The sequence below is a fragment of the Pseudoxanthomonas sp. PXM04 genome (genome assembly GCF_014851695.1).
GTDB lineage: Bacteria > Pseudomonadota > Gammaproteobacteria > Xanthomonadales > Xanthomonadaceae > Pseudoxanthomonas_A > Pseudoxanthomonas_A beigongshangi.
In genome coordinates this window covers 112646-169727 of record NZ_JACVAG010000006.1, presented here as the reverse complement: position 1 = coordinate 169727, position 57082 = coordinate 112646, and the positions used below count along the sequence as shown (strand labels likewise).

General features: G+C 66.8%; 51 protein-coding genes and 1 pseudogene (2 of these 52 cut by a window edge). 15 read left to right on the top strand and 37 right to left on the bottom strand.

Annotated features, from left to right (window positions below):
• A protein-coding gene (fabB, locus tag IB228_RS15420) for a beta-ketoacyl-ACP synthase I (RefSeq protein ID WP_183640799.1) crosses the window boundary here: on the top strand, positions 1–1037 show its 3' portion. 172 nt of this gene lie to the left of the window's left edge; the window shows 1037 of its 1209 coding nt (coding positions 173–1209); its start codon lies beyond the left edge, outside the window; the stop codon is at positions 1035–1037.
• Between the two features lie 106 nt (positions 1038–1143).
• Here fabB and IB228_RS15415 read toward each other — a convergent pair whose 3' ends face one another.
• The 10 genes from IB228_RS15415 to IB228_RS15370 form a co-directional block, all read right to left on the bottom strand.
• Positions 1144–2676, bottom strand: coding sequence for a PepSY-associated TM helix domain-containing protein (locus IB228_RS15415; protein WP_192199104.1), 1533 nt, complete (start codon positions 2674–2676; stop codon positions 1144–1146).
• Complete coding sequence (locus IB228_RS15410) at positions 2673–2948, bottom strand: hypothetical protein (protein WP_192199103.1); 276 nt, start codon at positions 2946–2948, stop codon at positions 2673–2675. Before IB228_RS15410 ends, IB228_RS15415 begins: the two co-directional genes overlap by 4 nt.
• Positions 2938–3216: a hypothetical protein gene (locus tag IB228_RS15405; RefSeq protein WP_225562482.1), complete on the bottom strand. Its 279-nt coding sequence runs from the start codon at positions 3214–3216 to the stop codon at positions 2938–2940. Before IB228_RS15405 ends, IB228_RS15410 begins: the two co-directional genes overlap by 11 nt.
• Positions 3217–3246: 30 nt before the next feature.
• Positions 3247–5547 (bottom strand): TonB-dependent receptor, encoded by a 2301-nt coding sequence (locus IB228_RS15400; protein ID WP_225562481.1) that lies wholly within the window; start codon positions 5545–5547, stop codon positions 3247–3249.
• Between the two features lie 162 nt (positions 5548–5709).
• Positions 5710–6147: a hypothetical protein gene (locus IB228_RS15395; protein ID WP_192199101.1), complete on the bottom strand. Its 438-nt coding sequence runs from the start codon at positions 6145–6147 to the stop codon at positions 5710–5712.
• 81 nt (positions 6148–6228) lie between these two features.
• Entirely contained in the window at positions 6229–7020 is a 792-nt protein-coding gene (locus IB228_RS15390; protein WP_192199100.1) for a MetQ/NlpA family ABC transporter substrate-binding protein, read from the bottom strand.
• A 28-nt stretch (positions 7021–7048) separates the two neighbouring features.
• Positions 7049–7729 (bottom strand): methionine ABC transporter permease, encoded by a 681-nt coding sequence (locus IB228_RS15385; protein ID WP_192199099.1) that lies wholly within the window; start codon positions 7727–7729, stop codon positions 7049–7051.
• Entirely contained in the window at positions 7726–8733 is a 1008-nt protein-coding gene (locus tag IB228_RS15380) for a methionine ABC transporter ATP-binding protein (protein ID WP_183640790.1), read from the bottom strand. The genes IB228_RS15385 and IB228_RS15380 overlap by 4 nt, the downstream gene beginning before the upstream one ends.
• A 535-nt stretch (positions 8734–9268) precedes the next feature.
• Complete coding sequence (locus IB228_RS15375) at positions 9269–10123, bottom strand: PhzF family phenazine biosynthesis isomerase (RefSeq protein ID WP_192199098.1); 855 nt, start codon at positions 10121–10123, stop codon at positions 9269–9271.
• Positions 10123–10806 (bottom strand): hypothetical protein, encoded by a 684-nt coding sequence (locus IB228_RS15370; protein ID WP_192199097.1) that lies wholly within the window; start codon positions 10804–10806, stop codon positions 10123–10125. The genes IB228_RS15375 and IB228_RS15370 overlap by 1 nt, the downstream gene beginning before the upstream one ends.
• 60 nt (positions 10807–10866) lie before the next feature.
• Here IB228_RS15370 and IB228_RS15365 point away from each other — a divergent pair, with 60 nt between their 5' ends.
• On the top strand, positions 10867–12318 hold the full coding sequence (locus tag IB228_RS15365; protein ID WP_192199096.1) for a PLP-dependent aminotransferase family protein: 1452 nt from the start codon (positions 10867–10869) through the stop codon (positions 12316–12318).
• Positions 12319–12708: 390 nt separating this feature from the next.
• On the opposite strand, the gene IB228_RS15360 is transcribed toward IB228_RS15365, so the two are convergent.
• On the bottom strand, positions 12709–12972 hold the full coding sequence (locus IB228_RS15360) for a hypothetical protein (protein WP_183640777.1): 264 nt from the start codon (positions 12970–12972) through the stop codon (positions 12709–12711).
• 495 nt (positions 12973–13467) lie between these two features.
• Between IB228_RS15360 and IB228_RS15355 the strand changes: the two genes are divergently transcribed.
• Entirely contained in the window at positions 13468–14043 is a 576-nt protein-coding gene (locus IB228_RS15355) for a TetR/AcrR family transcriptional regulator (protein ID WP_192199095.1), read from the top strand.
• A 4-nt stretch (positions 14044–14047) separates the two neighbouring features.
• A complete protein-coding gene (locus IB228_RS15350) occupies positions 14048–14398 on the top strand; it encodes a VOC family protein (RefSeq protein ID WP_192199094.1) in 351 nt (116 codons plus the stop codon).
• A 150-nt stretch (positions 14399–14548) separates the two neighbouring features.
• Here the strand turns inward: IB228_RS15350 and glmS are convergent, their stop codons facing one another.
• On the bottom strand, positions 14549–16375 hold the full coding sequence (glmS, locus tag IB228_RS15345) for a glutamine--fructose-6-phosphate transaminase (isomerizing) (RefSeq protein ID WP_183640774.1): 1827 nt from the start codon (positions 16373–16375) through the stop codon (positions 14549–14551).
• 192 nt (positions 16376–16567) lie between these two features.
• Between glmS and IB228_RS20010 the strand changes: the two genes are divergently transcribed.
• The 7 genes and pseudogenes from IB228_RS20010 to IB228_RS15310 form a co-directional block, all read left to right on the top strand.
• Entirely contained in the window at positions 16568–17845 is a 1278-nt protein-coding gene (locus IB228_RS20010) for an efflux RND transporter periplasmic adaptor subunit (RefSeq protein WP_183641403.1), read from the top strand.
• A gap of 97 nt (positions 17846–17942) precedes the next feature.
• Entirely contained in the window at positions 17943–18671 is a 729-nt protein-coding gene (locus IB228_RS15335) for an ABC transporter ATP-binding protein (protein WP_225562498.1), read from the top strand.
• A gap of 10 nt (positions 18672–18681) precedes the next feature.
• The gene (locus IB228_RS15330; RefSeq protein WP_192199093.1) at positions 18682–19983 is read left to right on the top strand and encodes an ABC transporter permease; all 1302 of its coding nucleotides are present in this window, start codon (positions 18682–18684) and stop codon (positions 19981–19983) included.
• A gap of 88 nt (positions 19984–20071) precedes the next feature.
• Entirely contained in the window at positions 20072–21298 is a 1227-nt protein-coding gene (locus tag IB228_RS15325; protein ID WP_192199092.1) for an FtsX-like permease family protein, read from the top strand.
• Between the two features lie 66 nt (positions 21299–21364).
• Positions 21365–22588 carry an FtsX-like permease family protein gene (locus IB228_RS15320; RefSeq protein ID WP_192199091.1) on the top strand — a complete coding sequence of 408 codons (1224 nt, stop codon included), beginning with the start codon at positions 21365–21367 and terminating at the stop codon, positions 22586–22588.
• 2 nt (positions 22589–22590) lie between these two features.
• Positions 22591–23928 (top strand): sigma-54 dependent transcriptional regulator, encoded by a 1338-nt coding sequence (locus IB228_RS15315; protein ID WP_192199090.1) that lies wholly within the window; start codon positions 22591–22593, stop codon positions 23926–23928.
• Positions 23853–25262 (top strand): annotated as a pseudogene (locus IB228_RS15310) (HAMP domain-containing sensor histidine kinase); the annotation flags it as partial. The gene IB228_RS15315 and the pseudogene IB228_RS15310, both read left to right, overlap by 76 nt.
• A gap of 218 nt (positions 25263–25480) precedes the next feature.
• On the opposite strand, the gene glmU reads toward IB228_RS15310, so the two are convergent.
• Positions 25481–26848, bottom strand: a complete 1368-nt coding sequence (gene glmU, locus IB228_RS15305) for a bifunctional UDP-N-acetylglucosamine diphosphorylase/glucosamine-1-phosphate N-acetyltransferase GlmU (protein WP_192199089.1) — start codon at positions 26846–26848, stop codon at positions 25481–25483.
• A gap of 90 nt (positions 26849–26938) precedes the next feature.
• Between glmU and IB228_RS15300 the strand changes: the two genes are divergently transcribed.
• Complete coding sequence (locus tag IB228_RS15300; RefSeq protein ID WP_183640763.1) at positions 26939–27322, top strand: GtrA family protein; 384 nt, start codon at positions 26939–26941, stop codon at positions 27320–27322.
• A 134-nt stretch (positions 27323–27456) separates the two neighbouring features.
• Here the strand turns inward: IB228_RS15300 and IB228_RS15295 are convergent, their stop codons facing one another.
• The 9 genes from IB228_RS15295 to IB228_RS15255 form a co-directional block, all read right to left on the bottom strand.
• On the bottom strand, positions 27457–27879 hold the full coding sequence (locus IB228_RS15295) for a F0F1 ATP synthase subunit epsilon (RefSeq protein ID WP_183640762.1): 423 nt from the start codon (positions 27877–27879) through the stop codon (positions 27457–27459).
• A gap of 148 nt (positions 27880–28027) precedes the next feature.
• Positions 28028–29428: a F0F1 ATP synthase subunit beta gene (atpD, locus tag IB228_RS15290; protein WP_192199088.1), complete on the bottom strand. Its 1401-nt coding sequence runs from the start codon at positions 29426–29428 to the stop codon at positions 28028–28030.
• A 151-nt stretch (positions 29429–29579) separates the two neighbouring features.
• A complete protein-coding gene (atpG, locus tag IB228_RS15285; RefSeq protein ID WP_141454322.1) occupies positions 29580–30443 on the bottom strand; it encodes a F0F1 ATP synthase subunit gamma in 864 nt (287 codons plus the stop codon).
• Positions 30444–30552: 109 nt separating this feature from the next.
• Complete coding sequence (gene atpA, locus IB228_RS15280) at positions 30553–32100, bottom strand: F0F1 ATP synthase subunit alpha (protein ID WP_141454323.1); 1548 nt, start codon at positions 32098–32100, stop codon at positions 30553–30555.
• A 72-nt stretch (positions 32101–32172) separates the two neighbouring features.
• Positions 32173–32700: a F0F1 ATP synthase subunit delta gene (locus IB228_RS15275; protein ID WP_183640760.1), complete on the bottom strand. Its 528-nt coding sequence runs from the start codon at positions 32698–32700 to the stop codon at positions 32173–32175.
• A 15-nt stretch (positions 32701–32715) separates the two neighbouring features.
• Positions 32716–33186 carry a F0F1 ATP synthase subunit B gene (locus IB228_RS15270; RefSeq protein ID WP_141454325.1) on the bottom strand — a complete coding sequence of 157 codons (471 nt, stop codon included), beginning with the start codon at positions 33184–33186 and terminating at the stop codon, positions 32716–32718.
• 109 nt (positions 33187–33295) lie between these two features.
• Positions 33296–33598 (bottom strand): F0F1 ATP synthase subunit C, encoded by a 303-nt coding sequence (gene atpE, locus IB228_RS15265; RefSeq protein WP_141454326.1) that lies wholly within the window; start codon positions 33596–33598, stop codon positions 33296–33298.
• 63 nt (positions 33599–33661) lie between these two features.
• Complete coding sequence (atpB, locus tag IB228_RS15260) at positions 33662–34459, bottom strand: F0F1 ATP synthase subunit A (protein ID WP_141454327.1); 798 nt, start codon at positions 34457–34459, stop codon at positions 33662–33664.
• A gap of 29 nt (positions 34460–34488) precedes the next feature.
• A complete protein-coding gene (locus tag IB228_RS15255; protein WP_141454328.1) occupies positions 34489–34857 on the bottom strand; it encodes an ATP synthase subunit I in 369 nt (122 codons plus the stop codon).
• A 455-nt stretch (positions 34858–35312) separates the two neighbouring features.
• On the opposite strand from IB228_RS15255, the gene IB228_RS15250 reads away from it, so the two are divergent.
• Entirely contained in the window at positions 35313–36116 is an 804-nt protein-coding gene (locus IB228_RS15250; RefSeq protein ID WP_183640759.1) for a hypothetical protein, read from the top strand.
• A gap of 103 nt (positions 36117–36219) precedes the next feature.
• Complete coding sequence (locus IB228_RS15245; protein ID WP_183640758.1) at positions 36220–36423, top strand: DUF2061 domain-containing protein; 204 nt, start codon at positions 36220–36222, stop codon at positions 36421–36423.
• 72 nt (positions 36424–36495) lie between these two features.
• On the opposite strand, the gene IB228_RS15240 is transcribed toward IB228_RS15245, so the two are convergent.
• From IB228_RS15240 to IB228_RS15180, 13 genes are all read right to left on the bottom strand, one after another.
• Complete coding sequence (locus IB228_RS15240; RefSeq protein ID WP_192199087.1) at positions 36496–37170, bottom strand: DUF6624 domain-containing protein; 675 nt, start codon at positions 37168–37170, stop codon at positions 36496–36498.
• Between the two features lie 179 nt (positions 37171–37349).
• Positions 37350–39509 carry a dihydrolipoyl dehydrogenase gene (gene lpdA, locus IB228_RS15235; protein ID WP_192199086.1) on the bottom strand — a complete coding sequence of 720 codons (2160 nt, stop codon included), beginning with the start codon at positions 39507–39509 and terminating at the stop codon, positions 37350–37352.
• A gap of 15 nt (positions 39510–39524) precedes the next feature.
• Positions 39525–40961, bottom strand: coding sequence for a dihydrolipoyllysine-residue acetyltransferase (locus IB228_RS15230; protein WP_183640753.1), 1437 nt, complete (start codon positions 40959–40961; stop codon positions 39525–39527).
• Between the two features lie 147 nt (positions 40962–41108).
• The gene (locus IB228_RS15225; protein ID WP_192199085.1) at positions 41109–41876 is read right to left on the bottom strand and encodes a DUF2884 family protein; all 768 of its coding nucleotides are present in this window, start codon (positions 41874–41876) and stop codon (positions 41109–41111) included.
• Between the two features lie 83 nt (positions 41877–41959).
• On the bottom strand, positions 41960–42532 hold the full coding sequence (locus IB228_RS15220) for a DNA-deoxyinosine glycosylase (RefSeq protein WP_192199084.1): 573 nt from the start codon (positions 42530–42532) through the stop codon (positions 41960–41962).
• Positions 42529–42984: a DMT family transporter gene (locus IB228_RS15215; RefSeq protein WP_183640745.1), complete on the bottom strand. Its 456-nt coding sequence runs from the start codon at positions 42982–42984 to the stop codon at positions 42529–42531. Before IB228_RS15215 ends, IB228_RS15220 begins: the two co-directional genes overlap by 4 nt.
• 91 nt (positions 42985–43075) lie before the next feature.
• Positions 43076–44173 carry an alpha/beta hydrolase fold domain-containing protein gene (locus IB228_RS15210; protein WP_225562480.1) on the bottom strand — a complete coding sequence of 366 codons (1098 nt, stop codon included), beginning with the start codon at positions 44171–44173 and terminating at the stop codon, positions 43076–43078.
• Entirely contained in the window at positions 44173–46284 is a 2112-nt protein-coding gene (locus tag IB228_RS15205; RefSeq protein WP_192199083.1) for a hypothetical protein, read from the bottom strand. The genes IB228_RS15210 and IB228_RS15205 overlap by 1 nt, the downstream gene beginning before the upstream one ends.
• A gap of 4 nt (positions 46285–46288) precedes the next feature.
• Positions 46289–47539: an MFS transporter gene (locus IB228_RS15200; RefSeq protein ID WP_192199082.1), complete on the bottom strand. Its 1251-nt coding sequence runs from the start codon at positions 47537–47539 to the stop codon at positions 46289–46291.
• A 161-nt stretch (positions 47540–47700) separates the two neighbouring features.
• Positions 47701–50250 carry a TonB-dependent receptor gene (locus tag IB228_RS15195; protein WP_192199081.1) on the bottom strand — a complete coding sequence of 850 codons (2550 nt, stop codon included), beginning with the start codon at positions 50248–50250 and terminating at the stop codon, positions 47701–47703.
• Positions 50251–50314: 64 nt separating this feature from the next.
• On the bottom strand, positions 50315–53329 hold the full coding sequence (pgmB, locus tag IB228_RS15190; protein WP_343227093.1) for a beta-phosphoglucomutase: 3015 nt from the start codon (positions 53327–53329) through the stop codon (positions 50315–50317).
• A 253-nt stretch (positions 53330–53582) separates the two neighbouring features.
• Positions 53583–54542, bottom strand: a complete 960-nt coding sequence (locus IB228_RS15185; protein WP_183640736.1) for a LacI family DNA-binding transcriptional regulator — start codon at positions 54540–54542, stop codon at positions 53583–53585.
• Positions 54543–54640: 98 nt separating this feature from the next.
• Positions 54641–55090: a DUF1801 domain-containing protein gene (locus tag IB228_RS15180; RefSeq protein ID WP_183640734.1), complete on the bottom strand. Its 450-nt coding sequence runs from the start codon at positions 55088–55090 to the stop codon at positions 54641–54643.
• 263 nt (positions 55091–55353) lie between these two features.
• Between IB228_RS15180 and IB228_RS15175 the strand changes: the two genes are divergently transcribed.
• Positions 55354–55986, top strand: a complete 633-nt coding sequence (locus tag IB228_RS15175) for an OmpW family outer membrane protein (protein WP_141454340.1) — start codon at positions 55354–55356, stop codon at positions 55984–55986.
• A gap of 85 nt (positions 55987–56071) precedes the next feature.
• Here the strand turns inward: IB228_RS15175 and IB228_RS15170 are convergent, their stop codons facing one another.
• Both IB228_RS15170 and IB228_RS15165 read right to left on the bottom strand, forming a co-directional pair.
• Positions 56072–56608, bottom strand: coding sequence for a DUF1453 domain-containing protein (locus IB228_RS15170; RefSeq protein ID WP_183640732.1), 537 nt, complete (start codon positions 56606–56608; stop codon positions 56072–56074).
• Position 56609: 1 nt separating this feature from the next.
• Positions 56610–57082: the 3' portion of a DMT family transporter gene (locus IB228_RS15165; RefSeq protein ID WP_183640729.1), read on the bottom strand. The gene runs 406 nt beyond the window's last position; the window shows 473 of its 879 coding nt (coding positions 407–879); the start codon falls outside the window, past its right edge; the stop codon is at positions 56610–56612.

Below are 57082 nucleotides of genomic sequence, written 5' to 3'. Positions count from 1 at the left end.
CCCTGATCGATCGCAAGCAGAAGCGCTTCATGGGCGATGCCGCCGCCTACGCCTATCTGGCGATGCGCGATGCGATCGCCGATGCCGGCCTGGACGAAGCGCTGGTCAGCCAGCCGCGCACGGGCCTGATTGCCGGTTCCGGCGGCGGCTCGGCCGAATGGCAGATCGAGGCGGCGGATCTGCTGCGCCAGCGCGGCATCCGCAAGGTCGGTCCGTACATGGTGCCGCGCACGATGTGCTCGACCGTCTCGGCCACGCTCGCCACCGCGTGCAAGATCAAGGGCGTGAGCTATTCGCTGTCGGCCGCCTGCGCGACCTCCGCGCACTGCATCGGCGCGGCGGCGGACCTGATTCGCGCCGGCCGCCAGGACATCGTGTTCGCCGGTGGCGGCGAGGAACTGCACTGGGCGCTGACGATGATGTTCGACGCCATGGGCGCGTTGTCCAGCCAGCGCAACGAGGATCCGACCCGCGCCTCGCGTCCGTATGACGCCGATCGCGATGGTTTCGTCATCGCAGGCGGCGGCGGCATGCTGGTGCTGGAAGACTACGACCACGCGGTCAAGCGCGGTGCGCGCATCCACGCCGAACTGCTTGGCTACGGTGTCACCTCCGACGGCGCCGACATGGTCGCCCCGTCCGGCGAAGGCGCGGTGCGCTGCATGCAGATGGCCCTGGAAGGCGTGGACAAACCGGTCGACTACCTCAACACCCACGGTACTTCGACGCCGCTGGGCGACGTGGTGGAACTTGACGCCGTGCGCAGCGTGTTCGGCGATGCGGTGCCGCCGCTGTCCTCGACCAAGGCGCTGTCCGGCCATTCGCTTGGCGCGGCCAGCGTGCACGAGGCGATCTACTGCCTGCTGATGATGCGCGACGGCTTCATCGCCGGCTCGGCGAACATCGATACGCCGGATCCGCGCGTCGAAAGCTTCCCGATCGTGCGCGAAAGCCGCGACGCGACGCTGGACACGGTGATGTCCAACAGCTTCGGCTTCGGCGGCACCAACGCCACGCTGGTGTTCGGACGGGTCTGAGGCCCGTCGCGGTTTCTTCCCGACCTGGACGATGCCCATGGTCGGGAGCCTCCCGCTGCCGTCTGGCCGCCTGCCCTGTTTCGGGCGGGCGGCGTGTCATGGCGATCTATCCGGCCGCCCACACGCTGTTCGGGTCGCCGTTGCGCCCGCGCGCCCGCGTGGCCACCGCCATGCGCCAGAACACCAGCGCCATCGCCAGCGCGGTGCCGTCGATGAAGAAGCGATGCCAATGTCCACGCCCCAGCGCCGTGAACAGGTGCTCGCCCGAAGCCACGTAGCCGGCGACCGGAATCGCCGCGGTCAGTACGACGCACAGCCACAGCAGTTCGTATCCGGCGCGCACCGGACGTCGCAGCAACGCCCACGCCAGACTGGCGAAGAACACCACGTAGTACGCCGTTGACGGGGCCAGCGCGGGCAATAGCGCCGCCGATACGAATACCGCCGACACGCCGGCCACGCAGCCCAGGCAGATACCCAGGGTCAGCCCCGCCATCACCCGGGTGCGGCGCGGCTGCTGCACCTCGCGCCGCTTGCGCCGGGCCTCGATCCACAACAGGTTGCCGCTGTAGAACAGGAACGCGCCGCCCAGACCCAGCAGGAAGTACAGCCACTTCACCGCCATGTCGCCGAAATTTCCGTAGTGCAGATGCTGCAATCCGCGCAGGAAGGCCATGCCTGGCGGATAGTCGCGCGGCGGCAGCGCCTTGATGACCTGTCCGCTGGCGGCATTGATGGCGACGCCCGCCATATGGTTGAGCCGGCGCTGCGGCAACTCGCCGTACAGCGTCACCTGTGCGTTGGCATCACCCGCGTCGTGATAGAACAGGCTTTCCACCGCCATGCCCGGCAGCGCGACTTCCGCGCGCCGTACCAGTTCGGCGACCGGCAGCATCGGCCGCGCGACACCGGCCGGCTCGACATGAGGCGCCACGTCGAAGTCGCCTTCCAGGATCTTCAGCAACTTGCCGTCGTAGACCAGGAACTGGAACGGCGCCAGCATCAGGAAACCGATGGTCAGCACCGCGCCGCTCCAGGCGAAGATCACATGGAACGGCAACGACAGCATGCCGATCACGTTGTGCGCGTCCTGCCACAGGCGCTTGATGTTGCGGCCCAGGCGCAATGCGAACAGGTCCTTGAGGAACACCGGCGCGTACAGGATCACGCCGCTCACCAGCGCCAGCCCGTAGAGGATGCAGAACACCCCGAACAGGTACATGCCAAACGTGCGCGGCAGGCCGGCGGTGAAATGAAGGTCGTAGATGAAATCGACAAAACCAGCGCGCGCGGGCGTCTGCACCAGCCCCCCATCCTCCAGGGTGAACCTGTGCTGGTCGCCGGTTTTCTCGTCGTACCAATAGAGCGACGCCTGCGGTCCGTGTTCGCCCGGCAGGGTCACGGTCAGGCTGTGGCTGGCCTCGGGATGGCGGCGCAACACGCCGTCCACCAATGCCTGGGCCTGGGCATGGCCGGTTTCCGGCGCGGGCATCGCCTGCGGCGGGCGTTCCCAGCCTTCCAGTTCGTGCACGAACACGGTCACCGCGCCCGCGTAGAAGGCGATGAACAAACCCATGCCCGCAATCAGGCCAACCCAGGTGTGGACGGACAGGAAACTGCGCAGCGTCGCGGCCTTCATGCCGGCAGCTCCGCGGCCCAGCCCAGCAGACGGGACACTTGGATCAGGCCGAAGCAGAGCAGCGTGCCGCCCCCCATCCACAACCATGCGCGCAGGCCGGTTCGGGCCAGGAACGCCAGCGACATCACCGCCACCCACAGCGGGAAGGAGAGCAGCAGCCATGGCATGGTCACCCGGGCCAACTCGCCCGGCCAATGCAGCGCGATCACACCGATGATGCCCACGGTCAACGGAAGTCCCAGCAGCGCGGCCGCCAGCGATTTAGCCCACATGAATCTTCTCCTTCCGGATCTGCCACCAAGCATCGGCATACGGCAGCACCACCAGTCCCAGCATCAGCGCCGAAAGCGCGGCGAACACGCCGGACCACACGCCGAACGCGCCGCAGGCCACTCCCGTGGACAGCAGCATGCAGGTCCACGCCACCCACCGCAGCGCACGCGCGCGATCGCGCAGGCGCGGCGCCAGCCGCTGGTGCGCGCTGGCCAGGTAGAACGCCAGCGCGGCCAACCCCGCCAGCAGCAGATAGAGCAGGCTCATCGGCAAATTTCCTTCCATCCAGGATTGCGCTTACCAGCGGTATTCGATGCCCAGGCCCACCACGCGCGGCGCGCCCAGGATCACGTTGGGACTGTCGTCGGACCACGCGTACTGGGTGTAGTCCTCGTCGAACAGGTTGTTGGCAAACAGGTACGCGCTCCAGTCCGCCAGCTCGTAGCCGAACCGGGTGTTCACCACCGTCCGGGACGACAACGTCCGCGTGCCGGTTCCCACGTCGGGATTCACCCGGCTGCGGTGGTTGGCGTTGAGGTTGGCCACCCAACCCTCGCCGAAGCGCAGGTTGGCGCCCACGGCGAACGTCCAGCGCGGCGCGTAGGCGAACTCCTGGCCGGAATAGTCATTGATGCGCGCGTCCAGGTCGGTCTTGAACTCGTCGTAGCGCGTGCGCGAATAGCCCAGCGAGGCGTACCAGTCGAAACCGCTGCCGAGGCGGTGGCTGGCCTCCAGTTCGAAGCCGTACAGGTGCGCCTTGCCCGCGTTGACCGTGTGGTAGTCATAGTCATTGATGCCGAACATGGCGATGACCTGCTTGTCCTTCCAGTCGATGTAGTAGACGTTGGCGTTCAAGGTCAGCGCATCGTCCAGCCACTGCGAGCGCAGCGACAACTCGGCGTTCCAGGTGTACTCCGGGTCGTACGCATAGTTGCGGCCTCGCGCGATGTTGAAGGTCGATCCGCCCGACCGGTAACCACGCTGGACGACGAAGGCCGTGGACAGGTCCTCGTTCCAAGCGAAGCGCAGGCCGAGTTTGGGCAGGAACGCGGTGAACTCGCGGGTGTCCAGCGGCGTATCGCTGTTGGCCTGCCGCACCATGGCCAGTACCGCCTGGTTGATCCCGCCAATGGCCGGCGACAGCGCCGGGCCGAACGCATCGGGATCCGGCAAGGTGCCGGCGAATATCGCCGTGGCGTCGGAGCCGAACCGGTACTGTTCGCGGTCGTAACGGAAACCGCCCAACAGCGACAACCGTTGCGCCAGGTCGAATTCGAAATCGGTGAACAGCGCCGCGTTGCGCGCACGCGACTGGCTCTTGCTGGTGTAATCGACCGGAATCACCGGCACCGCCTGCGCGTACAGTCCGGCCACGTAACCGGCGGTGGCCGGATCCAGCCCGGCGCCCTGCAGCACGGCGGCGATCGTGCCCACCGGCGTTTCCACGTTGGTGCGATTGACGCTCAGGTTGTCCATCTCGCGCTGCGAGCCGTACAGGCCGAGCAGGCCACGCAGGCGATCGCCGCGGTAGTGCAGGCGGAACTCCTGCGACAGCGTGTCGTACTGTTCCCGGGTGTTGCCGTAGGCTTCCGGCCGCTCGGTCAGGTCGGTGTCGAAACTGCGCTGCATGTCGGTATCCGACCAGGCCGTGACGGCCGACATCGACCAGGGGCCGGACAATGCGTAGTCGATTTCCAGCGTCGCGATCCGGCTCAGCGCGTCGGTGCTGGACGGATGGTCCGAGGTGTTGATGCGATGGTCGTAGTAGTTTGGTACGTCGTTGCGCGCGTAGGCATACATGTAGGGGCCCTTGCGATCGTCGCGGGTGAAGGTCAACCGCGCGGCCAGGCCCTCGATCGCCTTTGGCGTCCACAGCAGCTTGGCGCGCGCCATCGTCGACTCGCGCTTGTCCTCCGGCACGCCGCGGGTGGGATTGTCGATGAAGCCATCGAAGCGGCGGTCCTCCACCGCCACCCGGAACGCCAGTTCGTCGGCCAGCAGCGGACCGCCGCCGGCGAACGCCACCCGGCGATCCCCCGGATCAGCCAACAGCACGCGTGCCCGACCCGACCAGTCCATCGTCGGGTCCTCGGTGCGCAGCACCACCGCGCCGGCCAGCGCGTTCTCGCCCTGGATGGTGGATTGCGGTCCGCGCAGCACTTCCACCTGGGCGATGTCCCACAGGTCGGTCGGGCCGGCATCGCTCGCGTTGCTCGGCAACGCCGCGCCATCCACATAGATCGTCGCCAGCGGATTGGGCGCGCCGGCCTCGTTGGCGATGCCGCGGATGGTGAAGCCACGGTCACCGTACATTTGCGACACGTTGGCAGTGCGGTTGAGGATGTCGAACAGGCTTTGCAGGTTCTCCTGCTCGATCCGCACCGAGGTCGTCACCGCCACGCTGGCAGTGGTGTCCTGCAGGGAGCGCTCGGTCTTCTCGCCGCGGACGACGATTTCATCCAGGGTTTTGGTCTCCGGCACGTCGGCGGCGCCAACGCCGGAAGGCGCCTGTTGGGCCTGGGCCTGGAGGGCGGCCAGCAGGCAAACGGCCAGCACTGACCCGCGCTGGCGGGCAACGGGAATACGGGGGTACGACAAAGGAGGTTTTTCCCACGAGCAGGACCGGGAAACCGGTCGCCAGGGACGCGGCGAGGGGCTGACGTCCGACAGCGCGTATTATGTGATAATAATTCACATTTGCAACGGGGGCACACCGGCCTGCGCGGTCCAGGCCGGCGGTGCGGACACATGGCGCCGCCACTAGCTCTCCGAAGCCCGGCGGGTACCGGCGATGTATCCCGCCAACGTTCCAAGCAACGCTCCCAGCATGGACGCCGCGACATACAAGACGGTGAGCAGCGCAGGCTGTGTTGACGGCAGCCACAATCCGATCACCACACTGAACGCCTGCGCGATGCCCGACATCAACAGGAATACGAGTGCCGCGTGTTGCAGGCGGCGCTCGCGTTGGCGACAGGCCAGCTGGGCGAATATCAGGAAGTCCACCGATGCCATGATCACAAGGCCAATGGCCGTCTGGCGTATCAGTGCCTCCTTGTCGGAGGCAGCGGACACGAACATGCCTTCAGCCAAGCCGATGGAGAAGTGGATCAGGAACATCAGGATCGCGTACCGGGTGATACGCGCCCAATTCAAGGGTTCTCCCATCTGCACGCGCGGCATGTCTTCATCCGGCAAGACACTCTCTCCTGCTCCCGCACCGGACAACGGACCCCGCTGTTACCGTCATCAGAGACGGCGCGAGCCAGGGTCGCATGATCAGAACGCCGGCAACACCGCGCCCTGGTACTTCTTCTGGATGAATTCGCGCACGGCCGGGCTGGTCAACGCGGCTTCCAGCTTCTTCACCCGCGGGTCGTCGCGCAGGTCCGGGCGGCCGACCAGGAAGTTCACGTAGGGCGATTTCGCGTCCTCGATGGCGAGGGCGTCGCGGGTCGGCTGCAGGCCGGCATCCAGCGCGTAGTTGGTGTTGATCAGTGCCAGATCGACCTGGTCGAGCACACGCGGCAGCATCGCGGCGTCGAGTTCGCGGAACTTCAGCTGCTTCGGATTGGCGGTGATGTCGCGCAGGGTCGCCATCTGGTTGGACGGATCCTTGAGCTGGATGACGCCGGCGCGATGCAGCAGGATCAGCGCGCGGCTGTTGTTGCTCGGATCGTTGGGAATCACCACGTCCGCGCCCGCGGGTAGCGCATCCAGCGACTTGTAGCGGCGGGAGTACGCGCCGAACGGTTCGATGTGCACGCCAATGTAGGTTTCCAGCTTCGTGCCGCGATCCTGGTTGTAGGCTTTCAGATAGGGCTCGGTCTGGAAGTAGTTCACGTCGATCTGGCCCTGCACGACCTGATCGTTGGGCTGCACGTAGTCGTTGAACACGCGCACCTCCAGCTTTACCCCTTCCTTGGCCAGCAGTGGCTTGACCACTTCCAGGATTTCCGCGTGCGGAACGGCGGTGGCGGCGATGGTGAGGGTGTCGTCGGACTTCGCCGCCGGCTTGCAGGCCGCCAGGACCAGCAGCAGTAGCGACAACGGGAGCAGCAACTTCTTCATGGGGAATTCCGGGGAGAGGAAAAAGGAATCAGCGGCGGTTGAAACGCCGGACCAGGCTATCGCCCAGCCACTGCAGGAGCTGGACGATGATCAGCAGCAGCGCGACGGTGATCACCGCCACCGACGTCTGGGATCGCAGGTAGCCATCACGATACGCCAGATCGCCCAGGCCGCCGGAACCGATGGCGCCGCCCATCGCGGTGAATCCGATCAGGGCCACCGCGGTGACCGTCGCTCCCGCCAGCAGGCCCGGCATGGATTCCGGCAGCAGCACGCGCCGCACCAGTTGCCACGTGGTGGCGCCCATGGCCTCGCTGGCTTCGATGACACCCGGATGGACTTCCCGCAGTGCCGTTTCGACCAGCCGCGCGTAGAACGGCACCGCGCCCACCACCAGCGGCAGGATCGCCCCGCGCACGCCCAGCGACGTGCCCACCAGGCTCAGCGTCACCGGGATCAACACGATCATCAGGATGATGAAGGGCGCCGAGCGCACCAGATTCACCAGCAACGCCAGCGCGCCATGCAGCCAGCGATTTTCCAGGCGCTGGCGCTTGTCACTGAGGAACAGCAGCACGCCCAGCGGCAGGCCCAACAGCAGGGTCAATGGCAGCGCGCCCGCGAGCATCAGCAGGGTATCGCCGCTCGCCACCAGCACTTCGCCCCACTTGGCCGGATCCAGTCCCAGCACGGTCGCGATCGTGATCATGCGCGCAGCACCTCGACATCGACGCCGGCCTGTTGCAGGCGGGAGGCGGCGTCATCGGCATCACCTTCGGTCATGGCGATGGTGAGCTGGCCATACGGCGTATCGCGGATGCGACCGATGCGGCCGCCCAAAATCGTGTAGTCCACGCCGGTCTGGCGCGCGACCTGGCCGAGCAATGGCCGGTAGGTATCGCCACCGAGGAAGGTCAGGCGCAGGATGCGGCCGGGCACCGCGTCCAGCGCGCGGCGCTGCTCGTCCTCGTCCAGGTGTTCGGCATCGACCACGAACTGCCGTGTGGTCGGATGGGCCGGATGCAGGAACACCTGCGTCACCGGTCCGGTCTCCACCAGTTGTCCCGCGTCCAGCACCGCCACGCGATGGCAGATGCTGCGCACCACTTCCATCTCGTGGGTGATCAGCACGATGGTCAACCCGAGTTCGCGATTCAGATCCGCCAGCAGGCGCAGGATGGATTGGGTGGTCTGCGGATCCAGCGCGCTGGTGGCCTCGTCGCACAGCAGCAGGTGTGGCTGGGTGGCCAGCGCGCGCGCGATGCCCACGCGCTGTTTCTGCCCGCCGGACAACTGGGCCGGGTAACGATCCGCCAGTGCCCGCAGGCCGACACGGTCCAGCAACTGCGCCACCCGTTGTTCGATCTCCGCACGCTTCATGCCGGCCAGTTGCAGCGGGAACGCCACGTTGTCCGCCACCGTCTGCGAGGACAGCAGGTTGAAGTGCTGGAAGATCATGCCGATGCGGCGGCGCGCGGCGCGCAATTCCGGATCCGGCAGCGCCGCGATGTCCTGCCCTTCCACCAGCACCTGGCCCTGCGAGGGACGCTCCAGGCCGTTGATCAGGCGCAGCAGGGTCGACTTGCCGGCGCCGGACTGGCCGATGATGCCGAAGATCTCCCCCTGCCGGATCTCCAGATCCAGCGGTCGTAGCGCCACGGTTTCGCCGCCGGGCGTGGCGAAGGACTTGCTGATGTTCTTGAACTGGATCATGGCGCCGTGGGCCTGGCGGGAGAGCGATCACCCGCCCGCAGGAACGTGGGAGTGCGGAGGTGCCGCCGGGCTTGGCCGGTACGCGGCAGGGAGCGCCAAGATAGCCTGTCCCCGCCGGCTGTCAAATGCGCCCGGCCAGCGGGATTCCGGCTGCGCGCGGGCAGATGGAGAAGCGCCGCCGTTCATCCGTCCACGGCAACGGCTTGCGGGTGAGCCGCGCTCGCCGCTGGTGGGAGAGGCAGCGCAGCGGCGAGCACGGCCCATGAACCTGTTTCGACATGCGATATCCGGATGACAACGACAACCGCGTCATCCGGCTTGCGTCGCCTGCGCGCAGTGGCGGAAGGCATCCGACGCAGGCGCCGGGCGTGCAACGGCTCTACTGGGAAACGCAAGGATATCGCCACGCGCCCGCGCGCGTGATGGTCGCGACGAATGTGCTTATGCCGTATTCCCACTTGCCCTCGCGGCGGCTTCCGTCTTCCGCGATCGTCCCTGCCATCGAACCTCGCGATGGTCGCGCGATCGCACCGAATCAGCCTGCCTGGTTTGCGGCGTCCGTGATCCTCACCGCTGTACCGCTGACACGGATTCCCTCGCGCGGATCCTCCGGCACCGTCACGCCGATCCGGCTCGGCCGCCCGAGATCATCGCCCTGGTGAACCCGGAAAACGCGATCCGCCGGCAATGCCTCGTTGTGCGCCAGATACGCACCCAGCGCGGCGGCGGCGGCGCCCGTGGCCGGGTCCTCCACCACGCCACCGGGTGGAAACGGATTGCGGGCGTGGAAGGTATCGGCATCCGCGCGCCAGATCAGGTTCAAGGTGGTCCAGCCGCGTTGCGCCATGAGTCCGGAAAGCGCATCGAAATCGTAATCCAGCCGCGCCAGGCGGTCGCGGGTGGACACGGCGATGATCGGATGCCACGCGCCGGCGTAGGCGACGGCCGGCGCCAGTGCGGGGTCCAGTTCATCGCGATGCCAGCGCAGGACGGCGAGCAGGCGATCCAGATCGTCCGGATCCAGTGGCGCCATGCGCGGCTCGACGCTGGTCAGCGTCGCGGTGAACTGCTCGTCCACCTGCACGCGCACGCGCCCGGCGCGTGTATGCAGCACCTTCTCGCCCGCGCCGTTCGCCTCGGCGTGCGCGACGGTCGCGGCAATGGTGGCGTGTCCGCAGAACGGCACCTCGGCCAGCGGACTGAAGTAGCGCACCTCGAACGTGCCATCCTCGCGCGGCAACAGGAAGGCGGTTTCCGAATAGCCCACCTCGGCGGCGATTCGCTGCATGTCCGCTTCCGGCATGCCGCGCGCATCCAGCACGACCCCGGCGGGATTGCCTCCGGCCGGATCCGTGGTGAAGGCGCTGTAGCGGAGCACGTTCGCGTTCATCACGCCTCCTCCGGCAAGGCGGTGCGCGTGTCGGGATCATCCAGCCGCACCACCAGATAACGCAGGAAGAACTGGGTCAACGGCCCCACGCCCAGAGCGAAGATCACCGTGCCCACGCCGACGACGCCACCCAGCAATACGCCGACGATGAGCACGGTGACTTCGATGATCGTGCGCACCTTGCGGATCGACCAGCCGGTGCGACGCGACAGTCCGGTCATCAAGCCGTCGCGCGGGCCCGGTCCCAGCTGTGCGCCGACATAGAGCGCGGTGGCGAAGGCACAGGTCAGCACGCCGCCCAGCATGTAGGCGATGCGCAGCCACAGGCTTTCCGGCGTGCCGAGCATCGCCAGGCTGATGTCGGCGAACGGCCCCAGCAGCAGGCTGTTGGCGACCGTGCCCAGTCCCGGCATCTGCCGCAGCGGAATCCACGCCAGCAGCACGACCACCGCGGTGATGATCATCACCACGCCGAACGACACCGGCAGATGCAGCGACAGGCCCAGGTGGAACACGTCCCACGGCGAGGCGCCGATGGCGCCCTTCACCATCAGGGCGATGGCCAGGCCATACAGCCACAGGCCGACCAGCAGCCGGAACAGCCGCTCGGGCAGGCGCCCGGCCTTGAGCTGCGCGAGGGGGCCGAGATTGGACAGGCCCGAGGAGGAGGAGATCGTTGCCATGGGGCCACCTTGAGGGTAATTGGCTCTTTTCCATAGAGCCAATCGTGCGATAGTGGCCCCATGAATCGCACGCTGGCTCCCGAACGCCTCGCCACCCTGGTCGGCGAGTTCAACCGCTCCCCCGCCTACCGAGGGCTGTGCCAGGCCCTGCAGGAACTGATTGGCGATGGCCGCATCCCCTTGGGCACCCGCCTGCCCAGCGAGCGCGCGGTCACCCTCGCACTGGGCGTCTCGCGCAATACCGTCACCCGCGCCTACGCCGATCTGATCGCCGCCGGTTTCGCCACCGCCCGACAGGGCGCCGGCACCTTCGCCACGGTGCCGGTGGATCGCCGGCGCGCGCACGATCACGCCCTGCACGCGCTGGGCACGAACCCGGCCATCGAAGGCGCCATCGATCTGAACTGCGCCGCCGGCGCCGCCACGCCGGGCGTCGCCGCCGCGTACGAACGCGCCCTCGCCGCGCTGCCTTCGTATCTGTGCAGCGACGGCTACCTGCCCTCGGGGCTACCCGGCCTGCAGGCGATGATCGCCGAGTCGTATGCGCGGCGCGGCCTGCCAACGGCGCCGGAACAGATCGTCATCACCAGCGGTGCACTGTCGGCGCTGGCCGTCACCGCGCGTGCGCTATCGCGTCCGGGGGATCGGGTGATGCTCGAATCACCGGTGTATTCCAACGCCATCGAAGCCCTGCGGCTGGGCGGCGGCAAGCTGATCAGTTCGCCCCTGGCCAATCCGCTGGGCGGGCAGGGCTGGGATCTGGACGGCATCGAAGCCACCCTGCGACAGACCTCGCCGCACCTGGCCTACCTGATTCCCGATTTCCAGAATCCCACCGGCTTCCTGATGGACGACGCCATGCGCGCGCGCTACGCCGCCGCGTTGCGCGACGCCCGCACCACCGCCATCGTCGACGAGACCCTGCAAGCCACCGCGCTGTCCGACGCGCCGATGCCCGCGCCCTTCGCCGCGCATGCCACCGACGCCATCACCCTGGGCAGCGCGTCCAAGATGTTCTGGGGCGGGCTGCGCGTGGGCTGGATCCGCGCGCCACGCCCGCTGATCCGCCGCCTGATCAACGCCCGCGTGCAGTTCGATCTCGGCAGCTCGCTGTTCGATCAACTGGTCGTCGCCCAACTGCTGGCCCAACCGGACATCCTCGCCAATCGCCGCGAACTACTGCGCCAGCGCCGCGACGCCCTGATCGCCGCGCTGCGCGAACACCTGCCCGACTGGCGCTTCCGCCAGCCCGAAGGCGGCCTGACCCTGTGGGTGCACCTGCCCCACGGCAGCGCCACCCGCCTGTGCGCCGACATGGAACGCAGCGGCATCCACCTCGCCCCCGGCCCGGTCTTCAGCGTGGAAGGCGGTGCCGACGGCTGGCTGCGGATTCCGTATGCCAAACCGGAGGAGGAACTGGTGCGGGCGGTGAAGGAGGTGGCGAAGACGTGGGCGGTGGCGCCGAGGGACACACACGGCAGGCATGAGGTGTCACGGCGGTTGATCGCGTGATGCTGCAACGGGGGAGACGCTTCATTCTCATGCGGCAAGAGCAAATCCCCCTCAATCCCCCTTTTACAAAGGGGGAAGCAAAGCAGACTCCTACTTGGCTGCGGGATCACGGAGGGAAGCAACCCTGATAGCCCCCTTTAAAAAAGGGGGCGGGCGCCTGCACCGCAGGCGACGGGGGATTTGCTCTTGGCGATTGCAGTTGGAAATCCAGTCAGGCGCTACGACCAGGGACGACCCGAATCGAACTGGACATGGAGCAGGAAGATATCGGCCACCCACGGAAACAGCACCACGACGCCGGGCAGCGCGGTGCACCGATGATCCGACATCCCGGGATGTCGGATCGGGCACCTTGCGCAGGGGTGCCTGTGTTGGCGAATGCCTGTCCGCTCAGTGCTTGGTATCGGGGTTAGGCGGGGGCATCCAGGCCATCCGGTCGAGGACGTGCTGGGCCTGCGCGGCGAATGCGTCGAAGCTGGCGTGCCAGGCCTTGATCGGGATGTGCGGATCCTTGTCTTCTTCCACCGCCATGCACGCCAGGCTCAGGTGGCTCATCAGGCGGAGCTGGCCTTGCAGGGAAAGCAGGCGCAAGTAGCCCTCGTCGGTCAACAGGTAGCCGGAACGGCGATCGGGCGGCGGTTGTGTCTTGCTCATGCGGGTACTCCTTTTCCGTGTGAAAACCCGCCTGCGGAAATGCAGACGGGTGTCGGGAGGTTAGGAAAGCCGCGTAGTGTCGGCGGGCGTATTCCCTCTTGCGAGGTCTTGTATTAGCCGCCCTCCCGACGTGGAACTACAAACGTCGGAAGTACCGATGATGCTGGTACGAAAGAGCCATCCACGTTTCCGTGATGACCTCGCACTACGCTGGAGTTCCTACACTCCGGGAATGGAGTCTGCTGAGTGTGGCGCGTCGATTCAATAGATCCGGATTCAATGTTAGTCGTTGAACTCGCATGTCATTCCTGGCGAAAAATTCGATAGGCAGCCTCCTTCGTGAGGCCTCATCGGCGATACCCGCCTCGCTGAACACCTGCACTCGATCATGGCGTCGCCGTTTCAACTCCTGCATTGAAAAAAAGGCCACATCGGAAGCACTTTCCGGACAAACAAGGCCCACTGTCCGACACGCTTCGTGGGAAGATTCCCGCCATGACCCAGGCCGACCCACATGCCGATCCCCGCTGGCAGCGCACCCATCAGGATCTGCTGGCCGCGTTCCTTTCACTGGTAATCGGCCGGCGTTATCACGACATCCGGATTGCCGACGTGCTGGCGCGTTCCGGGGTCAGCCGCTCGACCTTCTACGAGCATTTCCGCAACAAGGACGAACTGCTGTCGGCAAGTCTGGAGGAACCTTTCCGGATCCTGGCCGGCTTGATCACGGATGACACCGACGCCGCACGCGTCCGCATGATGCTGGACCACTTCTGGACCAATCGCGCATTGGCCCCCAGCCTGTTCCAGGGACCGGCGCTGCGGGTCGTCCGCGGCGCATTGATCACGCAAGTGGAAGCGGCACTCGACCGCAGGGAGTTTCGACTGCGCATCCCGGCGCGGCTGGCGGCGCATTCACTGGCCGACGGCATGTTCTCGCCCATCACGGCCTGGTTGTTGGGCGAGTCCACATGCGGCTCCCAGGATCTGGCGATTGCGTTGCAACGGACCACGGCTGCAGCGGTGCGGGCATTGCAGACGGATTCCCTCCCATCCGGCGACACGGAGTAGACCCATGAAGATGCAACGCCTGATTCCCATGCTGCCGGTCCGTAATATGCCGGCCAGCGTGGAGTTCTACGGAAAGCTCGGCTTCGCGGTGGAAAACCGCAATGACGAATGGCGCTGGGCCATGCTGGCCTTCGACGAATGCCGGCTGATGGTGGACGAATCCATCAACATGCCGCCGGATGCGCCGCGCACGTCGGTGATCTACCTCTATCCCGACGATATCTTTGCCTACCACCGCGAGGTGCGCCGGCGCGGCCTGGTGGTGCCTTCGATCAGCCATCCGTTCTACGGCATGAGCGAGTTCCGGATTGAGGACCCGGATGGCAACCGGTTGTGGATTGGGCAGAAAGGGTGAGAGTGGGGTGGCTGGTTATCTTGTCCGGCCTGGTGTGCGCCAAAGGCAAATCCCCCTCGGTTCCCCTTTTTCAAAGGGGGAGGTAGAAGCACCAGAATTCTGATGGTTTTGGGAGACAAACAAGGGCCGCTTTCGCGGCCCTTGTTTCAATCACTCCACCGTCACCGATTTCGCCAGGTTTCTCGGCTTGTCCACATCCGTTCCTCGTGCCAGTGCCGTGTGGTACGCCAGCAACTGGACGGGGATGGTGTGCACCACCGGGCTGAGCACGCCGGTGTGGCGCGGGGTGCGGATGACGTGCACGCCTTCGGATTCGGTGAAGTTGCTGTCCTGGTCGGCGAACACGAACAGCTCGCCGCCGCGCGCGCGCACTTCCTGCATGTTGGACTTGACCTTCTCCAGCAGGGTGTCGTTGGGCGCGATGACGACGACCGGCATGTCGGCGTCGACCAGCGCCAGTGGGCCGTGCTTGAGCTCGCCGGCCGGATAGGCCTCGGCGTGGATGTAGGAGATTTCCTTGAGCTTGAGCGCGCCTTCCAGGGCGATGGGGTAATGCAGGCCGCGGCCGAGGAACAGCGCGTCGGACTTGGGCGCGAAGCGTTCGGCCCAGGCGGCGATCTGCGGTTCCAGGTTGAGCGCGTGCTGCACGCTGCCGGGCAGGTGACGCAGTTGCTCCAGGTAGTCGGCTTCCTGCTCCGGGGTGACCTTGCCATGCAGCTTGCCCAGCACCACGGTCAGCTGGAACAGCGCGGCCAGCTGGGTGGTGAAGGCCTTGGTGGAAGCCACGCCGATTTCCGCGCCGGCGCGGGTGTAGCAGACCAGTTCGCTGGCGCGCGGGATGGCGCTCTCGGGCACGTTGCAGATGGACAGGCTGTGCTGGTGGCCGAGCGACTTGGCGTACTTCAGTGCTTCCATCGTGTCCAGCGTTTCGCCGGACTGGGAGATGGTGACGATCAGGTGCTTGGGATTGGCGTAGGCGGCGCGGTAGCGGTATTCGCTGGCGATTTCCACGCTGCACGGCAGGCCGGCGATGGACTCGATCCAGTAGCGCGCGGTCATGCCGGCGTAGTAGCTGGTGCCGCAGGCGAGGATCTGCACGCCCTCGATGTCCTTGAGCACCGCCTCGGCGTTGGCGCCGAACAGCGTGGGCAGGAAGCCGCCGTCGATGACCGCCTCGATGGTGTCGGCGATGGCGCGCGGCTGCTCGTGGATTTCCTTCTGCATGAAGTGGCGGTACGGGCCCAGTTCCAGCGAGGCCAGCGACACGTCGGAGACGTGCACATCGCGCTCGATGGGCTGGTCGTTGCCGTCGAACACGCGCACGGCCTGGCGGGTGACCTCGGCGGTGTCGCCTTCTTCCAGGAAGATCACCCGGCGGGTGGCCTGGATGATGGCCGACACGTCCGAGGCGATGAAGTTCTCGCCCTCGCCCAGGCCGATCAGCAGCGGGCAACCCATGCGCGCGCAGACCATGCGCTCGGGTTCCTTGCGGCTGACCACGGCCAGCGCGTAGGCGCCGGTGAGTTCCTTGACCGTGCGCTGCAGGGCGGTGAGCAGGTCATCGCCACCCTTGAGGTGGTGGTGCATCAGGTGGGCGATGACTTCGGTGTCGGTCTGCGATTCGAATTCGTAGCCCAGCGCGCGCAACTTCTCGCGCTGCTCCTCGTGGTTCTCGATGATGCCGTTGTGCACCAGCGCCACGCCATGGCTGATGTGCGGGTGGGCGTTGGCCTCGGTGACCCCGCCGTGGGTGGCCCAGCGGGTATGGCCGATGCCCAGGCTGGCGTTGAAGCCCTCGGCGGCAGCGGCATTCTCCATCTCCGACACCCGGCCGGTGCGGCGGACGCGGCGCACGTCCTTCTGCTCGACCACGGCGATGCCGGCGGAGTCGTAGCCGCGGTATTCCAGCCGCTTCAGTCCCTCGATGAGTACCGGTACCACGTCGCGATCGGCGATCGCTCCCACAATCCCGCACATAGAGTCTTGTCCACCTGAGTCAAAACGAGTCCCGATTGTAACGGGGGCGGACACAACGGACAGTGTCCGCGCCGGTGTCCGCGGACACCCGGACACCGTTCCAACGCCCTTCTCCCCCTTGAAAATCAAACGGTTGCGATTGGCACGCATCCTGCTTTGACGGGGCGTCTTCCCAATAAACGCATGCCATCGATGATTCGGGACACCTCCGCGCAAGATCGCCCCCTGAGTGCCGGCCCCACCGCCACCGCCGCCGCGCCCTGGAAGCGCTGGCTGCTGCCGGCCGCCGGTGGCCTGGCCCTGCTGCTGGTCATCGGCTTCGCCGTACGCGGCTGGGTGGGCGGCAGTCGCTCCTTCGACGGCGCGCGGGTGCGCATCGCCGAGGTCAAGCGCGGCGACCTGGTGCGCGACATCTCCGCCGACGGCCGCCTCATCGCCTCCAACAGTCCCACCCTGTACGCCATCGCCGGCGGCGTGGTGACCCTGAAGGTGGTGGCCGGCGACAAGGTGACCAAGGGCCAGGTGCTGGCCGAGATCGACAGCCCCGAGCTGCGCAGCAAGCTGGCGCAGGAACAGGCGGCCCTGGCCGGCCTGGAGGCCGAGGCCAGCCGCGCCACCCTGGACGCGGCGGTGACCCGCGCCAACGCGCAGAAGGCGCTGGACCAGGCCGACATCGATCGCCAGGCCGCCCAGCGCGATCTGGAACGCTACGAGCGCGGCTTCAACGGCGGCGCGGTGCCGCAGATCGACGTGGCCAAGGCCAAGGACGATCTGCGCAAGACCGAGATCGCGATGGATCACGCGCGCAAGGACGTGAACCTGCAGGGCCAGGGCGCCAGCCTGGATGCGCGCAACAAGCAGCTGATGGCCGAGCGCCAACGTTCCATCGTGGCCGAGGTGCAGCGCCAGGTCGATGCGCTGACCCTGCGCTCGCCGTTCGATGGCCAGGTCGGCCAGGTGCAGGCGGTGCAGCGCTCCAACGTGGCGATCAACGCGCCGGTGATGAGCGTGGTGGACCTGTCCAAGTTCGAAGTGGAGATCAAGGTGCCGGAGAGCTTCGCCCGCGATCTGGCGATCGGCATGCCGGCCCAGCTGACCAGCAACGGCCAGCCGTATCCGGGCGAGATCTCGGCGGTGTCGCCGGAAGTGGTGAATGGCGAAGTCAACGCGCGCATCCGCTTCAGCGACAAGCAGCCACCGGGCCTGCGCCAGAGCCAGCGCCTGAGCGCGCGCATCCTGATGGACACCCGCCGCAACGTGCTGATGGTCGAGCGCGGCCCGTTCGTCGAACAGTCCGGCGGCCGCTACGCCTACGTGATGGACGGCAACTCGGCGGTGCGCCGCCCGGTGCAGATCGGCGTGAGCAGCCTGAGCGCGGTGGAGATCGTCAGCGGCCTGCAGCCGGGCGACAAGGTCGTGGTGTCCGGCAGCGACCAGTTCGGCGATGCCGAGCGGGTCTCGATCAACTGATTCATCGACTCACCGTCTTCCCGTTTTCGTACCCGCCATTCCGTATTTCCCGTATTCCCAGACTTCCATGCTACGCACACACCAGAAGGACTTCGCCATGCTCGAGATGCGTTCGGTTTCCAAGGTCTACCGCACTTCCCAGGTGGAGACGCACGCGCTGCGCTCCCTCGACCTGCATGTCCGCGAGGGCGAGTTTGTCGCGGTGACCGGGCCGTCGGGCTCGGGCAAGACCACCTTCCTCAACATCGCCGGTCTGCTGGAAACCTTCACCGGTGGCCAGTACACGCTGGACGGCCAGGACGTGAGCGGGTTGTCGGATGACGCGCGCAGCAAGCTGCGCAACCAGAAGATCGGCTTCATCTTCCAGAGCTTCAACCTGATTCCGGATCTGAACCTGTTCGACAACGTCGACGTGCCGCTGCGCTACCGCGGCATGAGCGCTTCCGAGCGCAAGCAGCGCATCGAGGACGCGCTGACCCGCGTCGGCCTGGGCTCGCGCATGAAGCACTACCCGTCCGAACTGTCCGGCGGCCAGCAGCAGCGCGCGGCGATCGCGCGTGCCCTGGCCGGCACGCCCAAGCTGCTGCTGGCGGACGAACCGACCGGCAACCTGGACTCGCAGATGGCCCGTGGGGTGATGGAGCTGCTGGAGGAGATCAACAGCCAGGGCACCACCATCATCATGGTGACCCACGATCCGGAGCTGGCCGCGCGCGCGCAGCGCAACGTGCACATCGTCGACGGCGCCGCCACCGACCTGACCACCGAGCCACGCCTGATTTCCACGGTGGGCCTGGACGTCAATCTCGCTCCCGCCCAGGCCTGAGGAACTGACCATGTTCGGTTACTACTTCCAGCTTGCCCTGCGCAGCTTCAGGCGCAACAAGGTGCTGACCGCGCTGATGGTGCTGGCCATCGCGCTGGGCATCGGCGCCAGCATGACCACCCTGACCGTGTTCTACATCCTGTCCGGCGATCCGATGCCGGGCCGCAGCCACACCCTGTTCTACCCGCAGATGGATCCGCAAAGCATGGACGGCTACACCGCTGGCGAAGAGCCGGAGGAGCAGGTGACGCGTTTCGACGCCGAGGCGCTGCTGCGCGAGAAGAAGGGCGATCGCCAGGCGCTGATGACCGGCGGCGGCGTCAGCATCGAGCCGGAGAAACAGGGCCTGTCCCCGTTCGTGGTGGACGCGCGCTACACCTCGGCCGATTTCTTCCCGATGTTCGACGCACCGTTCGCGCAGGGAACGCCCTGGAGCGCACGCGAGGACGATACCCAGGCGCGCGTGGCGGTGATCTCCAAGAAACTCAACGAAAAGCTGTTCGACGGCGGCAACAGCGTGGGCAAGTCGATCCGCATCGACCAGAACGAGTTCCGCGTGATCGGCGTGCTGGAGGACTGGCGCCCCACCCCGCGCTTCTATGATCTGAACAGCGATCGCTACGGCGAGGTGGAGCAGGTGTTCCTGCCGTTCTCCACCGCGGTGAACATGAAGTTCGGCCGCAACGGTTCGATGAACTGCTGGGGCGACAGCCAGGGCGACGAGACCGGCGTCAATGCGCCCTGCACGTGGATGCAGTACTGGGTGCAGTTGGATACGCCGGAAAAGGTGGAAGCCTACCGCCAGTACCTGGTGAACTACTCCGACCAGCAGCGCCGCGCCGGCCGTTTCGAGCGGCCAACCAACGTGCGCCTGCGCAATGTGATGGAGTGGCTGGACTACAAGAAAGTCGTGCCCAGCGACGTGCGCCTGCAGACCTGGCTGGCATTCGGCTTCCTGCTGGTCTGCCTGATCAACACGGTGGGCCTGCTGCTGGCCAAGTTCATGCGTCGCTCCAGCGAAATCGGCGTGCGCCGCGCCCTGGGCGCCTCCAAGGGGGCGATCTTCACCCAGGCGCTGGTGGAGGCCGGCACCATCGGCCTGGCCGGCGGCGTGCTCGGACTGGGACTTGCCCTGCTGGGCCTGTGGGCAGTACGCCAGCAGCCGGCCAGCTACGCCGAACTGGCGCACCTGGACCCGGTGATGCTGCTGACCACGTTCGGCCTGGCGATCCTGGCCAGCGTGCTGGCGGGCTTGCTGCCCGCCTGGCGCGCCTGCCAGGTGACCCCGGCCATCCAGCTCAAAACCCAATGATCCAGTCGCCGCTCCGGCCGATGGACGCGCGGTAGCTCTCTCTCCCGCACGCCTCGGCCGGAACGGCAACTCTCCCGGAGCACACCTCATGGATATCCGCCCCATCTTCACCGCGCTGCGCCGGCACAAGACCGCCGCCGCACTGATCGTCATCGAGGTCGCGCTGAGCTGCGCGATCATCTGCAACGCCCTGTTCCTGATCAACGGACGACTGGAGCGCATGGACCGCGTCAGCGGCCTGGCCGAGAAGGAAATCGTGCGCGTCCAGCTGGCCGGCATCGGCCGCGACGAGAATGCCGAAGCACTCACCAAGGCCGATCTGGCGGCATTGCGCGCCCTGCCCGGTGTGAAGGCCGCTTCGGTGACCAACCAGGTGGCATTCAACAACAGTTCCTGGAACAGCGGCGTCCGCCTGAACCAGCAGCAGACCCATCAGAATCTGAACGCCACCGTCTACATGGCGGACGATCAGTTCCTCGATACCCTCGGCCTGAACCTGGTGGCTGGGCGCAAGTTCAACAGCGATGAATTCCTCGAATGGGAAACGTTGAACAAGCCCGACACCCCCGGCACCATCCCGTCGGCGATCATCACCCGCAGCATGGCCAACGCGCTCTATCCGGATGGCAGCGCACTGGGCAAGACGTTCTACAGCTGGGGCGATGAACCCATCAAGATCATCGGTATCGTCGAACACCTGGTGCGGCCAAGCGAACAGGGCGGACCGACCGCGTACGAGTACTCGATGATGTTTCCGATCCGGGTGCCCTTCAACATGGGCGGCCATTTCCTGATCCGCACCGATCCCGAGCGCCGCGCCGAGGTGCTGAAGGCTGCGGTGGACGTGCTGCAGAAGAACAGCCCCAATCGGATCATCCTGGAGCAGGACACCATCGAGGAGATGCGGAACGACTTCTACCGGCAGGACCGCTCGATGGCCTGGCTGCTGGTGGCGGTGTGCGTGGCGCTGCTGATCGTGACCGCGCTGGGCATCGTCGGCTTGGCCAGCTTCTGGGTGCAGCAGCGTTCCAAGCAGATCGGCGTGCGCCGGGCGCTGGGCGCGACCCGCCGGCAGATCCTGCGCTACTTCCAGACCGAGAACTTCCTGCTGGCCTCGCTGGGCATCGTCATCGGCATGGCGCTGGCCTACGGCATCAACCAGGTGCTGATGGGCAAGTACGAGCTGGCGCGGTTGCCGCTGTACTACCTGCCGGTGGGCGCGGTGCTGCTGTGGCTGCTGGGCCAGATTTCGGTGCTTGGCCCGGCCATGCGCGCGGCATCGGTGCCGCCGGCGGTGGCGACCCGTAGCGCTTGATCGGCCCGCCTGCTGCCCTCCGACTCCCCGCCCGACGGCAGGGAGTCTTCTTCCGCCGGGTGAACCATGGACCTTCGTTCCCTGTTTCGGATCCCGATCCTGCTGTGCCGGCACCGCGGCCTGGCCACGCTGCTGGTGCTGGAGGTCGCGGTTGGTTTCCTGCTGCTGTACCTCGCCTGGCAGGCACACTCGGCCTGGCAGCATGCGCGGACCGCACCCAGCGGAGTTTCCGAAGCCTCGTTGCTGGTCGTTCCGCCAATGGGCCGCGCGGCCACCGTCGTGGACGTGCCCGCGCTGATGCAGGCGCTGCGCGCCCTGCCCGGCGTCGAGGCCGCGGTCGCGACCAACCAGGTTCCGTACGCGCGCAACTCATGGAACGCCGCCGTGGGCGACCGCCCGCCGGTCGGCCGTGATCGGATCGCCAGCATCTACATGGGCGGCGCGGACATGCCCCGCGCGCTTGGCCTGGACATCGCCGCCGGCCGCGACTTGCTCGCTTCGGAAGATCAGGTCATGACACCGGACGCCGGCGACGGCAGCGCGCTGCCCGCGCTGGTCACCCGTTCGCTGGCCGAGGATCTGTATCCGGGCGGACCGGTGCTGGGCCGGCCGGTGAGTGGCCTGCAGCGACCGGCGCGGATTGTCGGCGTCGTCGACCGCGCGCCGCTGCCGCTGGGCAGTCGCGGTCACGCCTCGCCGGGCGCGGCGCTCTTCCTGCCGTTGCGTCCAGGCGATGCATCGTGGGCGCATCTGCTGATCCGCACCGCGCCGGAACAACGCGACGTGGTGGCGCAGCGGGTCCATGCCTTGCTCGTCGCGAGCTTCCCCGAACGACCGGTCGCCATGCCGTTGCGGATGGACGAGATGCGCCTGGATACCCTGCACGCGGAGCGTCGCTGGATGTGGACGACACTCGCCTGCGCGGCCGGCTGGTGGCTGCTGACGCTAATGAGCCTGGGCGTGGCCGGCCAGTTGTGGGTGCAGCAAAGCGCACTGCGGATCAGCCTGCATCGCGCGGTCGGCGCGACGGCGCGGCAGATCCGGCTGGCGGTGCGCTGGGAGCATTTCCTGATCACCCTGGCGGGTATCGGCCTGGGCGCCGTCGCCGCGCGCGCACTGTTCCACCGCCTGCCCGCGCCGTGGACCCTGGAACCCGCCTCGCCACTGTGGCTGGCCGGCGCGGCACTGGTGATCATGGCGGTGGCGCAACTCGCCGCGACCTGGCCCGCGCGCCGCGCCGCCAACGTCGCGCCGGAGCGCGTGACGCGCAAGCCCTGGGTTAGGCTATAGGCATGCCCATCATCCTCGTCATCGACGACAACCGCGCCGTCAGCACCGCGCTGGAAGTCCTGTTTTCCCTGCACGACATCACCACCCTGCACGCCGAATCGCCGGAGGCCGGCCTGGCCACGCTGCGACAGGAGCCGGTAGACCTGGTCATCCAGGACATGAATTTCTCCGCCGACACCACTTCCGGCGCGGAAGGCGAAGCGCTGTTCGCCGAAATCCGCGCGCAGCATCCGGATCTGCCGGTGATCCTGCTGACCGCATGGACCCACCTGGAAGCGGCGGTGAACCTGATCCGCGCCGGTGCGGTGGACTACATCGCCAAGCCCTGGGATGACCGCAAGCTGCTGGCGACTGTCAACAACCTGATCGAGCTGTCCGAGGCGCGCAGCGAACTGGATCGCCGGCGCAGCCGCGAGCGCCAGAGCCGCGGGCAACTCGCCGCCCGCTACGATCTGCGCGGACTGGTGTTCGAGGATCCGGCCAGCGAGCGCATGATCGCGCTGGCCTGCCAGGTGGCGCGTTCGGATCTGCCGGTGCTGATCACCGGGCCCAACGGCAGCGGCAAGGAAAAGATCGCCGAGATCATCCAGGCCAATTCCAGCGTGAAGGCCGGACCGTTCGTGACCCTCAACTGCGGCGCGCTGCCTTCCGAATTGATCGAAGCCGAGCTGTTCGGTGCCGAGGCCGGTGCCTACACCGGCGCCAACAAGGCGCGCGAAGGCAAGTTCGAGGCAGCCGATGGCGGCACCTTGTTCCTCGATGAAATCGGCAACCTGCCGCTGGCCGGGCAGATGAAGCTTTTGCGGGTACTGGAGACCGGCCGCTTCGAGCGCCTGGGTTCCAACCGCGAGCGACGGGTGACGGTGCGGGTGATCAGCGCGACCAACGCCGACCTGCCGGCGATGATTCGCGAGGGCACGTTCCGCGAGGATCTGTACTACCGGCTCAACGCGATCGAACTGAACCTGCCGCCGCTGGCCGAACGGCCCGGCGACATCCTGCCGTTGGCCGAACACTTCCGCCCGGCCGACAAGCCGATCGGCGAATCGGCCCGCGCGGCGCTGATACGGCACGGCTGGCCGGGCAACGTGCGCGAACTGCGCAACGTGATGCAGCGCGCCGGCCTGCTGGCCCAGGGCGCGCGCATCGAAGCGGCGGATCTCAACCTGCCCCGTTCGGCGCCGGTGCGCAGCGTTCCGTCCGACGAACCGGACAAGGCGGCGCTTGAAAACGCGCTGTCGCGTGCCGGCGGCGTGATCGCGCAGGCCGCCGCCGAACTGGGCCTGAGCCGGCAAGCGCTGTACCGGCGCATGGACCGCTACGGCATCCCGCGCGAATGACCCGTCGCTCGCTCGCCGGTCGCCTGTTGCTGTGGCTGCTGCCTTCGATGGCGGTGGCGATCGGGCTGCCACTGCTGCTGCATCGCTGGCTGGACGACGACCGGCTGGCGTTCCTGTTGTCGGCGCTGATCGTGCTGCCGCTGGTCATGCTGGCCGTGCGGCGAGCGCTGGCGCCGATGAATTCGCTGTTCCGCGCCTTGTCCGGCAGCGTGAACAGTTATCGCGACGGCGAGTACAACTTCGGCATCCATTGGGACAGCCCGGACGAACTCGGCGCGCTGGTGGCCTCCCACAGCGAACTGGGCGACGTGCTGCGCGAACAGCGCCAGAGCCTGGTGCAGCGCGAACTGCTGCTGGACACCATGGTGCAGAACACACCGGTGGCGATGCTGCTGCTGGCCACCGGCGGCGATGGCGTGCGCCGGGTCGTGTTCGCCAACGTCGCCGCGCGCAAGCTGTTGCATGGCGGCTGGAAACTGGAGGGACAGAATTTCGACCTGCTGCTGGAAAGCGCGCCGGTGGAAATGCGCGAGGCATTGTCGCGCGGCGGCGACAGCCTGTTCGCGGTGGCCCAGGCCGACAGCGAGGAGGAGGAACAGGTCTACCACCTGGCGCGCCGCTACTTCCGCCTCAATGGCCGTCGCCACGAACTGCTGCTGCTGCGCCTGCTGACCAGCGAACTGCGCCGGCAGGAAGTGATGACCTGGAAGAAGGTCATCCGCGTGATCAGTCACGAACTCAACAATTCGCTGGCGCCCATCGCCTCGCTGGCCCACTCGGGCAGCGAGCTGATCCGACGCGGCCGCCATGACCGGCTGGAGGAGATCTTCGCGACCATCGAGGATCGCGCCCGTCATCTGGAAGGCTTCATCCGCGGCTACGCGCGTTTCGCCAAGCTGCCGCAACCGCAGCTGCAGACGATCCATTGGAACACCTGGCTGGAAGGCCTGCGTCGGCAGATCACCTTCCAGCTGGAAATGCCCGCGGACGACCTGAGCAGCCGCATCGATCCGGCCCAGTTGGAACAGGCCCTGCTCAACCTGCTGAAAAATGCCCACGAATCGGGTTCCAGCGTGGACGGCGTTGCGATGAAGGTCACCCGCCTGCCGGACTGGATTCGCCTGGAAGTGATGGATCGCGGCAGCGGCATGAATGATGCCGTGCTGCAGAACGCGCTGGTGCCGTTCTATTCGACCAAGCGCAACGGCACCGGCCTGGGCCTGGCGCTGACCCGCGAAATCGTCGAGGCCCACGGCGGCCGCCTGTCCCTGCACAACCGCGAAGGCGGCGGCCTGTGCGTGGCGATCCAGCTGCCGGACAATCCGGGTGCCTGAGGCGTCGCGCGCACCCTCCCTTCCTGTGGGAGCGACGTAAGTCGCGATACGCGGAACACCCGGCATGCATCGTGATACGAATGCATGTGGCAAAAAGCTCGCGACTCACGTCGCTCCCACATGACAGATTGCGGTCCCGTAGAGCGGAGCTTGCTCCGCTGCACGGAAATCATCACCGCATCCTGAAACCCCGCGAGCCGGGCAAGCCCGGCTCCCCCTCAGGATTTCTTCTTGGGGCGCTGCCAGCCCTCGATGCTGGCCTGACGACCTCGGGCCACGGTGAGCTGATCGGCCGGCGCATTCTTGGTGATCACCGATCCCGCGCCGATGGTCGCATTGCGGCCCAGCGTCACCGGCGCCACCAGGGAGGAATTGGAGCCGACGAACACGCCGTCCTCGATGGTGGTGGTGGACTTGTTGACGCCATCGTAATTGCAGGTGATGGTGCCCGCGCCGATGTTGACGCCGGCGCCGATGACGGCGTCGCCGAGATAGGTCAGGTGATTGGCCTTGCTGCCCGTGCCCAGGGTGATCTTCTTGGTCTCGACGAAGTTGCCGATGTGCACGCTGTCGGCCAGCACGGTGCCCGGACGCAGGCGCGCATACGGGCCAATCTGGGCCTTGTCGCCGCAGACCACGCCTTCCAGGTCGCAGTGGGCACGCACCACGGTGCCGGCGCCCAGCTTGACGTCCTTCAGGCGGGTGAACGCGCCGATGCGCACGCCATCACCCAGTTCGACTTCGCCTTCCAGGATCACGTCCACGTCGATTTCGACATCGCGCCCCACCTTCACGGTACCCCGCTGATCGAAGCGCGACGGATCCAGCATGCGCGCGCCCTGCGTGCACAGCGCGCGCGCGGCGCGCAACTGGTACGCGCGTTCCAGCTGCGACAGCTGCCAGGGATCGTTGGCGCCCTCGGCCTCGATCGGATCGGCCACCAGCACCATCTCGGCCGGACTGAACTCGCCCGCGGCCGAAGCGAAGATGTCGGTCAGGTAGTACTCGCCCTGGACGTTGTGGTTGGACAGCGCCGACAGCCAGCGCCGCAGCGCGGTGGATTCGGCGGCGATGATGCCGGTGTTGATGGTGCGGATGCGCCGCTGTTCGTCGCTGGCGTCCTTGTGCTCGACGATGGCGGCGACCCGGCCCTCGGCATCGCGCACGATGCGCCCGTATCCGCTCGGATCCTCCGGCTCGGCCACCAGCACGGCGACCCGGCCCGGCGCGGCCAGCAGGCGTTGCAGGGTCTCGGCCCGGGTCAGCGGCACGTCGCCGTACAGCACCAGCACGCTGGCGGCATCCGGCACCTGCGGCATGGCCTGGGCGACCGCATGGCCGGTGCCCAATTGCTGGGCCTGGTGCGCCCATTGCAGATCCGGCTGATCGGCGAGCGCCGCCTGCACCTGATCGCCGCCATGCCCATACACCACGTGGATGCCGGCCGGCGCCAGCGCCCGCGCCGCCTTGATGACATGGGCAAGCATCGGCCGCCCGGCAATCGGCTGCAGCACCTTCGGCAGCGCCGACTTCATGCGCTTGCCTTCGCCGGCGGCCAGGATGATGACGTGCAGGGGGTGGGTCATTGGCGTTCCTGTAGAGACAGTCCTTGAAGCTCGATTCTAAGCCACCGTCGCGGGTAGCATGTGCGCTCCCCGATTTTCGCCGGCATCTCTTTGAGCCTGTTGCAGCAAGCGCCCCGTTACGTCATTGCCGGCATCCTCCAGTTGCTGCTGGACTGGCTGCTGTTCGTGGCCCTGACCGCGCTGGGTGTGGCGCCGGCACCGGCCAACCTGGCCGGCCGCGCCAGCGGCGCGCTGCTCGGTTTCTGGCTCAACGGGCGCTGGACGTTCGCGCAGTCGGGCAGGCCCAAGCTGGGGTGGCGCCGGCTGCTCCGCTTCATCGTGGTCTGGCTGACGCTGACACTGGTCAGCACATGGCTGGTCGCCGCCATCGCCGCCGGGCTTGGCCTGCAGCAGGCCTGGCTGGCCAAACCGCTCGTTGAAGGTGGCCTGGCGGTGGTCGCCTTCTTCCTCTGGCGTCACATCGTCTATCGCTGAGGAAGGGTTCCTCACGCATCGCGGTGGTCGATCGCGGCAGACGACCTGCGCCAGCCCCGCCTGCGCAGCGGACGGAAAAGAAAACGCCGGCCCAGGGCCGGCGTTTTCCATGACGCGAAATGGCATCGCGTCGTTCAGTGCTTCAGGTTCTTGCGCAGGCGCTCCAGCGCGCTCAGCTGGGCGATGCTCATGGCCAGCTGGGCCTGGGCTTCCTCGGCGCTCATCTTCGGATCCTTGTTGGCCAGGACGCGCTCGGCTTCTTCCTTGACCTTGCGGACCGAGGCTTCGTCGATGTCCTGCGCGCGGATCGCGGTGTCGGCCAGCACGGTGACGACCTGCGGCTGCACTTCCAGGATGCCGCCGGAGATGGCGAAGTCCAGATGCTCGCCGTTCGGCAGGGTCACCACCACCTTGCCCGGCTTGAGGCGGGTGATCAGCGGCGCGTGCTTGGGCGCGATGCCCAGTTCGCCGAGCTCGCCGGTGGCGACGACCAAGGTGGCTTCACCGTGGAAGATTTCCTGTTCGGCGCTGACGATGTCGCAACGGATGGTGCTCATGTTACCTCGCTGTCGCGGGGCGGGATTCGGGATTGGGGATTGGGGATTCGGCAAGCGCCGAAGCGCTCCTCATCCACACCCTATCCAGCACACGAATCCCGCTCTTGCGAATCTCTAATCCCGAATCCCGAATCCCAAGAAGGAGCGCTTACGCGCCAATCTTCTTGGCCTTCTCGACCGCTTCCTCGATGCTGCCGACCATGTAGAACGCCTGCTCCGGCAGGTGGTCGTACTCGCCGTCGACAATCGCCTTGAAGCCGCGGATGGTGTCCTTCAGGGCGACGTACTTGCCCGGCGAGCCGGTGAACACTTCGGCCACGTGGAACGGCTGGCTGAAGAAGCGCTCGATCTTGCGGGCGCGCGACACGGCCTGCTTGTCCTCTTCGGACAGTTCGTCCATGCCCAGGATCGCGATGATGTCCTTCAGTTCCTTGTACTTCTGCAAGGTGGCCTGGACACGACGGGCGGTGTCGTAATGCTCGTGGCCGATCACGTTCGGGTCGAGCTGGCGGCTGGTGGAATCCAGCGGGTCCACGGCCGGGTAGATACCCAGCGAGGCGATGTTGCGCGACAGCACGACGGTGGCGTCCAGGTGGGCGAAGGTGGTCGCCGGCGACGGGTCGGTCAGGTCGTCCGCGGGCACGTACACGGCCTGGATCGAGGTGATCGAACCGGTCTTGGTCGAGGTGATGCGTTCCTGCAGGACGCCCATTTCCTCGGCCAGGGTCGGCTGGTAGCCCACCGCCGACGGCATGCGGCCCAGCAGCGCCGACACTTCGGTGCCGGCCAAGGTGTAGCGGTAGATGTTGTCGACGAACAGCAGCACGTCCTTGCCCTTGCCCGAAGCATCCTTCTCGTCGCGGAAGTACTCGGCCATGGTCAGGCCGGTCAGGGCGACGCGCAGGCGGTTGCCCGGCGGCTCGTTCATCTGGCCGTACACCATCGCCACCTTGTCGAGGACGTTGGAGTCCTTCATTTCGTGGTAGAAGTCGTTGCCCTCGCGGGTACGCTCGCCCACGCCGGCGAACACGGACAGACCGCTGTGCGCCTTGGCGATGTTGTTGATCAGTTCCATCATGTTGACGGTCTTGCCGACGCCGGCGCCGCCGAACAGGCCGACCTTGCCGCCCTTGGCGAACGGGCACATCAGGTCGATGACCTTGATGCCGGTTTCCAGCAGGTCGTTGGCCGAGGACTGGTCTTCGTACGACGGGGCCGCACGGTGGATTTCCCAGTGGTCGCTGGCCTGCACCGGACCGGCTTCGTCGATGGGCGTGCCGAGCACGTCCATGATGCGGCCCAGGGTGCCGTTGCCCACCGGCACCGAGATGGCGCGGCCGGTGTTGACGGCGACCAGGTTGCGCTTCAGGCCGTCGGTCGAGCCGAGGGCGATGGTGCGCACGACGCCGTCGCCGAGCTGCTGCTGCACTTCCAGCGTGATGGCGGTGTTGTCGACCTTCAGCGCGTCGTACACCTTCGGCACTTCATTGCGCGGGAATTCGACGTCAACCACCGCACCGATGATCTGAACGATCTTGCCCTGACTCATTTTCGTTGCTCCGATTATTTAATTCGCTCGACCAGCCAAGCCGGTCTCTTCAGTGATTCGGGATTGGAGATTCGTGATTCAGGATTCGTGAAAGGCGCGCTGCGCTGCTCTTTCGAATCCCGATTCCCGATTCCCGAATCCCCGTTCCTACTTACACCGCCGCCGCGCCGCCGACGATTTCCGAGATTTCCTGGGTGATCGCCGCCTGGCGGGCCTTGTTGTAGACCAGGTTCAGGGTGCCGATCAGCTTGGTCGCGTTGTCGCTGGCGGCCTTCATGGCCACCATGCGCGCGGCGTGCTCGGATGCCAGGTTCTCCAGCACCGACTGGTACACCAGCGCCTCGATGTAGCGGGTGATCACGTGGTCCAGCACGGTCGCCGCATCGGGTTCGTAGATGTAGTCCCAATCGTGGTGGGCCACCTGCGTCTCCGCCGCCGGCAGCGGCAGCAGCTGGTCGAACGAGGCGCGCTGCGTCATGGTGTTGACGAAGCCGTTGTACACCACGAACACGCGATCCAGCTTGCCTTCGGTGTAGGCATCCAGCATGACCTTGATGACGCCGATCAGCTGGTCCAGCTTGGGGCTGTCGCCGAGGTGGGACACGCTGCCGACCAGATTGACCTTGATCCGGCGGAAGAACACCGAGGCCTTCTGGCCGATGGTGACCACGTCGACTTCGGCACCCTTGTCCTGCCAGCCGCGCACTTCGCCCAGCATCTTGCGGAACAGGTTGTTGTTGAGGCCGCCGGCCAGGCCGCGATCCGACGAGATGACGATGTAACCGACCCGCTTCACTTCCGGCCTCTCGACCATGAAGGGATGCTGGTAATCGGTGTTGGCCTGGGCCAGGTGGCCGATGACCTGCTTCATCGCCCGCGCGTACGGGCGCGAGGTCTTCATGCGGTCCTGCGCCTTCCGGATCTTGGAAGCCGAGACCATCTCGAGCGCGCGCGTCACCTTGCGGGTGTTCTGCACGCTCTTGATCTTGGTTTTGATTTCGCGTCCGCCTGCCATCTCTGCTCGCTCTGCTCGCGGGAATCGGGAATGGAGAATCGGGAATCGGCCAGGCCGCCCGCTTCTACGCTCTTACGATTCCCTAATCCCGATTCCCGAATCCCGGCTCTTACCAGGTCCCGGTCTGCTTGAACTCGGAGATGCCCTTCTTGAAGGCGCCTTCGATGTCGTCGTTCCAGTTGCCGGTCTTGTTGATGGTGTCGACCAGTTCGCCCTGGGTGTTGGTGAAGTGCGCGTGCAGCGCTTCTTCGAACGCCAGGATCTTGTTGACCGGCACGTCGTCGATGTAACCCTCGTTGACGGCGTAGATCGACAGCGCCTGCAGCGCGATCGACATCGGCGCGTACTGCTTCTGCTTCATCAGCTCGGTGACGCGCTGGCCGCGCTCCAGCTGCTTGCGGGTGGCTTCGTCCAGGTCCGAGGCGAACTGGGCGAACGCCGCCAGCTCGCGGTACTGCGCCAGCGAGATGCGGATGCCGCCGGACAGCTTCTTGATGATCTTGGTCTGGGCGGCGCCACCGACGCGCGACACCGAGATACCGGCGTTGACGGCCGGACGGATACCGGCGTTGAACAGGTCGGTTTCCAGGAAGATCTGGCCGTCGGTGATCGAGATGACGTTGGTCGGCACGAACGCGGACACGTCACCGGCCTGGGTCTCGATGATCGGCAGCGCGGTCAGCGAACCGGTCTTGCCCTTCACTTCACCGTTGGTGAACTTCTCGACGTACTCCTCGGACACGCGCGCGGCGCGCTCCAGCAGGCGGCTGTGCAGGTAGAACACGTCGCCCGGGTAGGCTTCGCGGCCCGGCGGGCGCTTCAGCAGCAGCGAGATCTGGCGGTAGGCGACGGCCTGCTTGGACAGATCGTCGTACACGATCAGGGCATCTTCGCCACGGTCCAGGAAGTACTCACCCATGGTGCAGCCGGAGTAGGCGCTGATGTACTGCATCGCGGCCGACTCGGAAGCGGTGGCGGCGACGACGATGGTGTGCTCCAGCGCGCCGTTCTCTTCCAGCTTGCGCACGACGTTGGCGACGGACGAAGCCTTCTGGCCGATCGCCACGTACACGCACTTAATGCCGGTGCCCTTCTGGTTGATGATGGCGTCGATGGCCATCGCGGTCTTGCCGGTCTGGCGGTCGCCGATGATCAGCTCGCGCTGGCCGCGGCCGATCGGGATCATCGCGTCGACCGACTTGTAACCGGTCTGCACCGGCTGGTCGACCGACTTGCGCCAGATCACGCCCGGGGCGACGCGCTCCACCGGCGCGGTCAGCTTGGCGTCGATCGGGCCCTTGCCGTCGATCGGCTCGCCCAGCGCGTTGACCACGCGGCCGAGCAGTTCGCGGCCGACCGGCACTTCCAGGATGCGGCCGGTGGTCTTGGCGACGTCGCCTTCGCGCAGGTGTTCGTAGTCACCCAGCACCACGGCGCCCACGGAGTCGCGCTCCAGGTTCAGCGCCAGCGCGAAGGTGTTGTTCGGCAGTTCGATCATTTCGCCCTGCATCACGTCTGCCAGGCCGAAGATGCGCACGATGCCGTCGGACACGCTGGTGACGGTGCCTTCGTTGCGCGATTCCGCGGCCAGCTTGACCTTCTCGATGCGGTTCTTGATCAGATCGCTGATTTCAGAGGGGTTGAGCGTGGTAGCCATTTTGGTTTCCTGTAGGGTGGGCCTTGGCCCACCATCATGTTCGGTGGGCCGAGGCCCACCCTACGTTTCTTGTCAGTGCGTGAGCGCGGTCTGCAGGCGCGACAGCTTGCCCTTGAGCGAGCCGTCGATGACCACTTCGCCCGCGTCGATCACCGCGCCGCCGATCAGCGATTCGTCGATGGCGGTTTCCACCACGACGTCGCGACCCAGGCGCTTCTTCAGCGCGACCTTGATTGCGTCCAGCTCGCCGGCCGGCAATGCCACCGCCGAGGTGACCTTGGCGCGGACGATGTGCTCGGCCTCGGCGCGCAGTTCCTCGAACAGCGCGGCGACTTCCGGCAGCTGCGGCAGGCGACGGGCTTCGGCCAGCAGCGACAGGAAGCGGGTGAACGACTCGCTGGCGCCTTCCGGAGCCAGCAGCGCGACCGCCTGGGCCTGCGGCAGTTCCGGGTTGGGCAGCAGCGCGGCGACCTGCGGATCGGCGGCGACGCGCGCGGCAAAGCCGAGCGCGTCGGACCACGCGACGAGGGCGCTTTCGTCACGCGCGGCCGCGAAGGCGGCACGGGCGTAGGGACGGGCGACGGTTAGGGCCTGGCTCATCGTTCAGCGATCCCGTCAGATTTCCGCGGCCAGTTCATCGAGCAGCGCCTTGTGGGCGTTGGCATCGATTTCGCGGCGCAGCAGCTTCTCGGCACCGGTCACGGCCAGCGTGGAGACCTGCTTACGCAGTTCCTCGCGGGCGCGGGTCGCGGCGGCCTCGATCTCGGCTTCGGCCAGCGCCTTCTGGCGGTTGGCTTCGGCGATCGCCTCGTTCTTGGCGGCATCGACGATCTGGTTGGCACGGGCGTGCGCCTGATCGATGATTTCGTTCGCCTTGACGCGGGCTTCCTTCAGGGCCTCGTTGACCTTCTCTTCGGCCACCGCGAGTTCGCGCTGGCTGCGATCAGCGGCAGCCAGGCCTTCGGCGATCTTCTTTTGACGCTCTTCGATCGCGTTCAGCAGCGGCGGCCAGATCTTGGTCGCGATGATCCAGATCAAACCGGCAAACGCCAGCGCCTGGGCAAATAGGGTCAGACCGATGTTCATGGGTTTAGCTCTGCCAGTGGTGATGGGCGGGAAACACGCGGCCTCCCGGCCCTTCTATCTGCGTTGCGGGCGTCCGGATGGCCGTCGCCCGCACTTCAGAAACCGCTGATCAGCCGCCGGCCAGCTTGGCCAGCTGCTCGGTGAACGCGGTGGCCAGCGGGTTGGCGAAGGCGAACAGCAGGCCCACGGCGACGCTGATGATGAACGCGGCGTCGATCAGGCCGGCGGTGATGAACATGCGGACCTGCAGGACCGGGATCAGTTCCGGCTGGCGCGCGGCCGATTCCAGGAACTTGCCGGCCATGATGGCCAGGCCCAGACCCGCGCCCAGAGCGGCCAGGCCGATCATGATGCCGATGGCGAGGACGGTGGAGGCCTGAACTTGAGCGAGGGTGGTCAGAACGGTTTCCATGGTTTTCTCCGGAACTAAATTGCTAAAGGGTGGAATGTTTAAGGTGCAAAGGGTGAAGCGAAATCAGTGGCTGTCTTCCGACAGGCTCAGGTACACGATCGACAGCATCATGAAAATGAAGGCCTGCAGCGGGATGACCAGCAGGTGGAACAGCATCCAGCCGAGGCCGAAGGCGCCGCCCGCGAGCGCGCCGACGATGCCGGCGCCGCCGAGCACCCAGATCAGCAGGAACACGATCTCGCCGCCGAACATGTTGCCGAACAGTCGCATGGCCAGCGAGATCGGCTTGCTCAGCCACTCGACGATGTTGAGGATGAGGTTGAACGGCATCATCCACTTGCCGAACGGCGCGGTCAGGAACTCCTTGGTGAACCCGATCGGGCCCTTGGAGCGCAGCGCGAAGAACAGCATCAGGAAGAACACGCTGATCGACATGCCGAGGGTCGCGTTGACGTCGGCGGTCGGGACCGGCTTCCAGTAGTGCACGCCCATCAGCTCGAGCGGCTTGGCGATGAAGTCTGCCGGAATCATCTTCAGCAGGTTCATCAGCAGGATCCAGAAGAACAGGGTGATCGCGATCGGGGTCACCAGCTTGCTGGTGCCGTGATAGGTGTCGCGCGCCTGCTTGTCGACGAACTCAAGCATGATTTCAACGAAGGCCTGCCATTTGCCCGGGACGCCCGAGGTCGCCTTGCGGGTGGCCAGCCAGAACATGAACACCATCAGCAGACCCATCAGCACCGAAGTGATGATGGTGTCCAGATGGATGGCCCAGAACCCGCCCTCCTGAACCTGGAACGTCAGGTTGTGGAGGTGGTGCTGGATGTAACCGGTGGGTGTCAGTGTTTCCTCGCCCGCCATGTGTCCTAGATCCTGCTAATAAGAATTTTTTATCGGAGCCTGGCCATCGCCAGCGCCTGTGCCGCCATCCCGGTCAGCGTGCCGGCCAGCAGGGCCAGAGGTGGAAGTTTCCACACCCCGATTCCCAGCAGCAGCACCACAACAACCGTGATCCACTTGATAACCATCCCGGCCAGCAACCGCACCATCGCGGTCCCCGCACCGGTCACCCCGGCGCCGAAGGCCAGCCGGGCGGCGAACCATCCCCCCGCCACCATCGCCAGTCCCCCGACCGCGGCCGCCAGCGCCTGGGATTTTCCCCAGAGCAGGAAGGCCATCGCGACCAGCAGCACGGCACCCAGCTGGAAAGCCGTTGCGCGCAATACCAGCCGCCGGCCCGCAGCGACGGAGTTCAGCACAGTAGGTCCTACGGGGTTTCGTGGCGGGGAACAAGGCCTGATAGCGCCTCGCCGAGCCGCAAAAGTATAGCAGGGGGCTATTTTCCGGGACAACCGCCGAAGGTCGTAAAGTTGCGTTCGCGGGCTGTCATGGGTGGCTTTCGTGACGGGAACCTGCCGGTAACCGTTTCCAGCCCGGATGAACGGCAGCCGCCTCACCTCCCTGTTCATATTTTTATCGCTTTTTTTGCGGAACTTTGACGAACTCCCTTGGTCAGTCCTGCTTGCAAGGTCTGCGAACCAACTTCCTCGTCCGATGCTCCGAGCAGACCTTTAGAAGCCCCGAGGCTCCTGGCCCGGGGCTTCGCTCTTTCCGGGACTGGCGTTTTCACGCGACCAGAACCGCGGTTTCACTTCATGTCCACGGCATGACGCAGAGGGTGGAAAGCCTGTTCATTGTTCCAGGAGAGACAGGCATGAGATTTCGGGCTTCCCTTCCCCTGATGCTGGTTTTCGGCGCCGCCGGCATTTCGGCGGCAAACGCGCAGGAACCGGACCGCTTCACCCTCCGGCTGGGCGCCATGGACGTCGACGCCGACGGCGTGCTCAGCGGACGAACCAATTTCCAGGGCCAGGATCTGCGCTTTTCCCAGGACTTCGACTTCGGCGGCAAGGAACTGGTCCCGCGCATCGACGGCGTGTTCCGGATGGGCCAGCGGCACCGGCTGATCTTCGACTACTTCCAGTACGACAAGGACCGCCGGGCGACGCTGGGAGAGGACCTCTCGTATGACGATGTCACCATTCCCGCCGGCAGCTTCGCCAAGGGCAAGGCCAAGTTCCAGCTGGCCAGCCTGATGTACGACTACGCCGTGGTCGATACGCCCACCTTCAATCTCGGCCTGCAGATCGGCGCCGAGTGGGCCAAGCTGGAAGGCCGCCTGTATGCCGAGGCCGGCGAGAACAGCTATGAAACCCGCAGCAGCGACGACGGCTACGCGCCGGTGGTGGGCCTGCGCCTGACCGCCACGCCCAATGAAAAGTGGCTGTTCAACCTGCAGGGCCAGTACCTGGACGCCGGTTGGGGCGATTTCGGCGACTACGACGGCAGCATCACCCGCGCCAACGCGCTGGTCGAATACCGCTTCACTCCGCATTTCGGGCTGTTCGCCGGCTATGACTGGTTCAAGCTGGACGTCGAACGCGCGGGCAGCGACGGGCTGCTGGGACTGGATCAGCGCTTCAAGGGTCCGATAGCCGGCGTGACCCTGGCGTTCTGAATTTATAGATAATGTCTATCGAAAATACTGAAAGGACTCATTGGACTTTGGCTGGCCCGACCTCATAATGAGAATCAATCTCATTTGAGCATCGAGGTCGACCATGACCAAGACATTCACCTTCGCCGCCCTGCACTTCTCGGTCGCCTTCCTGCTGGGCTGGGCATTCACCGGCAGCTGGCTGGTCGGCGGTGCGCTGGCCCTGGTCGAGCCGGCCTGCAATACGGTGGTATTCCATTTCCACGAGAAAGTGTGGAAGCGGATCGAGCGTCGCCGCGCCGAGCGCGCGGCCGCCGTTCCCGCATGACCCCGTAGAGCGGAGCTTGCTCCGCTGCGGGATGTCTCGTACCCGGGACGCTCCAGCCGAGCAAGCTCGGCTCTACGGGGGCGGGGGAAACATCTGGGTAGCCATGCAGATATAGTCGGCCAGCGGCATGTCGCCCATCGCCGCGCGCCGCTGATCGACTTCCGACTCCGGCGCCTCGATCGCCTTGGGCACCCAGCGTCCGCCTTGCGCCAATAGCTGGCTGCCATAGCGCTGCGGCTTGCCCTGCCCCGCCAGCACGCGGTCGGTCAGCAGGATGAACTGGTGGCGGGAGATTTCCCCGCTCTGCACGCGTGGCGTGATCGCCGACAGCATCTGCTCCTGGAACACCGGATCGGCGTCGGCGTGCTGCACCAGCAGCCAGGCCGCATCGACGCCATCGCGCCCGACCAGTTCGGCGGTGGGGAATCCATGTTCGGCGACAATCTGTTTGAGCCGCGGCAGGTGCTCGGCGTCGACCTGCATCATCTGCCGGATATCCTCCTGCGACCAGTGGCCATCGCGGACGTCCTGATCGCGGGCCTGCATCCGCAGCAGTTCGATCCGCAGATCCGACAGGCGTGCCGCGGCGTCGGCGATATCCGGCGGCGACGGCTTGGGGTGCAGGCGGACGAATGCCGCCGCGCCCGGGCATTTCGCGTAGGCGGCGGCTTCCCGCGGGTCGTCATCGGCCCTGGCGGGCAGCATCAGTGCCAGCAATACGGCTGCGGCCATCCCGTGGTACGTCATCGAATCATCCCTGTCCGTGCATGCGTGTTGTCGGCGATTCTAGCGGGAAGCCCCTCTTCTCCGGGAACGCTCAAGCCGAGCAAGCCGGGCTCTGCGGGCTGGTGTTCGGACTGTGCGGTGTTCAAAAAGAAACCGCCCAGGCAGGCGGTTTCCTTATCTGCATTGCGGAGACAGACCGCTTACTTCTTCTTCGGAATGTACAGGTCGGTGATGGTGCCTTCGTAGACTTCGGCCGTCATCGCCACCGTCTCGCTGAGGGTCGGGTGCGGATGGATGGTGCTGCCGATGTCGCCGGCTTCGGCGCCCATCTCGATCGCCAGCGCGATTTCGCTGATCAGATCGCCGGCATGCACGCCGACGATGCCGCCGCCGATGATGCGGTGGGTTTCCTCGTCGAAGATCAGCTTGGTGGAACCTTCGCCGCGACCGATGCCGACCGCGCGCGCCGACGCCACCCACGGGAACTTGCCGATGCCGACCTTCAGGCCCTTGGCCTTGGCTTCGGTCTCGGTGACGCCGACCCAGGCGATTTCCGGATCGGTGTAGGCCACCGACGGAATCACCCGCGCCACCCATTCCTTCTTCTCGCCCGCGGCCACTTCCGCCGCCAGCTTGCCTTCATGGGTGGCCTTGTGCGCGAGCATGGGCTGGCCGACCAGATCGCCGATGGCGAAGATGTGCGGCACGTTGGTGCGCATCTGCGGGTCCACCGGAATGAAGCCGCGATCGGTGACGGTCACGCCGGCCTTGTCGGCATCCAGCTTGCCGCCGTTGGGCGAACGGCCCACCGCGACCAGCACGCGATCCCAGGTGCCGGATTCCAGTTCCGGCTTCTGGCCTTCGGTGGCGCTCTCGAACGACACGGTGATGCCCTTCTTGGAGGCTTCGACCTTGGCCGCCTTGGTCTTCAGGTGCACGGCCACGCCCTGCTTCTTCAGGCGGTCGGCCAGCGGCTTGACCAGGTCCTTGTCGGCGCCGGGCATCAGCTGGTCCATGAACTCGACCACGGTCACTTCGCTGCCCAGCGCGCGGTACACCGTCGCCATTTCCAGGCCGATGATGCCGCCGCCGACCACCAGCAGCTTCTTCGGCACTTCCTGCAGCGCCAGCGCGTCGGTGGAATCCATCACCCGCGGATCGTCCCACGGGAAGTTGGGCAGCTTCACCGCCTGCGAACCGGCGGCGATGATGCAGTTCTCGAAACGCAGCAGCTGGGTCTTGCCATCGCTGCCGGTGATTTCCAGTTCATGCGGCGAGACGAACTTCGCCACGCCCTGCACGGTCCGCACCTTGCGCTGCTTGGCCATGCCGGCCAGGCCCTTGGTGAACTGGCCGACCACGCGGTTCTGCTTGAAGTCGCGCAGCTTGTCGAGATCGATCTTCGGCTTGGCGAACTCGATGCCGATATCTGCCGAATGCGCGGTCTCGTCGATCAATGCAGCGGCATGCAGCAGTGCCTTGGACGGGATGCAGCCCACATTGAGGCAGACGCCGCCCAGCGAGTCGTAGCGCTCCACCAGCACGGTGTCGAGACCGACGTCGGCGGCGCGGAACGCGGCGGTATAACCACCGGGACCGGAACCGATCACCACCATCCGGCATTCGATGTCCGCGGGCTTGCCGGTGCCCAGCGCCGGCTTCGGCGCGGCGGGTTCGGCGGGTGCGCGGTGCGAGGGCGTGACTGGCGGCTTGCTGGCCGGCGCGGCGGCCGCAGGCGCGGCCGCGCCGCTTTCCAGCACGGCCACCACGCTGCCTTCGGACAGGGTGTCGCCCAGCTTGACCTTCAGTTCCTTGATCACGCCGGCGGCCGGCGACGGCACTTCCATCGTCGCCTTGTCCGACTCCAGGGTGACCAGGCCCTGATCCTTCTTCACCGTGTCGCCCACGGCGACCAGGATTTCGATGACCGGCACGTCGTTGTAGCCGCCGATGTCCGGCACCTTGGCTTCCAGGGTGCCGCCCGCCGATGCCGCAGGCGCGGATGGCGCGGATGGCGCGGCAGGCGCCGGCGCGGAGGCGGCCGGAACAGCGGGTGCGGCCGCCTTGGCCGGCGCAGCCGGAGCGGCGGCGGGCGCGGACGGCGCCGCGGCGGCACCTTCGACTTCCAGCACCGCCACCACACTGCCTTCGGACAGGGCATCGCCCAGCTTGACCTTCAATTCCTTGATCACGCCGGCGGCCGAGGACGGCACTTCCATCGTGGCCTTGTCCGATTCCAGGGTGACCAGGCCCTGATCCTTCTTCACCGTGTCGCCCACCGCGACCAGGATCTCGATGACCGGCACATCGTCGTAACCGCCGATGTCGGGGACTTTTACTTCAACAGTCGTGTTTGCCATGGTTCCAGCCCCCGCTTACAGCAGCACGCGACGCAGGTCGCCCATCAGTTGCGCCAGGTACGCGGTGAAGCGCGCGGCGGAGGCACCGTCGATGACGCGGTGGTCGTAGCTCAGCGAAAGCGGCAGCAGCATGCGCGGCGCGAACTGCTTGCCGTCCCACACCGGCTGGATGGAGGACTTGGACACGCCGAGGATGGCGACTTCCGGCGCGTTGACGATCGGAGTGAACGCGGTGCCGCCGATACCGCCCAGCGAGGAAATCGAGAAGCAGCCGCCGGACATGTCGGCCGGGCCGAGCTTGCCGTCGCGGGCCTTCTTGGCCAGTTCACTGGTTTCGGCGGCCAGCTCGTTGACGCCCTTCTTGTCGACGTCGCGGATGACCGGCACGACCAGGCCGTTCGGGGTATCGGCGGCGAAGCCGATATGGAAGTACTTCTTCAGGGTGAGGTTCTCGCCGCTGGCGTCCAGCGAGGCGTTGAACTCGGGATACTTCTTCAGCGCGGCGACGCTGGCCTTCATCAGGAACGCGAGCATGGTCAGCTTGATGCCGGCCTTCTCGTTCTCCTTGTTCAGCGCCACCCGCAGCGCTTCCAGCTCGGTGATGTCGGCGTGATCGTGCTGGGTGACGTGCGGGATCATCGCCCAGTTGCGCGCGAGGTTGGCGCCGGAAATCTTCTTGATGCGCGACAGCGGCTGGACTTCGACTTCGCCGAACTTGCTGAAGTCCACCTTCGGCCACGGCAGCAGGTTCAGCCCGCCACCAGCGCTGGCGACAGGCGCGGCACCGGCCGCAGCCGGCACGCCGCCGGACAGGGCCGCCTTCACGTAGCGCTGCACGTCTTCCTTGCTGATGCGGCCGCCGCGTTCGCTGCCCTTGACCTGATCCAGGTCGACGCCGAGCTCACGGGCGAACAGGCGCACCGTCGGGCTGGCGTAGGCCACCTTGGACGGCAGCACGCGGTCGGCATTGAACTCCACCGGCGGGGTGCGCGGGGGCACGGCTTCCGGATCGATGCCGGGCTTGTCTTCCAGCGCGCGCGGCGCGGCGGGCGCGGTCGGCGCGGCGGCTTCCTGTGCGATCTCGCGCTGGGTGAGCTTGTCCGGGGTCGGGGCGACCGCGACCGGCTCGACCTTCGCGCCGGTCTCGGCGGTCTTGACCGGCTCGGCCTTGGCCGGTTCGGCCTTCGGCGCGGCGGGAGCGGCGGCGCCTTCGGCCACCTCGATCAGGGCGACCACCGAGCCTTCGGCCAGTTCGTCGCCCAGCTTGACCTTCAATTCCTTGACCACGCCGGCGAAGGCCGACGGGACTTCCATCGTCGCCTTGTCGGACTCCAGCGTGACCAGGCCTTGATCCTTGGCGACGGTATCGCCAACGGCGACCAGCACTTCAATGACGGGAACGTCACTGTAGCCACCGATGTCGGGAACACGCGCTTCCTTGATTTCGGCCATGGGGGAACTCCAGCGATCACTTGCCAATAGGGGAACCCCTATTGTGGCCATCCCCGCCCGGTGCGCCAACCTCTGAGGGCAATTATTTTCGGGCCGGGACCGCTGGAATCGGCCGTCGCGGCTCGCGCGACGGCATGCACGCCTTGCTCAGTCGCCGGTGGTATGCCTTTGGTCGGGCTTTTCTTCCAGCAGGTTCAGCGCCTGCCCGCCGGGGAGACGATACGCCAGCGCATTGTCGATGCGCTCCATTTCGCGCATCTGCGAGCACAGTTTCTCCGCGCGCACTTCCAGCGCCTTGGCGCGTGGCGCCACCCGCGCTTCCACTTCCTTGTCCAGCCCGTCCATCCGCTCCAGGCGATCGGCATCGCCGGTCAGGGCCGCCGTGAGCGCGCCACCGACGATGTCGCCGATGACGCTGGGCATCACTTCGCCGACCGCGCGCTCGATGCCCTTGTCCAGATCCTGGCTGTTGAAGCGGTTGGCGCTGATCGAACGGGCGATACCCTGGTCGATGGCCTTGCGCGCCTTGTCCAGCGACTTGCGGGTGCGATCCGGATGGTTGCTGATGCTGGCGGCGACTTCGCCCAGCGCGGTGAACGCGATGTCGGCGGCGTCGCGGCCGATTTCGTGCGCCAGCGGCATGGCGGTGCGCGCGCCGCGTTCGAAGTCGATCAGGCGCTGGCGATCGTCGTCGTTGATCCGGACCCAGCGGTCATCGACGAACAGGCGCCCCTGGCGCATCACGATCGCCTTGGGCGCGCCGCTTTCGCGGGTGAAGATCACGCTGCGCTCGTTGACCGTCATGTCGTAGTCGCTTTCGATCTCGCAGCGGACATCCTTGGCCTGCGCGGACACGGCCAGCCCGGACAGCGCGGCCAGGCACAGCAGGGAAAGGCGCGGGGCGGAACGGATCATGGGCGGCCTCCGGAAGTTCGGTTGCCAACAGGATGCCAGCGCAACGGACCGCCCGCACATGCCGGACGGGGGCATGACCTTCGTCAGGGCCGCTCCGGAACAGGAGGGTCCGGGACGGAAGTGTCCGGGGCGGGAACGCGCAGGCAGGGCTTCAGGATTCCCCAGGATTTGGCCAGGCGTTCCACGCCGAAAGCCGCGTTGGCCGGACTGGTGGACGGCAGCGCGTGGAACACGAGCCGCGCGGCCAGCGCCGCCGGCAGGGTCGGCGCGACGTGGCGCTGGAACGCCTGCGCCGCCTTGCCGCCGTTGAAGGCCACCGCGCGCAGGGAGGGCCGTGCCTCCAGCCAGTCCACCAGCGGGTTGGCGACCTCGCTGCCGCGGACGATGTCCGCGTCCAGGCTGCCACAGCGCTCGCAGGTTCCAATCACGTCCCACAGGCCGACACCGGCGGCCTGCAGCGCGGCCAGCCGGAGCGGGTAGTCGAGCGCGGGATCGAAACCGCACAGCGCGCCCATCAGCGGCCAGAACCGGTTGCGCGGATGGGCGTAGTAGCGCGCCGCCGCCAGCGATGCCGCGCCCGGCATCGAACCCAGCACCAGTACCCGGCAATCCGGGGCCGCCTGCGGCGGCAAGCCGCGCAGGAGCGTCGCGCTCATCCGGCCGGCGTCTGCCATGGCCGCACCACCAGCAGCGCGCCGGCGACGACCAGCAGCGCACCGATCACGCGGGTGCCGTCGATGGGCTGGCGCGCATGCAGCACGCCGAAATGATCCAGCAGCAGCGAGCCCACCAATTGTCCGAACACCACCAGACAAATCAGCGGCGCGGCGCCCATGCGCGGAATCAGCAGGGTCGCGGCGGCAACGTAGATCGCGCCGATGGCGCCGCCGGTCCACGCCCACCATGGCACCCGCGCCAGCGCCGCCGGGTCGAAGGTGGGCCGCGTGGCCAGCCACCACAGCGCCAGCACGCCGGTGCCGACCGCGAACGACATCAGCGCGGCGAACAGCGGGCCGAAGGTCTGCCGTCCCAGCGATGCATTGATCAACGCCTGCAACGGCAACAGCATGCCGATGAACACCGCCAGGCCCATTCCGATTGCTTTCATGTCCATCTTCCCGGATTCGAAGGCGGACACGATACGGCAGGCGATGTGTTCAGGCGCACGACGCTGCGTGGCGCCGCTGGAACGATCGCCCTCAGCGCGGCTGGCGGCCCAGGCGGCGATCGAAGAAGCGCGCGATCAGGCCATAGGCTTCCTGCGACTCCGGCAGATCCGGATACACGAAGAAGGCATGCCACAGGCCATCGAACAGCACCAGTTCCGCGTCCACGCCCGCGCCCAGCAGCCGGCGCTGCATCGTGCTCACCGCGCTGGCCGCGAAGTCGCGCCCGCCGGCCAGGAACAGGGTGGGCGGAAACTTCGCGAGCAGTTCCGGCGACTGACCGGGATAGGCGACCGGGTCGTCCGCCTGCGCGGTGCGCAGGTACGGCAGGCTCGCGCCACCGTCCGATTGCAGTGGCGGCACGCCGACCGCCAGTTGTCCCAGAGTCGCCGAATCCCCGGCGAACAGCAGGCCGGTGCCGCAGAAGTTGCCGATCGCGCCGGGACGCGGCAGATCCCGCTTCAGGATCCGCGCGGTGGCCTGCGCGGTCAGCATGCCGCCGGCCGAACAGCCGTAGATGCCGATGTTCTCCGCGCGGTACTGCTTGAGCAGCTCGCGGTAGACGGCTTCCACGTCGTCCACTGCGGCCGGGTAGGGATGCTCGGGCGCCAGCCGGTAATCCACCGTCACCACCCGGATGCCGGCGACCGCGGCAATCGGCACCGCTTCCACCAGCGCGCCGCTGCCCGAGCCCCACATGAAGGCGCCGCCGTGCAGGTTGATCAGCACCCGCTGCGCGTTGTCGCCCTGCGCGCCGGCCTGCGGATCCACCACGTGCACCGGCACGCCGCCGATGCGGGTGGCTTCCACCTTGGCCGGATAGCGGCGCTCGGCTTCGGCCAGGCGGTCGTCGTTGTAGCGCTGGTAGAAGCGCCGCTGATCGGCGATGTCGGCCGGATTCGGCCCCTTGCCTTCGCGGGTTTCGGCCAGCATCCGCTCGAACTGCGCACGCGCCTCGGCGCTGGCGAACCGGCTGTAGGGCAGCGACGTGGCCGGCATCGCCACGGTATCCGGCGCGGCCGGCTTGTCCTGTGCGATCGCCGCCAGCGGCGCCGACAGCGCCGACAAACCCAGGGCGAGACGCAACATCGCGCGGCGCCGGTGCGCGGTGAAAAGCAGGTTCTTCTTCATCATTTTTCCTTTCCGGATTCGGCCGCGGGCGCCGCGTCAGGCGGCGGCAGGGCAAGGAACACCGTGCTCCAAAGTTGCGCGGCGTTGGATTCGTCCTCGTGCGCACCCTGCGCGCCAAACGGCTCGACCTGATAGCGGCCGTCGCGGTACGACCACGACCACAGCTCGGAGGTGCGCACCGCGTCGGCGGCGCGGATCGCCCGCCACAGCCGGGCCTGCGCATCGCCCAATGCGGCGCGTGTCTCGGCCGGCAAATCGTCCCGCGCCAGTTGCCGTCGCAGGCCGGCCGCCAGCACCGCCTGCTGCCAGGCCCACACCACCGTGCCGTGGTAGGCGGCGCTGCCCAGGCGTGGCCAGACCTCGCGATCGGCGTAGGCGGGATTGGCGACCAGCAGGCCCACGTCGGTCATCAGGCCGGCCGGGAAAGGACGCATCAGATTGTCGACATCGCGCGCCAGGGACTGCGCATCGGGTCGGCCGAACAGCAGGCGGAAGCCTTCGTCCGAATGCAGCACCGGCACCGGCCTGCCCTGCGCATCCAGCGCGAGCGCCGCGAACGCCAGTTCGCCGTCACCCAGCGCATCGAGCGCCGCGCGATCCGGCACGCCGGCATCGGTGGCGTAGGCACGGATCTGTTCGGCCGCGCGCGCGTTCGGCAACCGCACCGTGAACAGTTCCGCCGCGCGTCGTTCCCAGGTATCGGCGCGTCCCGCGGCGGCGCGCAGCTGCGTGCGCTGTTCCACGCTGGTGTAGCCGTCCAGCAGGCCGCTGTCGAGGAATCCGCCCATCGCGCGCAATGCCGCCGGCATCCATACCGCGTTGACGTCGTAGGGATAGCGGCCGCGCCCCAGACCCTCATTGCTGTCGCGCCACTGTCCCACCGGCTTGTCCGGCTTGAGCGCGATCAGGTTTCGATACGCGGGCTCCTCCGCGAACGCGCGGCTCTGCTCCGCCACGAACAACAGGTTGCGCACCAGCGTTTCGCCGTTGCGACCCTGTTCGCCCCGGCGGGCGAGGAAATCGCGGGCGCGCGCCCGACCGCGCGCATCCTCCAGCAGCCAGGCCGCGGCCACCGGCGGCAGCATGTAGTCGTCGTCGATCATCGTGTAGTCGTAGATCGGCGCGGCGGACGGCTTGCCCTGTTCCTTGCGATGGCGCAGCACCGCGAACTCGCCGATGTCCTCCTCGTGGGCGACTTCGCCATCGGGCGCCAGGCGCGCCAGTACCGCGCCGATGCCGGCCTCCACCGCCTCCGGTTGCAGCACCGGCATCAGCAGGCGCACCGACATCAGGGTGTCGCGGCCGAAATAGGTGTCGAAGCGCCACGATCCGGCCAGGAATTTCTCGTGGTAGCTCAGGAATCGCAGCGCCTGGCGGCTGCGCAGATCGGCCGTCGCGTGTTCGTTGAGCAGGCCGGCGGCGCTGAACGGAACCAGCGGGGTCTCCCCGGTCGAGGCGCGGATGCGCAGCCGCAGCGGTTCGCCGGCGCGGTTCGCGCGCAATACGATTTTCCCGTCCTCGCGCTCGAAGCGGCCGTTCCCGGCCTCCAGGGCGATGGCGTAGCCCGGCGCGCCATCCAGCCGATTGCGTTTCCAGCGGACCGCATCGGCGGAGACTTCGGGCTGCGCGGCGGTCTCGGCCGGATAGGCCTGGCCCAGTTGGTAGTCGCGCAGCACGCGCACGCTGCCGAGCACCGCATCCTTCACCACCAGCCGGGGCGCATCGACGCTGGCCTCGGCCACGATGCCGTTCCAGGCGTGCCCATTGTCGCGGTGGCGCTCGCCCTTGACCTGCCCCAGTGTCCACCGCACCGGCGTGGCCGCCTCCTCGAACCAGACGCCCACGCCGCTGTTGCCGGCCGGAAAGGCCACCAGCACGCGCGGCCGGTCGCCGGAACTGAGCAGCAGGTGCGCGGCGATGTCGCCCTCCTGGTGGAAGGCGTTCTCGATCCGTCCTTCGGTGATGCGGAACTGCAGCGGCGCATCGACCGGCGCGCGGTCGTAGGCCAGCGCCTGGCCCATGGCCGGCAGCGCCAGCAGGCCGGCGAGAAGCAGCCTGGCGCAGGTGTTCCTCGGGAAGAAGGAGGTCTTGCGGGAAGCAGGGAAGTACATCGATTCAAGATCCTCCCGGCACTGCCGGCGTGCCGGCCGGCGCGTTCGCGGCACGGTTGAGCAAGGTCAGCGACAGCAGCAGCACCGCCATCGGCAGCAGCAGCAGGTAGAACGCGCGCGAACCGTCGAAATGGGCGAACAGCTGTCCGGTGATGAAGGATCCGGTGGTGCCGCCCAACGCGGAGAACACCACGATCAAGCCGGTCATCGCCGCGTGCCGCGCCTTCGGCAGCGCGCTCAGCACCACCGAATTGATGGTCGGATAGATCGGCGCCATGAACAGGCCGATCAGCGGGAACACATAGGCGGCCAAAGGCGCGTCCCACCAGCTCGCATCGGTGCGCGGCTGCACGTTGGCCGCCAGCGGCAGCGCCAGCAGGACCAGCGCCGCCATTGCCAGCACGCAGGTGGCCAGCAACCAGAACCAGGGCAACCGCCGCAGCAGGATGCCGCCGCCCAGGCGGCCCAGTGCCAGCGAGCCGGCGAAGATGCCGGCCGCCTGCACGCTGAGGGCGGTGGGCAGATGCAGGATTTCGCGGTTGAAGGTTGGCAGCCAGGTATTGATGGCCTGTTCCATCAGCACGTATAGGAAAGCCGAGACCAGGAACACGATCACCAGCGGGCGCGCCAGCAGGCGGAACATGTCGGCGAAGGATTCGCCGACCGCATGGCCATCGCGCGCCTGCGATTCATCCATCGACGAACCGGCCAGCAACAGGATCACCGCCACGCACAGCCCGGCGATCACCCAGTAGACGTCGAGCCATACCGGATCGCCCGGCGTATCGGGATTGATGAAGGCGGCGAACAGCCATGCGCTGCCGAGGATGCCGACCATGAACCAGCCTTCCACGGTGCTGGTCAGTCCGGCATGCGCACGCTCGCTGTCGGTCAGCAGGCCGATGCTGGAGTAGACCGAAACCTTCACCAGCGCGAACGACACGCCGACCGTGACGTACAGCAGCTTGGTGGCCCAGAACGACTGCAACAGCGGCATGCCCGCGCAGGCCAGCGCCACCAGCCCCAGGCCGAGCATCATCGCCCGCCGGTAACCCAGCCGCGGCAAGGTCGAGGCGACCAGGAACGAGGCGATCGCGATCGGCAGATCCTTGAACGCCTCCAGCGTGCTCGCCGACGCCTTGCTTACCCCGAATCCCTGGATGACCTGCAGGATCACCGCGCCGACCGAGTTCAGCAGCATCGCGAAGATCATGTAGGTCAGGATCAACCCGAGGACCATGCGGGTTCGATTCATTGCTTGCTCCGGGCCATGCCGCCAGGCGGCCGCCGCACTGTGTCATCGCCGGGGCGACAAGGGAACCCGCCGCGCGCGGTCGTGCGGCCGTGCGCGACGGGTGAAAGAAATCCGGGGACGCCTCCCGGGAGAGGAGGTTCAGGCGGCGTCCCCGGCGTGGCTCACCAGCTGTACTTGGCCTGGAAATTGACCTCGCGGCCCTCCAGCGGACGCGCCAGCAACACGCCACCGGCGGTGGTCGCCGAACCGAAGATGCGCGAATTGCTTTCGGTCAGTCCCAGCTCGTTGGTCATGTTGGTGCCGCGCAGGTTGAACTGCCAGTTCTCGCCCACGTTGGAGGTGACGCCGAAATCCAGCGTGTGGTACGAGCCCAGTTCCTGCAGGCCCGACTGGTCCTGGGTGTGATCACCCACGTAGGTGTAGGTCACGTACGGGGTGATGTCGCCCCAGCCCAGCTCGAAACGGTAGCTCGGGGTGAACATGGCGCGGAACTTCGGCTGGCGTTGCAGTTGCTGCCCTTCGATCGGCGCGCAGTTGTCCTCGCCGTTGATGTCGGTATACGGCAGGCACGCGTCGTAGTCGGTGTACTCGCCATCCAGGTAGTTCGCCACCAGCTGCAGGCGCAGGTTCTCGATCGGGGTCAGCGCGCCGATGAAGTTGACGCCGTGCGATTCGGAGCCATAGATGCGCGGGCTGCCGACCGGCGTGCCCAGGCCATCGGTGGGCTGGTACTGCAGGCCGCTGAACACGCGCCGATAGGCGCTGATGTCCGCATACAGCAGCGGCGACTGGTACTTGAAGCCGATTTCGTAGTTGCGGATCTTCTGCATCGGCGGGTAGTTGTCGTTGGTGGTGCCGCGGATGCCGTTGTCGAAGTCCAGGAAGTGGCCACCGGTGTTGACGCGGCCATACATGGACATGTTGTTGGTGAACGAATAGTTGGCACCTGCCGTCCACGACGGATGGGTCTTCTCGTAGCGGTTGCGGGCATAGGTGCCGTTGCACAGCTCGACGTTGTTGTCGTAGATGGTGTTCGGATCGCCGTCCAGGCCACCGGTTCCCGCATTCACCGGACTGCGGTTGCAGACATTGCTCTTGGCATCCTGGTTCTCGAGGCGGCCGGACAGATCGAACAGCCACTTGCCGACCCGCCAGGAATCGGACAGGTACAGCGCCACGTTGGTGGCCTTGCCGTTCTGGGCGATGTGGAAGCCGCTGAAGTCGGCGAAGCCCTGCGGATTGGTGCGGTAGAAGGTCTCGCCGCCATCCACGTAGCTCACCACGATCGGGCGCGCATTCGGCTCGTTGGCCATCAGCATCTGGTTGCCCAGCGACCACTTGTCATCCATGGTGTAGTGGTTGACGTACAGGCCCACCGTCAGGGTATTGCCCTCGAACAGCTCCTTGCTCAGGCGGAAGTCGTTACTGAAGCTCTTCAGGTGCTTGTGGATATGCCACCAGCCCTGCTGGATCACGCTCTGGGTGAGCGGCACCGCGCCGCCGTTGATGTAGTTCGCGGTGGCCACCGATCCGGCCGGAAGCTCGAAGCCGCCCGGCGTGCCGTCGGTGAACAGCATGTCCTGCAACGAAACCGGATTGTTGCCTGAGAACAGCGCATTGGTATCCATGTCGCCTTCGTTGAACAGGAAGCGATCGCTGATCGACCAGCCGTTGTCGAAGGAGTAGTCGAAGTTGCCGCCGAACATGAACAGCTTGGCGCCGCGGCCGTCGGCCAGATCGGCGTTCTTGCCGCCGCCGGGATAGGTCGGCAGCCACACGTGCTGCATGTACTTGCTGTAGTAGGTGTCCTTCAGCGGATCGAAACCGGGATAGGCGCTGAAGTTGTCGGTACCACGCTGGATCAGCGGAATCGGGGTGATGAACTGGTTCTTGTCGTTGAGGTAGCGGGTGTACAGGGTCAGCCGGCCGGCATCGAAGTCGTGCGAGAGGGTGGCGGTCAGCTGGCCGCCCTTGTCCGCCTTGAACTGCGGATCGCGCACGCCGTCGGATTCGCGCCAGAAACCGCCGATGCTGCCGTACCAGCCTTCAGCCACCTTGAAGCCATAGAAGCCGTCGAGCCGCCACAAGCCTTCGTTGCCGTAGGTCAGGCCGACGCTGCCGGATGGTTCCTCGGTGCCGGTCTTCAGGAAGAAGTTGGCGCTGGCGCCCATCTGGCCGTCGGCGAACACCACCGACGGGCCGCCCTGCAGGATTTCCACCGATTCGATGGTGTCGTCGAGGCGGAACATCGACGTGGTCTCGAAGAACGACAGGGTCGGCATGCCGTACAGCGGCGAACCCATCAACAGCGTGGAGAAATACGGCGCGTCGCCGCCGCCGGGAAAGCCGGCGATCTCGATGTTGGCACCGGTCTGGCCGCCGGTGGATTCGGGCCACATGCCGGGCGAAATCTTCAGCAGGTCAGCGGTGCTCTTGGGGTTGGCCTGTTTGATCTGCTCCGCGTTGGCGGTGACGATGTTGAAGCTGGCTTCCAGCTTCCTCACGCCGCCAGCGGTGGCCGTACCGGAGACCACCACCGTGTCCAGCGTGGTGGCCTGGCTTTGGCCCTGCTCGGCCGGTGCCTGTTGCGGTTGTTGTTGCGGCGTCTGCTGCGCGGGCGTGCCGGCATCCTGTGCCAGCACGGCGGATGGAGCCAGTGCGGCGGCGATCGCTACGGACAGGGCGTAGCGGATCAGGTTGGTCTGTTGCATGTGTTCCCTCCACTTTTTCAACAGGTTGAGATAATCCGCCGCGGCTTCTGACGGCCGCGTGCGGTCACGAAGAAACGAAGTCCCTCACACGGAACGCGGCGATGTCCGGCAATACCGCGTCGGCCTGCGGCAGGCTGTCCGCGCTGCCGATGCCGATGGCGGCCATGCCGGCGGCGTGGATGGCCTCGATACCGGCCACCGCGTCCTCCACGCCGATGCACTGGGCTGGCGGGACGCCGAGCGCGGCGGCCACGTCCAGGAAAATTTCCGGATCCGGCTTGGCGCGACGGATGCGCCCGGAGTCGGCGATGTAGTCGAAGCGATCCGCGATGCCCAGCTTGTCCAGCAACAGCGGCGCGTTGCGGCTGGCCGAGGCCAGTCCGATCTTCAGTCCCGCCGCGCGCGCTTCATCCAGCACCCGGATCACGCCGTCGAACAGATCGCTCGGGCCGAACCGCTGGATGGCCTGCACGTAGTAGCCATTCTTGCGGTCGGCCAGCGCGCGCCGCTCCTCGCCGTCGTAGGTCCGCGATGCGCGTTCCAGGATGATCGCCAGCGACGCCATCCGATCCACTCCCTTCAGGCGCTCGTTGACCTGGCGGTCGAACGGCACGCCGATTTCGTCGGCCAGCCGCTGCCAGGCTTCGTAGTGGGTGTGCGCGGTATCGGTCAGCACGCCGTCCAGATCGAAGATCAGCGCGCGCGCCTGGCGCGGGAAGGTCGCCCGCACCGCTTCCAGCGGTCGCGCCAGCGGCTGCAGCTCGGCGGTACCCGGCGACAGCAGCAGCGGCTCGCCCGCGTGGAGGATGGCCAGCTCATCGCCCTCTTCCAGGCGGTAGCGCACACCATCGGCGGCCACGTCCACCCGCAGCACGCAGCCACGCCAGCGCAGGTTGAAGCCGTAGCCCTGCCACGCTTCCGGCAGGGTCGGCGCGAATGACAGCCGGCCGTCCTCCACCCTCAGCCCGGCGAAGCCTTCGGTCAGGCCCAACCAGCTGCCCGCCAGCGCCGCCATGTGAACGCCGTGATCGGTGTTGCGATGCAGGTCGTCCAGATCCACGCGCAGGCTGGCGTCGAAATAGCGCCAGGCCTTGTCCGCGTGGCCGACTTCGTTTGCGAGGACGCCGAACACCGGCGCCGACAGGGTCGAGTCATGGGTGGTGACCGCTTCGTAGTAATCGAAGCTGCGGCGCTTGCGACGCGGATCGAGTCCCTGGCCCGCCAGCACCAGCCCCATCACCACGTCGGCCTGCTTGCAGATCTGGTGGCGGTACAGGGTGAGCGGGTGGTAGTCCAGCAACAGCGGACGGTGCTCGCCGCTCGCCGGCGGGAACGGCCAGCGCGGCTTGTCGAGGAACTCGTCGTCCTGCGCATAGACGCCCTGCGCCTCGTCATAGGGCAGGTACATCGCGTCGGCGGCGCGGGCCCACGACTCGACTTCGATTGCTTCCAGCGCAAGCCGGGCGGCGAGTTCCGCCAGCACTTCCGGCCGTTCCTGGCGCAGGCGGTGCCACGCGGCCACCGCGCGGCGCAGGTGCTGCTGGGCCATGCGGTTGGTGTAGAAATTGTTGTTGACCAAGGTGGTGTATTCGTCCGGCCCGGTCACTTCGTGGATGCAGAACGCGCCGCCCTGGCGCGGATTGAAATGCCCGACCTGCGGCCAGATCCGCGCGGTCTCGAACAGCATCTCCGCGCCCGCTTCGGCAAGGAAGTCCACATCGTCGCTGGCGTCCAGGTACAGGCCGATGCCGTAGGCCACCGCCGCGTTGATGTGGTACGCGGCCGAACCGCTGGGATAGTGCGCCGAGCATTCGCCGCCATCGATGGTGCGCCAGGGATACAGCGCGCCCGTCGGGTGGTTCATCTCGCGGGCATGCGCCCGCGCCGCGTCCAGGGTGCGGAACCGGTAGCGCAGCATCGCGCGAGCCACGTCCGGCGCGGTGAACGCCATCACCGGCAGCACGAACGCCTCGGTATCCCAGAAGCAATGGCCTTCGTAGCCCTCGCCGGTCAGTCCCTTGGCGGCGGTGCCATCCACGCCGTTGCGGCCGGCCGATTGCAGCAGGTGGAACAGGTTGAAGCGCAGCGCCTGCTCGGCGCCGGCATCGCCGTTCACCGACAGCCCCGCCCGCTGCCAGAAGCCGGCCAGCGTGGCCGCCTGAGGCGCGGCAAACCCATCGAATCCGGTATCGACCGCGCGTTGGAGCAGTCGCGCCAGTTCGTTCGCACGCTGCGCCATGTCGCCGTCGTGGACGTAGGCGACGAACTTCTCCACGCCGACCTCGTCGCCGGGCGCCAGTCGGCCGTCGAAGCGCTGTTCGACCCGTCCGGCCGTCGCCTGCGGCGGCTGCGCGAGCAGGCCCGCGCCGACGCGATGATGCTGTCCGCAGCTGAGTTCGAATCCGCGATGCGGCGCGCGTTGCGCGATCCAGGCCATCCCCTCCGCGCTGCCGCCGCCAATCGCCAGCAGCCCTTCGCCGCCGCCGGCGCCGATGCGTGGATCGTCACCCTGGGCGACCGCCTGCCGACCGCTTTCGATCGAGGACACCAGCGCGATTGGTCCGCCGTAGTCGACCGAACGCACCCGGAAACGGATCGCCAGCAGCGCATGCTCGGCGAACGGAACCACCCGTTCGGCATGGATTTCCAGCGTGTGCCCGCCTGCCGTGCGGATGCGCAGGCGACGGCGCAATTGTCCCTGGCGCAGGTCCAGTTCGCGTTCGAACGCCAGCCATTCGGCCTGCGCGAGGTCGACGGCTTCCTCGCCCAGCAGGATCCGGATGCGCTTGCCCTCGGCGACCGGAACCCGGGTATCGGTGTTGCGGGCGAATCCGGCCAGGCGCTCGTGGTAGTGGATGGCGTTCTGCTCGAACGCCGCCGCCAGGAAACTGCCGTCACTGGCGCTCTCCTGTTCCTCGAAACCACCGCGCACGCCCAGGCCGCCATTGGCCAGCGCGAACAGGGTTTCGTCGCGGGCGCGGCGGCGCGGATCGAACGCCGTCTGGCGCAGACGCCAGGGATCGTCCGCCATGGCCATGCCGGCGGTGTCCACCGGCGCCCTGTCCTGCCACTCGCCCACGTGCGCTTCCTCCATTCGCCCTGCCGTCCAGGGACCGTGCGGAGGCACGCTAGGGATTCGTTGTTATCGATGTCAAGTTATCGATAACAAATGCAGGGAGCGGCGGGCCCATGGCGGCCGCGCAGCCGTCCAGGCCACACGACAATTCCGTTTCAGGACAGTGATTTAGCCTTCCGCCAGATGACGTCGGCACGGGCGGAGCCGCACCATCGCGCCTCCCCTGTACACGTTGCGCCGCAGCAGATTTTTGCGCTCAGGTGGCGCGGACCACCAGATGGGTGGGCAGGGTCTCTGAGCTAGCCGGGTCGCCGTCGATCAGCCCACGAATCTTGCGGGCGAGCAGGACGCCGGCGTCGACGAAGTTCTGGTGCACCGAACTCAGCGGCGGGACGTAGGTGGCCCCCAGGGGAGTGTCGTCGTAGCCGATGACCGAAACGTCCTCGGGTACCCGCCGGCCGCGCTCGATCAACGCGCGGATGGCGCCGATCGCGAGCAGGTCGCTGGCGGCGAACAGCGCATCGATCTGCGGATGCTTCTCCAGCAGCGCATGCACCGCCTCCGCACCGGCATTGACGGTGAAGCTGGCGACCGATGGGGTCAGCGGCACGATGCCGTACTTGCCCAGGGTGCCGGCAAAGCCTTCCAGGCGCTCGGCGAACTCACCGTGCGCGGGGTCGCCCAGGAACACCGGCCGGCTGCGACCCAGCGCGATGAACCTCTCCGCCGCCAACGCGCCGCCACGCCGGTTGTCGCTGCCGACCACCACCTGCGATTCGTGCCGGCTGACCGCGCCCCACACCACCATCGGCCTGCCCCAGCGCTGCACTTCGTGCATGGCGTCCTCGTTGGCGCCCTGGCCAAGCAGGATCACGCCATCGGCGGCCTGCACGTTGGGCAGCGCGCCGCCCTGCAGCGAGGTCAACAGTACGCTGTAGCCGGTGGTGGTCAGCTCCTGGGTGATGCCGCCCAGCAGGTCCAGGGGATACGGCCCGGACATCTGCCGCTCCAGGGTCGGCTTCATTTCCACCACCACCGCCACCGTCATGCTGCGGCGCAGGCGCAGGTTGCGCGCGCTGACATTGAAGGAATAACCGTACTGGCGGGCGATCTCGCGGATGCGCTCGCGGGTTTCCGCGTTCACCAGCGGACTCTCGCGCAACGCGCGCGACACCGTGATGGCGGAAACCCCCGCGACCTTCGCCAAATCCGCCATGGTCGGATTTTCACCGGAGGCCGGCGACAGGGGTGCGGCCCCGCGCGACGCGACGCGGGAGCGTGGGGAGGACTTGGACGGACGCCGACTCATGCGGATCAGTGTCGCATGCGCCCGGCCTCGTGGCGCGCGATATGGGTCTCGACCGGCGTGGCCGCGACAATCCGGACCACTTCCGGCAACAGCAGATCTTCCAGCCGCTTGAATCGCAGGCAGCTCTTGCCCATGTCCAGCCTCTTGCCGGCATTCGCGTAGGCCTGCCGCAATTCCGCTTCCACCGGCGAATCGGCATAGACGCACATCAGGTACAGCGCGTAGTGGTTTTTCTGCGCGGCCAGCGCCACGAAAGAAAGCGGCTGGCGGTTGTAGGTCTCCGGATAGCGGGAAAGCGGAACCTCCCAGCTGATCATTCCCCAGTTCATACGCTCCTCGTAGCCCGGCGGCAGATGAAGATTGATCGCATCGCGCACGCTCGCGATCACGTCACGTCGCTCCGCCGGCAGTCCGGCCAGGTACGCCTCGACGGTGGCGGCATCGCTGCGGGGCATGACGCATCTCCTGATGGCGCGAGCGACCTTAACCCAATCCGTGTGTCGCGCCAACGCGTCCTCGACCTTGAAAACGAATTTGCGCCGAACAGTCTGTTGAACAGTTCCGCGTCGTGTCGACAAACGAAAAATGAACGTTCGCTGGATATCGCTGTTGTTGTAAAAAATTCATTTCGCGGACTTGTCTCCATTCATGCGTGGGTCGTTACGGTGCGCACGCCCCAAAAGCATCGGGCCAGAAAAAGAGAAAAAGGAGATCCCCCATGAACAAGTTCCGCACCCTCACCCTCGCCGCTTCGCTGCTGGCGTTCGCCCCGGCCGTCTTCGCGCAGGACAGCACCGCGTCCTCCGATCACAAGCGCTTCGCCGTCGTCGGCGGCTACGCCGTGCAGAAGGTCGATTCCAAGCCGGTGGACAACTCCAGCCTGGATCTGGACGGTGGTTCCGCCGCCACCCTGAGCGCCAGCTGGTACGTCACCCCGGCGATCGCCGTCGAACTGTGGGGCGCCGCCGACAAGTTCGAGCAGCGCGTGCGCGGTGACCAGGGCAAGCTGGGCAACATCGATTCGCAGCCCTACGCCCTGAGCGCCCAGTACCACTTCCGCAACAGCGATGCGCCGATCCGTCCGTTCGTGGGTCTGGGTTACTACCAGGCCAACTACAGCGGCGGCTACAACATCACCGACGGCGCGGGCCAGCACTTCGGCCTGGAAGACACCAAGGGCGCCATCGGCACCGTGGGCGTCGACTTCAACATCAGCCCGTCGTGGTTCGCCCGTGCGGATGCCCGCTACATGCATGGCGACAGCGAGATCACCGGCAACGGCGAGCGCATCGGCCAGAAGGCGGATCTGAATCCGTGGACCGTCGGCATCGGCATCGGCGCGCGCTTCTAAGCGCCAGCCCGGTCACCGACCGGCTTTGCACCTGGAACAGCGAAGGGCCCTGACATCGGGGCCCTTCGTTTTCATGACCCGACACTCAACGGCGCAAGCGCCGCAGTCGCCGATGCAGGCCCCAGGTGCTCGCAAGCGCATAGCCCAGCAGCAAACCCGCCAATCCGGTCAGGCCCGCATGCAGATCACCGGCCAGTACCTGATCACGCGACCATGCCAGGCCCTGCTGGAAGATCTGGACCAGCCCCAGCAGGATCCGTCCGGCCACCAGCAGGGTCAACAGCAAGACCAGCCAGGGGTTGGGCGTATGAAACAGGCCCGCCTCGCGCCATTCGAAGCGACTCGTGGCGACGCCCAGCGCGCCCAGCCCGATGCCGGCCCCCAGGCCCAGCACGGCCTGCGACAACTGATGCGGCCACCAGATCTGGAAGACGGCGCTGAGCAGCAGGAACACGACAAGCCCCACCCACAACAGCCCCAGATTCAAACGCACCTGCCACGGCCAGACGCGCCGGGTTGCCTTGCCGCGGTGGTAGCGCTGCCACAACGACCAGGGAAACAGGATCAGCCACAGTGCGAGCAGCAGCATCAGTCCCAGCGGCAGGAGCAGCAGCCAGGGCACCTCAGGGATGCTCCGCCTCGGCATGCGCGGGCTCGCGGCGCAGCAGATAGAAACCGCTGGCGACGATGATCCCGGCACCGATCCAGGTGACGCCGTCCGGCAACACGCCCCACAGCGCCACGTCCAGCACCACGCCCCAGATCAGCGCGGTGTACTCCAGCGGCGCGATCAGCGAGGCCTCGCCGCGCCGGAACGCCTCGGTCAACGCGACCTGCGCCAGCGAACCGGCGACTCCGATGCCGGCGATGATCCACCCGTCCGCCGCCTGCAGTGGCTTCCATCCGGGCCAGGCCAGCGCGAGCGCCGCGACCGACAGCAAGGCCATGAACCAGACCACCATCGACTGGGTGCTGTCCCGCTGCGCCAACAGGCGCACGGTGATCGCGCCGGCGGCGTAGCAGATCGCCGCCACCAGCACGGCCAGCCCGCCGGCGGTCATCATGCCTTCGCCGGTGGGACGCAGGATGACCAGCA

Excerpts from the sequence above, each read along its gene's own strand:
- IB228_RS15415 (WP_192199104.1), bottom strand. The coding sequence starts at position 2,676 with ATGAAGGCCGCGACGCTGCGCAGTTTCCTGTCCGTCCACACCTGGGTT.
- IB228_RS15410 (WP_192199103.1), bottom strand. The coding sequence starts at position 2,948 with ATGTGGGCTAAATCGCTGGCGGCCGCGCTGCTGGGACTTCCGTTGACC.
- IB228_RS15405 (WP_225562482.1), bottom strand. The coding sequence starts at position 3,216 with ATGAGCCTGCTCTATCTGCTGCTGGCGGGGTTGGCCGCGCTGGCGTTC.
- IB228_RS15390 (WP_192199100.1), bottom strand. The coding sequence starts at position 7,020 with ATGAAGAAGTTGCTGCTCCCGTTGTCGCTACTGCTGCTGGTCCTGGCG.
- IB228_RS15385 (WP_192199099.1), bottom strand. The coding sequence starts at position 7,729 with ATGATCACGATCGCGACCGTGCTGGGACTGGATCCGGCCAAGTGGGGC.
- IB228_RS15380 (WP_183640790.1), bottom strand. The coding sequence starts at position 8,733 with ATGATCCAGTTCAAGAACATCAGCAAGTCCTTCGCCACGCCCGGCGGC.
- IB228_RS15375 (WP_192199098.1), bottom strand. The coding sequence starts at position 10,123 with ATGAACGCGAACGTGCTCCGCTACAGCGCCTTCACCACGGATCCGGCC.
- IB228_RS15370 (WP_192199097.1), bottom strand. The coding sequence starts at position 10,806 with ATGGCAACGATCTCCTCCTCCTCGGGCCTGTCCAATCTCGGCCCCCTC.
- IB228_RS15365 (WP_192199096.1), top strand. The coding sequence starts at position 10,867 with ATGAATCGCACGCTGGCTCCCGAACGCCTCGCCACCCTGGTCGGCGAG.
- IB228_RS15360 (WP_183640777.1), bottom strand. The coding sequence starts at position 12,972 with ATGAGCAAGACACAACCGCCGCCCGATCGCCGTTCCGGCTACCTGTTG.
- IB228_RS15355 (WP_192199095.1), top strand. The coding sequence starts at position 13,468 with ATGACCCAGGCCGACCCACATGCCGATCCCCGCTGGCAGCGCACCCAT.
- IB228_RS15350 (WP_192199094.1), top strand. The coding sequence starts at position 14,048 with ATGAAGATGCAACGCCTGATTCCCATGCTGCCGGTCCGTAATATGCCG.
- glmS (WP_183640774.1), bottom strand. The coding sequence starts at position 16,375 with ATGTGCGGGATTGTGGGAGCGATCGCCGATCGCGACGTGGTACCGGTA.
- IB228_RS20010 (WP_183641403.1), top strand. The coding sequence starts at position 16,568 with ATGATTCGGGACACCTCCGCGCAAGATCGCCCCCTGAGTGCCGGCCCC.
- IB228_RS15335 (WP_225562498.1), top strand. The coding sequence starts at position 17,943 with ATGCTCGAGATGCGTTCGGTTTCCAAGGTCTACCGCACTTCCCAGGTG.
- IB228_RS15330 (WP_192199093.1), top strand. The coding sequence starts at position 18,682 with ATGTTCGGTTACTACTTCCAGCTTGCCCTGCGCAGCTTCAGGCGCAAC.
- IB228_RS15325 (WP_192199092.1), top strand. The coding sequence starts at position 20,072 with ATGGATATCCGCCCCATCTTCACCGCGCTGCGCCGGCACAAGACCGCC.
- IB228_RS15320 (WP_192199091.1), top strand. The coding sequence starts at position 21,365 with ATGGACCTTCGTTCCCTGTTTCGGATCCCGATCCTGCTGTGCCGGCAC.
- IB228_RS15315 (WP_192199090.1), top strand. The coding sequence starts at position 22,591 with ATGCCCATCATCCTCGTCATCGACGACAACCGCGCCGTCAGCACCGCG.
- glmU (WP_192199089.1), bottom strand. The coding sequence starts at position 26,848 with ATGACCCACCCCCTGCACGTCATCATCCTGGCCGCCGGCGAAGGCAAG.
- IB228_RS15295 (WP_183640762.1), bottom strand. The coding sequence starts at position 27,879 with ATGAGCACCATCCGTTGCGACATCGTCAGCGCCGAACAGGAAATCTTC.
- atpD (WP_192199088.1), bottom strand. The coding sequence starts at position 29,428 with ATGAGTCAGGGCAAGATCGTTCAGATCATCGGTGCGGTGGTTGACGTC.
- atpG (WP_141454322.1), bottom strand. The coding sequence starts at position 30,443 with ATGGCAGGCGGACGCGAAATCAAAACCAAGATCAAGAGCGTGCAGAAC.
- atpA (WP_141454323.1), bottom strand. The coding sequence starts at position 32,100 with ATGGCTACCACGCTCAACCCCTCTGAAATCAGCGATCTGATCAAGAAC.
- IB228_RS15275 (WP_183640760.1), bottom strand. The coding sequence starts at position 32,700 with ATGAGCCAGGCCCTAACCGTCGCCCGTCCCTACGCCCGTGCCGCCTTC.
- IB228_RS15270 (WP_141454325.1), bottom strand. The coding sequence starts at position 33,186 with ATGAACATCGGTCTGACCCTATTTGCCCAGGCGCTGGCGTTTGCCGGT.
- atpE (WP_141454326.1), bottom strand. The coding sequence starts at position 33,598 with ATGGAAACCGTTCTGACCACCCTCGCTCAAGTTCAGGCCTCCACCGTC.
- atpB (WP_141454327.1), bottom strand. The coding sequence starts at position 34,459 with ATGGCGGGCGAGGAAACACTGACACCCACCGGTTACATCCAGCACCAC.
- IB228_RS15250 (WP_183640759.1), top strand. The coding sequence starts at position 35,313 with ATGAGATTTCGGGCTTCCCTTCCCCTGATGCTGGTTTTCGGCGCCGCC.
- IB228_RS15245 (WP_183640758.1), top strand. The coding sequence starts at position 36,220 with ATGACCAAGACATTCACCTTCGCCGCCCTGCACTTCTCGGTCGCCTTC.
- IB228_RS15240 (WP_192199087.1), bottom strand. The coding sequence starts at position 37,170 with ATGACGTACCACGGGATGGCCGCAGCCGTATTGCTGGCACTGATGCTG.
- lpdA (WP_192199086.1), bottom strand. The coding sequence starts at position 39,509 with ATGGCAAACACGACTGTTGAAGTAAAAGTCCCCGACATCGGCGGTTAC.
- IB228_RS15230 (WP_183640753.1), bottom strand. The coding sequence starts at position 40,961 with ATGGCCGAAATCAAGGAAGCGCGTGTTCCCGACATCGGTGGCTACAGT.
- IB228_RS15225 (WP_192199085.1), bottom strand. The coding sequence starts at position 41,876 with ATGATCCGTTCCGCCCCGCGCCTTTCCCTGCTGTGCCTGGCCGCGCTG.
- IB228_RS15220 (WP_192199084.1), bottom strand. The coding sequence starts at position 42,532 with ATGAGCGCGACGCTCCTGCGCGGCTTGCCGCCGCAGGCGGCCCCGGAT.
- IB228_RS15215 (WP_183640745.1), bottom strand. The coding sequence starts at position 42,984 with ATGAAAGCAATCGGAATGGGCCTGGCGGTGTTCATCGGCATGCTGTTG.
- IB228_RS15210 (WP_225562480.1), bottom strand. The coding sequence starts at position 44,173 with ATGAAGAAGAACCTGCTTTTCACCGCGCACCGGCGCCGCGCGATGTTG.
- IB228_RS15205 (WP_192199083.1), bottom strand. The coding sequence starts at position 46,284 with ATGTACTTCCCTGCTTCCCGCAAGACCTCCTTCTTCCCGAGGAACACC.
- IB228_RS15200 (WP_192199082.1), bottom strand. The coding sequence starts at position 47,539 with ATGAATCGAACCCGCATGGTCCTCGGGTTGATCCTGACCTACATGATC.
- IB228_RS15195 (WP_192199081.1), bottom strand. The coding sequence starts at position 50,250 with ATGCAACAGACCAACCTGATCCGCTACGCCCTGTCCGTAGCGATCGCC.
- IB228_RS15185 (WP_183640736.1), bottom strand. The coding sequence starts at position 54,542 with ATGGCGGATTTGGCGAAGGTCGCGGGGGTTTCCGCCATCACGGTGTCG.
- IB228_RS15180 (WP_183640734.1), bottom strand. The coding sequence starts at position 55,090 with ATGCCCCGCAGCGATGCCGCCACCGTCGAGGCGTACCTGGCCGGACTG.
- IB228_RS15175 (WP_141454340.1), top strand. The coding sequence starts at position 55,354 with ATGAACAAGTTCCGCACCCTCACCCTCGCCGCTTCGCTGCTGGCGTTC.